The organism is Pseudomonas sp. (genome assembly GCF_036404235.1).
Classification (GTDB): domain Bacteria; phylum Pseudomonadota; class Gammaproteobacteria; order Pseudomonadales; family Pseudomonadaceae; genus Aquipseudomonas.
On record NZ_DASWOT010000131.1, the window covers coordinates 1 to 47,022 of the forward strand.

The 47,022-nt window shown below is 57.0% G+C and carries 47 protein-coding genes and 3 pseudogenes; 26 read left to right on the top strand and 24 right to left on the bottom strand.

Annotated features, from left to right (window positions below):
* Positions 1–310 precede the first annotated feature (310 nt).
* Together argA and argE are read right to left on the bottom strand one after the other, a co-directional pair.
* Positions 311–1,609, bottom strand: coding sequence for an amino-acid N-acetyltransferase (gene argA, locus VGC62_RS16700; RefSeq protein WP_331188189.1), 1,299 nt, complete (start codon positions 1,607–1,609; stop codon positions 311–313).
* Positions 1,610–1,725: 116 nt separating this feature from the next.
* On the bottom strand, positions 1,726–2,877 hold the full coding sequence (gene argE / locus VGC62_RS16705; RefSeq protein WP_331188190.1) for an acetylornithine deacetylase: 1,152 nt from the start codon (positions 2,875–2,877) through the stop codon (positions 1,726–1,728).
* 158 nt (positions 2,878–3,035) lie between these two features.
* Between argE and VGC62_RS16710 the strand changes: the two genes are divergently transcribed.
* The 15 genes from VGC62_RS16710 to VGC62_RS16780 all read left to right on the top strand — a co-directional run bounded on the left by VGC62_RS16710 (position 3,036) and on the right by VGC62_RS16780 (position 17,346).
* Entirely contained in the window at positions 3,036–4,403 is a 1,368-nt protein-coding gene (locus tag VGC62_RS16710) for an inorganic triphosphatase (protein ID WP_331188191.1), read from the top strand.
* Between the two features lie 255 nt (positions 4,404–4,658).
* Positions 4,659–5,537 (top strand): N-carbamoylputrescine amidase, encoded by an 879-nt coding sequence (gene aguB / locus VGC62_RS16715; RefSeq protein WP_331188192.1) that lies wholly within the window; start codon positions 4,659–4,661, stop codon positions 5,535–5,537.
* Positions 5,538–5,542: 5 nt separating this feature from the next.
* Positions 5,543–6,649, top strand: a complete 1,107-nt coding sequence (gene aguA / locus VGC62_RS16720; RefSeq protein ID WP_331188193.1) for an agmatine deiminase — start codon at positions 5,543–5,545, stop codon at positions 6,647–6,649.
* A 200-nt stretch (positions 6,650–6,849) separates the two neighbouring features.
* Positions 6,850–7,029, top strand: a complete 180-nt coding sequence (locus VGC62_RS16725) for a hypothetical protein (RefSeq protein ID WP_331188194.1) — start codon at positions 6,850–6,852, stop codon at positions 7,027–7,029.
* Between the two features lie 253 nt (positions 7,030–7,282).
* Positions 7,283–8,560: an OprD family porin gene (locus VGC62_RS16730; RefSeq protein ID WP_331188195.1), complete on the top strand. Its 1,278-nt coding sequence runs from the start codon at positions 7,283–7,285 to the stop codon at positions 8,558–8,560.
* A gap of 159 nt (positions 8,561–8,719) precedes the next feature.
* Positions 8,720–9,496, top strand: coding sequence for a helix-turn-helix transcriptional regulator (locus VGC62_RS16735; protein WP_331188196.1), 777 nt, complete (start codon positions 8,720–8,722; stop codon positions 9,494–9,496).
* Positions 9,497–9,627: 131 nt separating this feature from the next.
* Positions 9,628–9,801, top strand: coding sequence for a DUF1427 family protein (locus VGC62_RS16740; RefSeq protein WP_331188197.1), 174 nt, complete (start codon positions 9,628–9,630; stop codon positions 9,799–9,801).
* Between the two features lie 43 nt (positions 9,802–9,844).
* Positions 9,845–10,804 (top strand): zinc-binding alcohol dehydrogenase family protein, encoded by a 960-nt coding sequence (locus VGC62_RS16745; protein WP_331188198.1) that lies wholly within the window; start codon positions 9,845–9,847, stop codon positions 10,802–10,804.
* Positions 10,805–11,161: 357 nt separating this feature from the next.
* Positions 11,162–12,328, top strand: a complete 1,167-nt coding sequence (locus tag VGC62_RS16750) for an aromatic ring-hydroxylating oxygenase subunit alpha (RefSeq protein WP_331188199.1) — start codon at positions 11,162–11,164, stop codon at positions 12,326–12,328.
* Positions 12,329–12,337: 9 nt separating this feature from the next.
* The gene (locus VGC62_RS16755; RefSeq protein ID WP_331188200.1) at positions 12,338–12,820 is read left to right on the top strand and encodes an aromatic-ring-hydroxylating dioxygenase subunit beta; all 483 of its coding nucleotides are present in this window, start codon (positions 12,338–12,340) and stop codon (positions 12,818–12,820) included.
* A gap of 34 nt (positions 12,821–12,854) precedes the next feature.
* Positions 12,855–13,571, top strand: coding sequence for a hypothetical protein (locus tag VGC62_RS16760; RefSeq protein WP_331188201.1), 717 nt, complete (start codon positions 12,855–12,857; stop codon positions 13,569–13,571).
* A complete protein-coding gene (locus tag VGC62_RS16765; protein WP_331188202.1) occupies positions 13,564–13,749 on the top strand; it encodes a hypothetical protein in 186 nt (61 codons plus the stop codon). Before VGC62_RS16760 ends, VGC62_RS16765 begins: the two co-directional genes overlap by 8 nt.
* Positions 13,739–15,100, top strand: coding sequence for an amidase (locus tag VGC62_RS16770; protein ID WP_331188203.1), 1,362 nt, complete (start codon positions 13,739–13,741; stop codon positions 15,098–15,100). Before VGC62_RS16765 ends, VGC62_RS16770 begins: the two co-directional genes overlap by 11 nt.
* 176 nt (positions 15,101–15,276) lie before the next feature.
* Entirely contained in the window at positions 15,277–16,143 is an 867-nt protein-coding gene (locus VGC62_RS16775) for a TauD/TfdA dioxygenase family protein (RefSeq protein ID WP_331188204.1), read from the top strand.
* A gap of 186 nt (positions 16,144–16,329) precedes the next feature.
* Positions 16,330–17,346: a LysR family transcriptional regulator gene (locus tag VGC62_RS16780; protein ID WP_331188205.1), complete on the top strand. Its 1,017-nt coding sequence runs from the start codon at positions 16,330–16,332 to the stop codon at positions 17,344–17,346.
* Between the two features lie 33 nt (positions 17,347–17,379).
* Here the strand turns inward: VGC62_RS16780 and VGC62_RS16785 are convergent, their stop codons facing one another.
* The 9 genes from VGC62_RS16785 to VGC62_RS16825 all read right to left on the bottom strand — a co-directional run bounded on the left by VGC62_RS16785 (position 17,380) and on the right by VGC62_RS16825 (position 27,782).
* Complete coding sequence (locus VGC62_RS16785; RefSeq protein ID WP_331188206.1) at positions 17,380–18,318, bottom strand: PDR/VanB family oxidoreductase; 939 nt, start codon at positions 18,316–18,318, stop codon at positions 17,380–17,382.
* A 19-nt stretch (positions 18,319–18,337) separates the two neighbouring features.
* Positions 18,338–19,726, bottom strand: a complete 1,389-nt coding sequence (locus VGC62_RS16790) for an MDR family MFS transporter (RefSeq protein WP_331188235.1) — start codon at positions 19,724–19,726, stop codon at positions 18,338–18,340.
* Positions 19,727–19,875: 149 nt separating this feature from the next.
* Positions 19,876–22,368, bottom strand: coding sequence for a TonB-dependent siderophore receptor (locus VGC62_RS16795; protein WP_331188207.1), 2,493 nt, complete (start codon positions 22,366–22,368; stop codon positions 19,876–19,878).
* Between the two features lie 506 nt (positions 22,369–22,874).
* A complete protein-coding gene (locus tag VGC62_RS16800; RefSeq protein WP_331188208.1) occupies positions 22,875–23,642 on the bottom strand; it encodes a TonB family protein in 768 nt (255 codons plus the stop codon).
* Positions 23,643–23,650: 8 nt separating this feature from the next.
* Positions 23,651–24,055: a biopolymer transporter ExbD gene (locus tag VGC62_RS16805; RefSeq protein ID WP_331188209.1), complete on the bottom strand. Its 405-nt coding sequence runs from the start codon at positions 24,053–24,055 to the stop codon at positions 23,651–23,653.
* Positions 24,056–24,085: 30 nt separating this feature from the next.
* Positions 24,086–24,700, bottom strand: coding sequence for a MotA/TolQ/ExbB proton channel family protein (locus VGC62_RS16810; RefSeq protein ID WP_331188210.1), 615 nt, complete (start codon positions 24,698–24,700; stop codon positions 24,086–24,088).
* Between the two features lie 204 nt (positions 24,701–24,904).
* Complete coding sequence (locus VGC62_RS16815; protein ID WP_331188211.1) at positions 24,905–25,672, bottom strand: ABC transporter permease; 768 nt, start codon at positions 25,670–25,672, stop codon at positions 24,905–24,907.
* The gene (locus tag VGC62_RS16820) at positions 25,672–26,559 is read right to left on the bottom strand and encodes an ABC transporter ATP-binding protein (protein WP_331188212.1); all 888 of its coding nucleotides are present in this window, start codon (positions 26,557–26,559) and stop codon (positions 25,672–25,674) included. The genes VGC62_RS16815 and VGC62_RS16820 overlap by 1 nt, the downstream gene beginning before the upstream one ends.
* Positions 26,560–26,765: 206 nt before the next feature.
* On the bottom strand, positions 26,766–27,782 hold the full coding sequence (locus tag VGC62_RS16825; RefSeq protein WP_331188213.1) for an ABC transporter substrate-binding protein: 1,017 nt from the start codon (positions 27,780–27,782) through the stop codon (positions 26,766–26,768).
* 314 nt (positions 27,783–28,096) lie between these two features.
* Here VGC62_RS16825 and VGC62_RS16830 point away from each other — a divergent pair, with 314 nt between their 5' ends.
* From VGC62_RS16830 to VGC62_RS16840, 3 genes are read left to right on the top strand one after another with little or no spacing between them, the layout of a single operon-like run.
* Complete coding sequence (locus VGC62_RS16830; RefSeq protein WP_331188214.1) at positions 28,097–29,476, top strand: dihydroorotase; 1,380 nt, start codon at positions 28,097–28,099, stop codon at positions 29,474–29,476.
* Positions 29,476–30,405, top strand: coding sequence for a dihydrodipicolinate synthase family protein (locus VGC62_RS16835; RefSeq protein ID WP_331188215.1), 930 nt, complete (start codon positions 29,476–29,478; stop codon positions 30,403–30,405). The genes VGC62_RS16830 and VGC62_RS16835 overlap by 1 nt, the downstream gene beginning before the upstream one ends.
* Positions 30,405–31,190, top strand: coding sequence for an SDR family oxidoreductase (locus VGC62_RS16840; protein WP_331188216.1), 786 nt, complete (start codon positions 30,405–30,407; stop codon positions 31,188–31,190). Before VGC62_RS16835 ends, VGC62_RS16840 begins: the two co-directional genes overlap by 1 nt.
* Positions 31,191–31,219: 29 nt before the next feature.
* On the opposite strand, the gene VGC62_RS16845 is transcribed toward VGC62_RS16840, so the two are convergent.
* The 3 genes from VGC62_RS16845 to VGC62_RS16855 form a co-directional block, all read right to left on the bottom strand.
* Positions 31,220–31,846 carry a glutathione S-transferase gene (locus tag VGC62_RS16845; RefSeq protein WP_331188217.1) on the bottom strand — a complete coding sequence of 209 codons (627 nt, stop codon included), beginning with the start codon at positions 31,844–31,846 and terminating at the stop codon, positions 31,220–31,222.
* Between the two features lie 150 nt (positions 31,847–31,996).
* On the bottom strand, positions 31,997–32,269 hold the full coding sequence (locus VGC62_RS16850; RefSeq protein WP_331188218.1) for a hypothetical protein: 273 nt from the start codon (positions 32,267–32,269) through the stop codon (positions 31,997–31,999).
* On the bottom strand, positions 32,266–32,481 hold the full coding sequence (locus tag VGC62_RS16855) for a hypothetical protein (protein ID WP_331188219.1): 216 nt from the start codon (positions 32,479–32,481) through the stop codon (positions 32,266–32,268). The genes VGC62_RS16850 and VGC62_RS16855 overlap by 4 nt, the downstream gene beginning before the upstream one ends.
* A gap of 763 nt (positions 32,482–33,244) precedes the next feature.
* Here VGC62_RS16855 and VGC62_RS16860 point away from each other — a divergent pair.
* Positions 33,245–33,502 (top strand): hypothetical protein, encoded by a 258-nt coding sequence (locus VGC62_RS16860; RefSeq protein WP_331188220.1) that lies wholly within the window; start codon positions 33,245–33,247, stop codon positions 33,500–33,502.
* On the opposite strand, the gene VGC62_RS16865 is transcribed toward VGC62_RS16860, so the two are convergent.
* Positions 33,492–33,944: a helix-turn-helix domain-containing protein gene (locus VGC62_RS16865; protein WP_331188221.1), complete on the bottom strand. Its 453-nt coding sequence runs from the start codon at positions 33,942–33,944 to the stop codon at positions 33,492–33,494. The two genes, VGC62_RS16860 and VGC62_RS16865, sit on opposite strands and share 11 nt — an antisense overlap.
* 160 nt (positions 33,945–34,104) lie before the next feature.
* On the opposite strand from VGC62_RS16865, the gene VGC62_RS16870 reads away from it, so the two are divergent.
* The 5 genes from VGC62_RS16870 (at position 34,105) to VGC62_RS16890 (ending at position 38,014) form a co-directional block, all read left to right on the top strand.
* Positions 34,105–34,740, top strand: coding sequence for an NADPH-dependent F420 reductase (locus VGC62_RS16870; protein ID WP_331188222.1), 636 nt, complete (start codon positions 34,105–34,107; stop codon positions 34,738–34,740).
* A 52-nt stretch (positions 34,741–34,792) separates the two neighbouring features.
* On the top strand, positions 34,793–35,761 hold the full coding sequence (locus VGC62_RS16875; RefSeq protein ID WP_331188223.1) for an SDR family oxidoreductase: 969 nt from the start codon (positions 34,793–34,795) through the stop codon (positions 35,759–35,761).
* A gap of 89 nt (positions 35,762–35,850) precedes the next feature.
* Positions 35,851–36,792, top strand: a complete 942-nt coding sequence (locus tag VGC62_RS16880; protein WP_331188224.1) for an SDR family oxidoreductase — start codon at positions 35,851–35,853, stop codon at positions 36,790–36,792.
* Positions 36,793–36,905: 113 nt separating this feature from the next.
* The gene (locus VGC62_RS16885) at positions 36,906–37,526 is read left to right on the top strand and encodes an NADPH-dependent F420 reductase (protein ID WP_331188225.1); all 621 of its coding nucleotides are present in this window, start codon (positions 36,906–36,908) and stop codon (positions 37,524–37,526) included.
* 89 nt (positions 37,527–37,615) lie between these two features.
* Positions 37,616–38,014: a nuclear transport factor 2 family protein gene (locus VGC62_RS16890; protein ID WP_331188226.1), complete on the top strand. Its 399-nt coding sequence runs from the start codon at positions 37,616–37,618 to the stop codon at positions 38,012–38,014.
* Between the two features lie 177 nt (positions 38,015–38,191).
* Here VGC62_RS16890 and VGC62_RS16895 read toward each other — a convergent pair.
* Both VGC62_RS16895 and VGC62_RS16900 read right to left on the bottom strand, forming a co-directional pair.
* Positions 38,192–38,386, bottom strand: a pseudogene (locus VGC62_RS16895) (ATP-binding protein); the annotation flags it as partial.
* A 343-nt stretch (positions 38,387–38,729) separates the two neighbouring features.
* Positions 38,730–38,987: an HAD hydrolase family protein gene (locus VGC62_RS16900; RefSeq protein WP_331188227.1), complete on the bottom strand. Its 258-nt coding sequence runs from the start codon at positions 38,985–38,987 to the stop codon at positions 38,730–38,732.
* Positions 38,988–39,235: 248 nt separating this feature from the next.
* On the opposite strand from VGC62_RS16900, the pseudogene VGC62_RS16905 reads away from it, so the two are divergent.
* Positions 39,236–39,334: pseudogene (locus tag VGC62_RS16905) on the top strand (transposase domain-containing protein); the annotation flags it as partial.
* A 57-nt stretch (positions 39,335–39,391) separates the two neighbouring features.
* Here the strand turns inward: VGC62_RS16905 and VGC62_RS16910 are convergent.
* From VGC62_RS16910 to VGC62_RS16930, 4 genes are all read right to left on the bottom strand, one after another.
* Positions 39,392–39,691: a cupin domain-containing protein gene (locus VGC62_RS16910; protein WP_331188228.1), complete on the bottom strand. Its 300-nt coding sequence runs from the start codon at positions 39,689–39,691 to the stop codon at positions 39,392–39,394.
* A 131-nt stretch (positions 39,692–39,822) separates the two neighbouring features.
* Positions 39,823–40,293, bottom strand: coding sequence for a bifunctional diaminohydroxyphosphoribosylaminopyrimidine deaminase/5-amino-6-(5-phosphoribosylamino)uracil reductase RibD (locus VGC62_RS16915; protein WP_331188229.1), 471 nt, complete (start codon positions 40,291–40,293; stop codon positions 39,823–39,825).
* Positions 40,294–40,401: 108 nt separating this feature from the next.
* Complete coding sequence (locus VGC62_RS16920) at positions 40,402–41,001, bottom strand: histidine phosphatase family protein (protein WP_331188230.1); 600 nt, start codon at positions 40,999–41,001, stop codon at positions 40,402–40,404.
* A gap of 698 nt (positions 41,002–41,699) precedes the next feature.
* The gene (locus VGC62_RS16930; protein WP_331188231.1) at positions 41,700–42,755 is read right to left on the bottom strand and encodes an NAD(P)-dependent oxidoreductase; all 1,056 of its coding nucleotides are present in this window, start codon (positions 42,753–42,755) and stop codon (positions 41,700–41,702) included.
* 1,169 nt (positions 42,756–43,924) lie between these two features.
* Here VGC62_RS16930 and VGC62_RS16935 point away from each other — a divergent pair.
* Complete coding sequence (locus VGC62_RS16935; protein WP_331188232.1) at positions 43,925–45,070, top strand: DUF4238 domain-containing protein; 1,146 nt, start codon at positions 43,925–43,927, stop codon at positions 45,068–45,070.
* Between the two features lie 290 nt (positions 45,071–45,360).
* Here VGC62_RS16935 and VGC62_RS16940 read toward each other — a convergent pair whose 3' ends face one another.
* The 3 genes and pseudogenes from VGC62_RS16940 to VGC62_RS16950 all read right to left on the bottom strand — a co-directional run.
* Positions 45,361–46,119, bottom strand: a complete 759-nt coding sequence (locus VGC62_RS16940; RefSeq protein WP_331188233.1) for an amino acid ABC transporter ATP-binding protein — start codon at positions 46,117–46,119, stop codon at positions 45,361–45,363.
* A complete protein-coding gene (locus tag VGC62_RS16945) occupies positions 46,116–46,766 on the bottom strand; it encodes an amino acid ABC transporter permease (RefSeq protein WP_032629466.1) in 651 nt (216 codons plus the stop codon). Before VGC62_RS16945 ends, VGC62_RS16940 begins: the two co-directional genes overlap by 4 nt.
* A 3-nt stretch (positions 46,767–46,769) precedes the next feature.
* A pseudogene (locus VGC62_RS16950) lies at positions 46,770–47,022 on the bottom strand (transporter substrate-binding domain-containing protein); the annotation flags it as partial.

Below are 47,022 nucleotides of genomic sequence, written 5' to 3' on the forward strand. Positions count from 1 at the left end.
CACAGGCGAAGAAGATGGTGGGTGAGTCGGTCTCGATCTACAACGGCGAGCGACCGCACCTGTCTTTGAAATACAAAACGCCCGATGCGGTGCATCGGGCGTTGGGATGAAACAGGTGTAAACCTATTTCAGGACTAGACAGCTTTTTGAAAAATTAATCTGTCCCCGGTCTGCTAAAAAAGTGGGACAGATTAATTTACGGTGAAGCGCTGTAAATAAATCAGCCCCCTTTCAAATTCGTGTCTTCAACGTGGTGGTTGACCAGCTGTAGGAGCGAACTTGTTCGCGAGGCGGTGTCTCAGGCGCACCTCTACAACGCTTTTTCGAAAATCTTCGAATTACGCTGATAGTTGTACAACGAGGCGCGTGCGCTGGGCAGGCGGTCGACGCTGCTTGGCTCAAAACCGCGCTCGCGGAACCAGTGAGCGGTGCGGGTGGTGAGGACGAACAAGGTCTTCAAGCCCTGTTCCCGCGCTCGTTCTTCAATGCGTTCGAGCAATTCATCGCCGCGTCCGCCGTGGCGGTAATCCGGGTTGACCGCCAGACAGGCCAGTTCCCCAGCCTGCGAATCGGCAATTTGGTACAGCGCCGCACAGGCGATGATCAAGCCTTCGCGCTCGACCACGCTGAACTGCTCGATCTCGCGCTCTAGCACTTCGCGCGAACGACGCACCAGGATGCCTTGCTCTTCCAGCGGCGTGATCAGCTCCATCAGCCCGCCGACATCCCCGATGCCCGCCTCGCGCACGAATTCGAACTGTTCTTGCGCCACCAGCGTGCCGCCACCTGAGCGGGTGAACAGCTCCGATAGCAGCGCACCGTCTTCGGCGTAACTGACGATATGGCTGCGTGCCACACCACCACGGCAGGCCTCGGCGGCGGCATCCAGCAACTCGGCTTGATAGTTGTTGCCCAGGCGTTGCAAATGCGCTGGAACTTGTTGCGGGCGCAACTCACGCACGAGCTTGCCTTGTGCATCCAGCAGACCGGACTCGGCGCCGAACAACAGCAATTTATCGGCGGCCAGATCCACGGCTGCGCGGGTGGCGACGTCTTCGCAGGCGAGGTTGAAGATTTCCCCCGTTGGTGAATAGCCCACGGGCGACAGCAGCACGATGGAGCGCTCGTCCAGCAGGCGATTGATACCCTTGCGGTCGATCCGGCGGACTTCGCCGGTGTGCTGGTAGTCAACGCCTTCGAGCACGCCTATGGGCCGCGCAGTGACCAGGTTGCCGCTGGTGACACGCAACCGCGAGCCCTGCATCGGCGAGGCGGCCATGTCCATCGACAGGCGCGCTTCGATGGCCAGACGCAAGGCGCCTACCGCATCGATCACGCATTCCAGGGTCGCAGCATCGGTGATGCGCATGTCGCGATGGAAATGCGGCGTCAGGCCACGTGCGGCCATACGGCTTTCAATCTGTGGCCGTGAGCCATGAACCAGCACCAAGCGCACGCCCAAACTGTGCAGCAACACAAGATCGTGGACGATATTGCCGAAATTGGGGTGATCAATGCCGTCGCCGGGGAGCATGACGACGAAGGTGCGATCGCGGTGGGCGTTGATGTAAGGAGATGCGTGACGAAGCCAGTTAACGTAATCGGGCATGACTGCAAGAGCCTGTAAAAATAAAGAGACGAAGGGTAAACGCTCACAACGGCATGAGCTTTATCGTCGGAACAGGCTTGGCAACACGCGCGCTCTCCTTATGGGCAGCACCTGACTCACTGGGCCGGAGTCAGGCAGTAATGTTCGATCAACTGGCGCAATAGGCGCACTGTAGGCTGCAAGCGTGACATTTCAAGGTATTCGCCCGGTTGGTGCGCGCAGGCGATGTCGCCAGGGCCCAACACGATCGTCTCGCAACCAAGGCGCTGAAGATAAGGCGCTTCGGTGCCAAATGCTACTGCTTGGGCCGTATGGCCGGTTAGACGTTCGGCTACCCGCACCAATTCCGCATCTGCGCTCTGCTCAAACGGCGCCACCTCCGAAAACAGTGGCGCGTAGTTGATCTGCACCTGATGCAGTTCGGCCAACGGCTGTAGCTTTTGCCCAATGGCGCTGCGCAGCATTGCCGGGTCCATGCCTGGCAATGGTCGAAGGTCAAACTCAAGCGAACATTGGCCGCAAATCCGGTTCGGGTTGTCGCCACCATGAATACAACCGAAGTTCATGGTCGGCTGCGGCACGCTGAACTGTGGATTGCGAAACTGCGCTTGCCATTGCTGACGCAGACCTTTGAGTTCGCCAATGACGTCGTACATGGCCTCTAGGGCGCTGTGTCCCAGGCTTGGGTCTGAGGAGTGACCGCTGCGCCCGAGAATCTCGATGCGCTCCATCATCACCCCTTTGTGCAGCCGGATCGGCTTCAAGCCGGTCGGCTCGCCGATTACCGCCGCGCGGCCCAAGGGTTTGCCTGCCTCGGCCAATGCCTTGGCACCCGACATTGAGCTTTCTTCATCGCACGTCGCAAGGATGATCAACGGCTGCTTGAACGGCTGATCCAGCAGCTCGCGCGCCGCTTCGATGATCAATGCGAAAAAGCCTTTCATGTCGCAGCTACCCAGGCCCACCCAACTGCCGTCGACTTCTGTCAGCTTCAGCGGGTCGGTTTTCCACAATGCATCGTCATACGGAACCGTGTCGCTGTGACCGGCCAGCACCAAGCCGCCGGGTCCTGTGCCGTAGGTCGCCAATAAATTGAATTTGCCCGGCAGCACCTGCTGGATATCGCAGACAAAACCCAAATCTCCCAGCCAGCCGGCCAAAAGGTCGATGACAGGGCGATTGGATTGGTCCAGCGCAGCTTGAGTGCAGCTTACCGAAGGGGCGGCAATCAGAGCCGTGAACTGGTCTTTCATGGACGGCAACGGCATAGGCGACTCCTTGGTGCGGTTACGACCATCATAGGGTGATTGGCGTGCGGGAATAAACTGTCACGGTTGATGTCCTGTACACTGCACGCCCCCCGTAGCTGTGTCGAACCCGGCTACGTCCCCCGTTTATCAGCGATCAGCGCTTGGATTCTCCGGCCATGCAGAAAGAAACCGAAATCAAACTCCGCGTCAGCCGCGAAACCCTCATCGCTCTGCGCGAGCACCCGCTGCTCAAAAAACGCAACAAAAGTGGCTGGGAGCGGCTGGAGCTGTTCAACCAGTACTTCGACACCCCAGAACGCGAGTTGGCTCATGCCAAAGTTGCGCTGCGTCTGCGTCGTGATGGCGAGGCGATTATCCAGACCCTCAAGACCCGCGGGCAGAGCATCGCCGGTCTGTCGGAGCGCAACGAATACAACTGGGATTTACCCAAGGCCAAGCTGGACCTGAAAAAGCTCGACGGCGAATGCTGGCCAGAGCAACTGGCGGATCTGGATAAAAAGACCATCAAGCCGGTGTTTACCACTGATTTTGTGCGCGAGAAGGCAGAAATCGCCTGGGGTCGCGGCAAATCCAAAGTGGTGATCGAGGCTGCGCTGGACTTGGGCAAGGTCATCGCCGGCAAGCAAGAAGAGGAAATCTGCGAGCTGGAACTGGAACTACGCGAAGGCGAGCCATCTGCGTTGCTGGAGTTGGCCGCCGAGCTTGCCGAGAAACTGGCCCTGATGCCATGCGACATCAGCAAGGCTGAGCGCGGCTATCGTCTATTCGATGCCAGCAGCTATTCGCTGAAGCTGCCAGCGCCGGAAATCACCGCCGAAATGTCGCTGGACGAAGCGTTCAGCTCTATCGCCTGGTACTTGTTGGGCAGCAGCCAGCGTCTGGCCGAGCAGTACCGTTTCAACGGTCACTGGAGCTTGTTGCAGGAGTGGGTGCAGATGCTCGCCGAACTGCGCGCACTGGCCGGTAGCCTCGGTCAGGCAGCGCCGCGTTCGACTACACACGACCTGCGCGCCGCGCTGGATGCACTGCTGGAAGACTGGCGCACAGTGGTGCAAGCCGGTCAGGAAGATGACGACGTACGTGCTGCGGCCCATGAGCAATTCATCGAAGAACTGCAGGACCCGCGTTGGGGCCAGTTCTCGCTGAACACCTCGCGCTGGTTGATGGCGCGCAGCTGGACCATCGAGCGCAATAACCGTGGCAATCGTCAGGGCGCCGCGATGGTCGAGAGCTGGGTAGCGCGCTTCCTCGCTGACGAGGCGAGTGCTGTGAACCTGGCGCGCTATCAGCAACAGCCCGAAGACCTGGCCGAGCAACTGCCGCGCATCGAGCGCATCCAAGTCTGGCTGCACCACGCCCGCACCGCGCTGGATTTACCAGAGCTGGACCGCCTGTACGGCGAGCTGAATAAGCTGGAGCAGTTGGCGCACCTGGACATCACCGACGAAGTCCTGGAAGGACGCATGCAACAGACCATCACCGTGCTGCAAAGCCGGTCGTGGAAGGTGTTGTTGAAGATGTAAGGCGTTTTTTGGCGCCTGATCTATCTCGATCAGGCGCGGAACACTAATTGGATACATAGGCCGGTTTACGCGTAAGCGTGGCTTAAATAGCGTGGATGGTGATCGATTAATATCGGCTTAATACGCACGATATTTTCAGAATTGCAGAAGTTAATCTTCTAAAGCCGATTTTTATCGGATATAAAGGCGCTGGATTGTCATGGCTCATTTGCTATGGTGATAAGCCCCTTTGCATCCGCCGCTGGAGGATTTGCCATGAGTCGTATCGTTACCGTCGCCGCTACCCAGATGGCCTGTTCCTGGGATCTGGAAGCCAACATCGAAACCGCTGAAAAGCTGGTACGTGAGGCGGCCGCCAAGGGCGCGCAGATCATTCTGATTCAGGAGCTGTTCGAAGCTCCGTATTTCTGCCAAAAGCCAAACCCGGATTACCTGCAACTGGCGACCCCGGTCGACACCAACGTTGCTATCAAGCACTTCCAGAAAGTCGCTAAAGAGCTGCAAGTTGTGTTGCCGATCAGCTTCTTTGAGCTGGCCGGTCGTGCGCGTTTTAACAGCGTTGCGATCATCGATGCCGACGGCACTAACCTAGGCATCTACCGCAAGAGCCACATCCCGGACGGTCCTGGCTACCACGAAAAGTACTATTTCAATCCGGGCGACACCGGTTTCAAAGTCTGGAACACCCGTTACGCGAAGATCGGCGTGGGCATCTGCTGGGATCAGTGGTTCCCGGAATGCGCGCGCAGCATGGCGTTGCAAGGCGCGGAAATTCTGTTCTACCCGACTGCCATTGGCAGCGAGCCGCACGACAAGACCATCAGCTCTCGCGACCACTGGCAGCGTGTGCAGCAGGGCCATGCCGGCGCAAACCTGATGCCGCTGATCGCCAGTAACCGCATCGGCAACGAAGAACAGGACGGCTACGACATCACCTTCTATGGCTCCTCGTTCATTGCTGATCAGTTCGGTGAGAAAGTCGAAGAGCTAGGTGAAACCGAAGAAGGCGTGCTGGTCCACAGCTTCGATCTCGATGAGCTGGAGCACATCCGCAGCGCCTGGGGCACCTTCCGTGACCGTCGCCCGAACCTGTACGGCGCGATCAAAACCCTCGACGGCTCGCTGGAGTCCTGATCGCTATGACGACGCTCAACAGCACGCCGCGCGCTGACGGCTTCTACATGCCCGCCGAGTGGGCGCCGCAAACCCAGACCTGGATGGTCTGGCCTGAGCGGCCAGACAACTGGCGTCTGGGCGGCAAGCCGGTGCAGACCGCGCATGTGGCGGTGGCCAAAGCCATCGCGCGTTTCGAGCCGGTGACCGTTGCGGTGTCGGCCGCGCAATACGACAACGCCCGTGCGCGTTTGGATGTGCCGAACATTCGTGTCGTGGAAATCAGTAGCAACGATGCCTGGGTGCGTGACACCGGGCCGACGTTCGTCATCAACGACAGTGGCGAAGTACGGGGCGTGGATTGGGGGTTCAATGCGTGGGGCGGTTTCGATGGTGGCCTGTATTGGCCGTGGAACCTCGATGCGCAGCTAGCGAGCAAGGTTCTGGAGATCGAGCGCTGCCCACGGTATGTCACTGAAGGCTTCGTGCTGGAAGGTGGCTCGATCCATGTCGATGGCGAAGGCACGCTGATCACCACCGAAGAGTGTCTGCTTAACCGCAATCGCAACCCGCATTTGTCGCGTGAAGAGATCGAAGCGGTGCTGCGTGATCATCTGTCGGTGGAGAAGGTCATCTGGCTACCGGACGGTTTGTACAACGACGAAACCGACGGTCATGTGGATAATTTCTGCTGTTACGTGCGCCCCGGTGAGGTGCTACTGGCGTGGACCGATGATCCAAAAGATCCCAACTTCCCGCGTTGTCAGGCTGCCCTGGGCATTCTGCAAAGCGCGCGGGATGCAAAAGGTCGACCGTTCATCGTTCACAAGATGCCGATTCCGGGTCCGTTGTTCGCTACGCAAGAAGAGTGCGCAGGCGTCGATCAAGTGCATGGCAGCCAGGAGCGCAACCCTTCGGTGCGCTTGGCCGGTTCTTATGTGAACTTCCTGATCGTCAATGGCGGCATCATTGCCCCCAGTTTTGACGATCCGCTCGATAAAACGGCGCGTAAAATCCTTCAGCAATTGTTCCCCGAACATGAGGTGGTGATGGTGCCAGGCCGCGAGCTTCTGCTCGGTGGAGGCAATATCCACTGCCTGACGCAGCAACAACCGGCGCCTCATCGCCGCTGAGTTGGTTCACTTTTTGCTGCGATCAGACCCATCGAACGATGGGTTTTCGAGGACGCGATTTCACGCTGCTTTGTTAATACAGTCCAAAGAGGGGGCTAAACGGTTACCCGGTTTGTTCGTCTGTAACAAAAGCTACGTAGATTTCGCAGTTCAAGAAGCAGTGAGGGTTGTTACTTATGAACGCAGGTTATGAGCCGCGTATGGCTCGAGGTTTGTCTGCGAGCAATGAAGCACGGCAGATGGTGGCTGACTGGTTACGGATAACCCGAGCTCCAAAAGTGCAAGCTCCCGACTACCGGACAATGCTGATTCAGCGCTATCCGGCAGGGTTGATTGACGATGCTGAAATTGAGGCATTGCTGGGCGTGCTTTACAACTGATGGGAGTACTTTGGTCATGCTGGCTATGGCCTTAGGCAAACCATTTGGTCTTCATCAAATTGACACCCAAGTCCACGGGCGGATAGCATGTCTGCTTTCACTGCCCCGTGGCTAAACGCCATATACGTGCATCAGTAGTCCACTGCGATGATTTCGTGCGGGCTTTCGAGGCTTCCTAATGCTCGAGAGACCTAATTACCTGTTTGGGTATTTGCCACGGCGCTTGATCAATCTGGCTGACAAGGACAATAAGATGAACACACGTATCAGCATGCTCGCCCTGGGCATTATGGCGGCGACCAACGTCTCTCAAGCGCTGGCTGACGGACAAGCGGACGCCAAAGGTTTCGTGGAAGACAGTAGCCTCAAGATCAACCTGCGCAATGCTTATATCAGCCGCGATTACAAAAACGGACCTGAAGACCGTGCCGAATGGGGCCAGGCGTTCGTGGCGAACTATTCGTCCGGTTACACCCAGGGTGTGGTTGGCGTCGGCGTCGACGCGTTTGGCCTGTACGCATTGCGCCTGGACGGTGGTAAAGGCAAAAGTGGTCAGGGCGGTATCGATTTTTTCAAGCAGGGCGACAGTGGCAACGCAGCTGACGATCTGTCCCGTTTCGGTGGCGCGATTAAATTCCGCATCTCCAACACCGAGCTGAAGTACGGCGACATGATTCCGCAGTTGCCAGTCCTGAGTGCTCAAACTTCGCGCCTGCTGCCTGACACCTACACCGGCACCCTGATCACCTCCAAAGAGATCAAGGACCTGACGTTGATTGCTGGCCGTTTCACCGCCCAGGCACGCAAGAGCGCTGAAGGGCGCGACAGTGGTGACCTGAAAAGCATCAACGTCTACGGCGCCAGCTACAAGTTCACCGATGCGTTCAGTGGTGCATTTTATGCGTCCGATGACGAAGACACGCTGAAAAAGCAGTACATCAACCTGAACTACGTGTTTGCCCTGCCGCAGGATCAATCCCTGACCTTCGACTTCAATGGCTACAAGACCAAGTTGGACAGGGATATTGCTGTCGACGACGCACGCGACAACAAAATCTGGAGTTTGGCGGCCACTTGGGCGGTGGGCATTCATTCCTTCACGCTCGCGCATCAACGCAGCACCGGTGAAACCGGTTACAACTACGGTGGCTATCGCAGCAACGGTGGTTTTGGTGACGGCGGCGACAGCATTAATCTGGCCAACTCGTACTGGTCCGACTTCAACGGCAAGGACGAGCGCTCCTGGCAGTTGGGCTACGGCGTGAATTTGGCCACACTCGTCACTCCGGGCCTGAGCTACAAAGTCGCTTACGTACGTGGCGACAACATCGACGACAACTCTGGCCGTGGTCGTGGCGAAGAGCGTGAACTGTTCAGCCAACTGACCTATGTCGTGCAAAGCGGCCCGGCGAAAGACCTGTCGGTACGCCTGCGTAATTCGTTCCTGCGCGTCTCCAACGATGTGGCTGACTACAACGTTGGTGGTAACGAGACCCGTATCTTCATCGACTACCCGATCAACGTGTTCTGATATTGAGCGCAGGTTGAAGAACGCCCTGGTCTTTGGATCGGGGCGTTTTTACGTGGGGATGCCTTCTTATAGTCGCGTGCATACACAAGCAGTTTCGCGCTGGTGATAGCGTGCTGATTGTCGCTACCATTGCCCAAACCACTCGACCTCGGTCTTCATATGGCCCTCGCCGCCCCACCCGACCTCTCCGACACCGCCGTCCCCGTGCTGCCTTTGTCGCGAACCTATCCGCGTGGGCGTTACATCGAGCCGCATGAACACGATTGGGGCCAGGTGCTTTACGCGATGTCAGGGGTGATGTGGGTCGAGACGCCGAACGAAGCGCTGGTGGTGCCACCGCAGCGTGCGGTGTGGCTGCCGCCGGGCGTACTGCATGGGATTCGTGTGGTATCGGACCTTGAAATGCGCAACATCTACTTGCGGCCAGCACTTGCCCAAACGCTGGAAGGCACTGTGCAGGTGTTCGAAGTCGGTCGTCTGCTGCGCGAGCTGATCCTCAGTCTGGTGGCTGAGACGGACAAGGATTCGCAGTATTACAACGCGTTGGTTGGGCTTGCGCTGCTTGAGCTTGAGCGCGCCAAGCGCTCCTTGTTGAAAGTCCCGATGCCTGACGATTCTGATCGTCGTCTGATGAACGTGTGTCAGGCGGTGATGATCGAACCCTCCCTCGACGTACCCTTCGAGCAGCACGCGGAAAATGCTGGCGCCAGCGTCAGAACCCTCGCGCGGCTATTCCAGTCTTTACTCGGCATGGGCTTTGCCCAATGGCGTCGGCAGGTGCAACTGGCGACCTCTGTCGCACAAATCATCCAAGGCGTGCCGCTCAGCAAAATCGCGCGCTCGATGGGTTATTCGCCCAGCAGTTTCAGCGACATGTTTCGCCGCGAGCTGGGCATCCCGCCTTCGCGATACCCCCTTGGCACCCAAGAAGAATAAGGAGTCGTAGCCTGTCCGAAATTCAGAAGCACTTGGCCGGTAGCCTTGTCGGGCTCTTCGTAAACTCTGGTCATCGCTAAACGCCAACGTGCAGCAACAGTGCTGCACGACGCACAGCCCCGGAGTTGACCATGAGCTACCTCATTTCACTCGCAATCGGCATCGCCGTCGGCCTGCTTTACGGCGCCCTGGACTTCCGCTCGCCAGCCCCGCCGTTGGTTGCGCTGGTTGGCCTGCTTGGTATGCAAGCTGGCGAAAAGCTCTGGCCGATGGGCCGTCAGCTGCTGGCCAGTTGGATGTCCTGATCAACCCTTTCCGATCCCTGAATATTTCCTGGAAGATCCCACCATGAACGCACTGCAATTTTCCCGAACTGGCGAGCTGGCTGCGCTGGAACTCGTTCAACTGCCGACCCCGATACCCGCCGAAGGCGAAGTGCTGGTGCAGATCAAAGCGGCTGGCCTGAACCCCAGCGACGTGAAAAACGTCCTCGGTCGCTTCCCTTACACCACCATGCCGCGCATCCCGGGGCGGGATTTCGCCGGTATCGTCATCGAAGGCCCGCAAGAGTTGATCGGCCAGGAGGTCTGGGGCACAGGTAAAGAACTTGGCTTTCTGCGCGACGGCTCGCACGCGGCGTACATCACGCTTGCGGTAAATGGCATCGCGCTCAAACCAAAATCCCTCAGCTTCGCTCAAGCGGCCAGCCTCGGGGTGCCTTACACCACGGCATGGGACGCGCTGCAACGCAGCCTGGTCGATGGCAATACGCGCCTGTTGGTGATTGGCGCCAATGGCGCAGTTGGCAGTGCCGCATTGGCGCTCGCCAAAGTGCGTGGTGCGCAAGTTCTTGGCGCAGTACGTCGCCCCGAGCAACTCCAGGCGCTCAAGGCCAATGGCTACAACGCCATCCTCCTGGATAAAGGCGAAGACCTCGCCGGGCAGGTCAAAGCGGTCTTTCCCGAGGGCGCCGACGTCATTTTCGACACCACCGGCTTTTGGCTACCGGCATCTGTCACGGCCCTCGCACCCTTCGGCCGCATCGCCATCATCGCCGCTCCGTTAGACGGTCACGTCCAACTCCCGGTGCTGGCGCTTTATCGCAACGGCGGCTCGGTGGTGGGCATCAACTCCTTGCTCTACGGCGTAGAAGCCTGCGCGCGGATGCTGGAGCAGTTCGGGAAGTTGTTTGATCAAGGCACGCTGCCGCTGCCGAGCGGGTTGCTGGAGTCGCCGCTGAGTGAAGGGTTGGAGCGGTATGCGCAAGTGAACGAGGGCGGGGTGGACAAGGTGATATTGGTGCCGTAAGCGGGTTGCCCTTTGCTCATCCATCGCTGCATGCGTGTTGGTGGCGATGGCTCGCTCATGACACCTGGTTGATCTTTGGTAGGTGAAGACAGTGATCGCCCCGCAGTGACGAGCTGAAGGCGCCAGTGCTATTTCGGCAAAGACGCTTTTTTCGCGCCAATGCGAGCATTTTTTGATGTTGGAGGCTGTGCAACAACGCCTTACTTTAGCGCCACACAAGGTCAGTCCCGGACTGTCTTTAGTATTGTGTTGCGCAGATAGGAAGCCACATTGAAAAACCCACAGCCCGCATTATCAGTCACCTGGCCGGAGGAGGGCGTTCGCAGAATTCCCTTCGCGGTTTATTCAGATCCTGACGTGTTCAAGCACGAACAAGAGGCCATCTTCCGTGGGCCGATCTGGCATTTTCTGGGCCTGGAAATACAAATTCCAGACCCAGGTTGCTACGTGCTCGCGCAGGTTGGCGAAACGCCGGTCATTGTCGTCAGGGGCGATGATGGTGAAGTCAGCGCGATGGTCAACCGCTGTTCGCACAAGGGCACACCGCTGGCCTTTGTGCCGTCGGGCAAGGTCTCTCGGTTCATGTGCATCTACCATAACTGGTGCTTTGATCTGAAAGGCAAGATGACCGCGGCTGCATTTGAGCGCGGCGTGCGTGGCAAGGGCGGCATGGCATCGACGTTCAAGAAGGAAGATAACGGCCTGCAACGCCTTCGCGTGCATACGCTGCATGGTCTGATTTTCGGCACCTTCAGCGATGAAACACCTTCGTTCGAAGACTATGTCGGCGCCGATCTGATTGCCAATATCGCTCGAGTTTGTGGTCGCCCTTTGCGTCTGTTGGGACAGTACACCCAAGCCATTCCCTCGAACTGGAAGCTGTACATCGAAAACGTCAAAGACCCCTACCACGCCTCGATCCTGCACGCCTTCAACGGTGTAATGAAGCAGGATCGGTTGACCATGGAAGGCGGCATTGTCATGGGCAGCAACGGTTGGTCACACATCAGTTATTCGAAGATGGATTTCGAAACGGGTGGCGAAGTGTATGAGAACGCCGAAATGCGTTCCGCCGAACTGAACATCTATGGCTTCGGCCTGCGAGACAAGTCCATGACGGCGGTCTGGGATGATTTCGGTGACAGCGTCTCGATGACCATTCAGACGATCTTCCCTAATTTTGTCCTGCAGCAACTGCGCAACTGCCTGGCGTTTCGCACCATCGTGCCGATCAGTACCCATGAGTCGGAGTTGCGCTGGATCGCCTTCGGGTATGTCGATGACGATGAAGCCAAGACTAATGGCCGCCTCAAGCAGGCCAACATGATGGGGCCTGCGGGCCTGATCGCCATGGAGGACGGCATGATTGGCGGCCTGGTGCAGCGCGGCATCGCCGGCAGCCTGGACAAGGCCGCTGTAGTGGAGATGGGCGGACACGGTATCGAACCGATTCCGGGGTCCAGGGTTTCGGAAGGCAGCGTGCGCGGCTTCTGGACCGGTTATCGCGCGTTGATGGGCTTATAAGGAACGATCATGGGTACAGTCATCCACCGCATTACCGAGTCACAAGCCCGTCAGTTGATCTCTGATTACACCTACACCATCGACGACGGCGCCGTTTCCGAATGGCCTACGTATTTCACCGAGCCATGCCTGTATCGCATCACCACCCGGCAAAACCATGAAATGGTGATGCCGCTGTCGATCATGCTCTGTGACAACCAGGCGATGCTTTATGACCGGGTCGAGGCGATTGAAAAGGCCAACATTTTCGAGCCGCACTACTACCGGCATGTGGTTTCCGAATCCAAGGTGATCGGCAAAACCGACACCGAGATCCAAATGGAAACCAGCTTCATCTGTGTGCGCACGATGCTTGATGGTCGGGTCACAGTATTTGCCACAGGTCGGTACTCGGACCACATCGTTCTTGACGAGGGACGCTGCCTGTTCCGCTCGCGAGTGGTGATCCTGGATTCGTCGAAGATCGATACGCTGATCGCGATCCCGCTTTGAATGCCGCAACCACACTGTTTGGGAGTCGTTTGATATGGCGTTGAGTGAACTCAATCGGCAGCGTCTGGCCGAGGTCAATATTTCGACGTTGAGCACGTGCCTGTATCGCCTGGGCGTTCGTCGCACGGTGCCCACCGGTATCGTCGCGTTGACCAGCAATCAGCCACGAATGGTGGGCCCCGCGTTCACCTTGCGCTTTGTGCCGATGCGCGACGACGTGGGTGGGCAGGACTCTTACGGGACCGACAAGAACGTCCATCAACAGGCGTTCGAACAGTGCCCGCCAGGCAGCGTATTGGTGATGGATACGCGGGGGGAGACAAGAGGTTGTTCATGCGGCGATTTGTTGATTGGGCGTCTTAAGGCACGCGGTTGCAGCGGGATCGTCACCGACGGTGGCTTTCGGGATACGGCGCAGATCGAATTGCTGGGCTTTGCGGCGTATCAACGTTGTGCCGTGCCGGCGCCGAGCTTCGGTTTTCTGCAAGCGGTGGAAATGAACACGCCGATTGGTTGCGGCGACGTTGCGGTCTATCCCGGTGACATCATTGTCGGTGATGCCGAGGGCGTGGTGGTGATTCCTCTGGCTATCGCCGATCAGATTGCCGAACAAGCCTACGAGCAAACGCAATACGAAAAATACGCTTCCAATGAAGTCGCCAATGGCCGCAGCATCATTGGCCTCTACCCGTCCACCGAGGCGTCGCGGGAACAGTACCGCGTTTGGCTGCAAGGGCGGGCAGATGCCTGATCAACACGTCGCTCGCGAAGCGTTGCATCACCAACTGCGTCGTCAAGGATTGCGCGTGGAGCCTGAGCGTTTCGCGGCATTTGCGCAGGCCCATCAGCACTTGCTGGTGTTCACCGAGCAATTGCGTCAACGCAGCCTGGTTTCGGTGAAGCAGTTGGACGTCGGCGATGACAATTGATCCTTCGGCGGTCACCAGCCTGGCTCACGCGTCGAGATTGATTCGAGAGCGTCGATTGAGCGCCGTCGATCTTACTCAGAGCTGCCTGGACACCATTCACCGACTCCCGCAGTTGGGTGCTTTTGTGACCTTGCTGGAAGAGGACGCGCTGGCTTGCGCCAAAACGGCTGACCGTGACATCCGACTAGGCGACTGGCGCGGTCCATTGCATGGCATGCCGTTGGGCATCAAGGATCTGATCGACATGGCGGGTGTGCCCACCTTGGCGCAGTCGCGGCAGTTGCGTGGGTATCTGCCCAAACGCAACGCCTGGGCGGTCGATCGGCTAGTGGACGCCGGGGCCATTGTGCTTGGCAAGTTGACCACTCATGAGTTCGCTTTTGGCCCGCCAGTGTTTGGCGAATGCGGCCCTGCTGCGTGCAATCCCTGGAATCCGCAGTACTTTGCTGGCGGCTCCTCCAGTGGCGCAGCGGTCGCAGTGGCCAGCGGCATGCTACTGGGCGCGCTGGGCAGTGATACCGCAGGCTCATTACGCAGCCCGGCGGCGTTGTGTGGTGTGGTGGGTTTCAAGCCGACCCGATCACGCATTGACCGCAAAGGCGCACTGCCCCTGGCAGACAGCCTTGATGCGCTGGGTCCGATGGCGCGCAATGTTGAAGATTGTGCGCTGATGTATCAGGCATTGGCCCAGGGAGCCGGCGCGGGCGAACCTTTTGATTTGACGCCGCGAAGGCCGTTGCGCATCGGCGTCGCGCGCTCGTTCTTGAGTGACGAGTCGCCACTGCAGGCCGAGGGACGCGCAGCCATCGAGGCGGCGCTGGAGGTGTTTTCCGGTTTAGGCAGTCATGTGGTTGATGTTGCCGTGGCGCCGCTGCGCGATTGGAATGCGGCCGGGATGGTGATCCTGCTCAGCGAGGCGTTTGCTTTTCATGAGTATTGGCTGCGTACCCGGCCGCAAGATTATGGTCCCGCGTTGCACGACGCGTTGTTACTTGGCGCCACGTTATCGGCCGCCGACTATGTCCGAGCGCTGGAACAACGCAGGCTCATGACTCACCAGCTGGACGCAGCAATGGCGCAACTTGATGTGCTGATAGCACCGATCCAGGCAGGAGCAGCACCACGCCTGGATCAACTGCACGATTGGGGATTCCTCGAAAGTCCAAGTTTCGGTATTGCTTTTAATCTGAGTGATAACCCGGCGCTTTCACTGTGCTGTGGGTTTAACGGCCAGGGTTTGCCGCTGGGTATGCAGTTGATCGGTCGGCGCAATGATGAAATAACCCTCTTACAGGCCGCGCATGTTTATGAGCGAGCCTGCGACTGGTATTTGCGGCGTCCCGAGTTGTAAGGGCACCACCTGTGTGCATTGCGATACTCGTGTCGCAGTCGCACTATTAAATAGAGTGATCAGCGCCTAATTTCTCTGCTATCGATACTGTTCTGAATGACTTCGATACCTCTTAAACTAGTGTGTAACTTCCAGGCGTTCCGCTTGAGAATTTCAGCACGCCGTTAATTGTGTCAATGCTGCTGGCGCTGTCGATAACCCAGTTAATATCTGTCAGGAAAAATTCCATGAGCTATCAAAGTATTCGTGTGGTTCCTACCACTCCCCATATCGGGGCCGAGATTTACGACATTGATTTGACCGCGCCATTATCGATTCCTGTGGTCAAGGAGTTGAAACAGGCGCTTGCCGAATTTCAAGTCATCTTCTTTCGCGATCAGGCGATCAGCTTCGACAATCACATGGCCCTGGCTATGTTGTTTGGCGAGATACATAACCACGTCGGGCCGGCTACCGAAAGCAAGCCGTTAACGGAGCACCCTGGTATCCGTGTCTTGCACTTCGATAAAAACTCCACAAAAGTGGCGGGCGAGGACTGGCACTCTGATCAGACCTGCGCAGCGATGCCGCCTATGGGGTCTATTCTGCATATCACCCAGACTGCACCAAACGGTGGCGGGGCGACCCTGTTTGGCAGTATGTATGCCGCTTATGAAGCACTCTCGCCCTTGATGAAAACCTATCTGGAAGGGCTGACGGCAACTCACGACGGTCGGCGCGTATTCGGCCCGGATGCTCCGGTGAATTCCCACCCTATTGTGGTTCGTCACCCGCAAACAGGGCGCAGGCTGATCTTCGTCAACAAGGCCATGACCTCCCACATTGACGGTCTGCCGCGTGACGAGAGCGAGGCAATACTGAATTTCCTTTACGCTCATTGCCAGAAGCCCGAGTTCCATGTTCGCTTCCAGTGGCGAGATAATTCGATTGCGTTCTGGGATAACCGCTGCACTCAACACAAAGCGATATGGGATTATTACCCCAATGTCAGGCTCGGTTATCGAATCCAGATTAAAGGCGTCGCCGCGCCAGCAATGGGTTAGGTAGTTTTGTGTAGCTGGCCTGATACATGCATGTGAGGCTGTTCAGGAATAACGGTGTATATGCCGTAATGCTGACTGGTCAAAGGAATGCTCAGCGATGGTGCAGTGCTGATACATGTGCGGGAATCTTGTCATGTTCGACAACTTTTCGCTGTTCATTCAAAGACTAGGGCAGATCGCATACTCATGACACTCGGATTATTACCCCATTTCGTCAATACGGCGGCACTTCGATACTTCTATGAAGTTGCCCGCCATGGGTCCTTCAAGTTGGCCGAGGAAAATATTTACATTGCCGCGTCTGCTATTCGACGACAAATCCAGTTATTGGAACAGGAACTGGACACCAAGTTGTTCGTGCGTGACCGCAATGGCTTGCGACTGACTTCCTCGGGTGAGTCGTTGCTGTATCGGGTCAAGCGGGCAATGAAGGAGCTGAGTATCGCGCGTTCTGAAATCGACATTCTTCAGGGCGAACACACCGGCAATGTGCGCATCGGCATCAATGAAACGGCAGCCAGGGAATTTCTCGCAGGCTTTCTGGCGACTTTTCGTGAGGCGCACCCGCGTATCACGTTCGAAATCGTCGTGGCCAACTCGAACATGCTCACCGACATCATGATGCGCGGCGAAGTCGACATCATTGTCGGCTATGCGCTGGAGCAGCAAAGCGGCTTGCAGAGGGTGGTCTCCTACGATCTACAGACCTGTATTACCGTGCATAAGTCTCACCGACTGGCCAACCGTGCTTCTGTGAAGGTCGCCGATCTGGTGGACGAAAACTTTATCTTCCCCAGTGGGGACCAGACGCTTCATCACGTCTTCAATCAGGTCTTCACCCGGGTGGCGGTGAAGCCGATGTTCAGCGTGGTCGCCAATTCTTTCGAGTTCATCGCGGTAATGGTCAGCCAGGGCCTGGGTATTGGTTGTCAGGTGAGATTGTCAGTGGGGCCTGATCCCATGCGCCCGGATCTGGTCTATGTGCCGATTCGCGATGTCACCATCAAGTCGGCGGTATTGGCTTGCTATATCGCGGCTGAAGGCACCTCGAACAAGGCCACCTTGATTTGCCTGGAGGAATTGCGGGTGGCGCTGGATGCATGGAGTTTGCAGTCTGTGGAGGAGGCGCAATGCAGCACCGGCGAAGGCTCATTGGGCGCGCTTCGTTTGCCCGCATCTACCGATGGATTAAGCATGCAGTAAGGCATCCGTCGCGCTGCCTGCTCTGCGCTGTTGTTATAGATCCAGCACCAGCCGGGGGGTGAATGCGCGCGAACAGCAAGGCGTGAACAGATCGTTCTGTGCTTGTTCTTCCTCGCTCAGGACTTGATCCCGGTGATCCACAATCCCTGCGCGAACGCCTGTCAGGCAAGCACCGCAAATGCCTTTGCCGCAAGAGATTGGCACATCGATTCCAGCGGCATCGAGCACCTGGTGGACGGTCTGGTCGGCTGCCACCTGCAAGATCGCTCCGGTGCTGGCGATCTCGACTTCAAAGGGCTGGTCGCCTTCAATGACGGGAGTTTTTGCGTTGAAAACCTCGCGATGCAAATTGGCTTCAGCCCAGCCCAGGCGGCGCGCGGTATCGATCATCTGCTCCATGAACAATTGCGGGCCGCAGACATAGAGGTGTTTGTCTGCCGCTGGCCGGCCCGGCAGCGTTGCGTCATTGAAGGCAGTCCGATCGAAATACGTTCGCAATTGTTGCGGGAAGTGTTCGGTCAGTTGATCGAGAAATGCCGAGCGCGCCGGGTCACGAGTTCGGTAGTGCAGTTCGAAGGTGTCGCCGCGTAGCGCCAGTTCGTGGGCCATGCTGAGCAAGGGCGTGATACCGATCCCTGCGCCAATCAGCACATGTTGACTGCCGGGCGGCTGTAGTTCGAAGAGATTGCGCGGCGTGCCGATGGTCAATCGCTGGCCGACTTCGATCTGTTCATGCATCCATTGAGAGCCGCCACGTGACGGAGTTTCACGCTGAACAGCAATCAGGTAGCGATGCCGTTCGCGAGGTGAATTGCACAGCGAATATTGACGGATCAATTGCGCATTCAGATGCACATCGATATGAGCCCCCGCCGTAAACGGCGGTAAGGTTCGTCCCTCGGCGTCCACCAACTCGAAGACGCAGATGGTGTCGGTCTCCTGGTGTTTGCGCGTGACGAGAACAGTGAGCATATGGACTCCTGGGCAACTATCAATGAGAGGTTTCGAGATGACGCTCAGGCAGATACAAGGCTGCCAATAAAGCGGGCAGAGCGAGCGCTGCATCGATCAGCAATAACTGGCGAAACACCGTGTCCAGAGCGCTGGCAGCGAGGCCGCCGCTCAGTCCGGAATCCGCCAGGGACGGGTCGGCACCTGCTCGATGTAACAGTGACACGAGCACGCTCGACATCAGTGCGATACCCAGCGCACCGCCCAGAGAGCGCAGCAGGTTGAGGGTGCTGGTGGCGACGCCCATATGGGCCGCGCTCACCGCGGTCTGGATCGAAACTATGCTGGCGGGAAACTGGCAACCGATGGCTGCCCCGCAAAACAGCATCCATGCGCCGGACGCCCATGCGTTGTGTAATGACGTACAGGCCAGCGCTGCGATGCTCAGTGGCAACAGCAGGTTGCCAAACACGATTTGCGGTTTGTAGCGCCCCAGATGGGTGATCAACCGACCGCTGCAATAGGCGCCTAACGGCACGCCCATGACCAGCGGCAGCAAGTGCAGGGCAGCCCGGTCGGCGGGTTGACTGGTCAGCATTTCAAAGCGCAACGGGATAAAAACGGTAAGCACGATCATCTGCAACGACGCAAAAAACGCTACCAGGCCACTGAGCAATGGATGCCGCTCGTGCAGTAGGTAAAGGGGCAGCAGAGGCTCGCGGCTGCGCTTTTGCTGAGCCACGAAAGCGCTGAGCAATAACACTGACAGGCACAGCAGGGTTATCTGCACAGCATCGGCGGTTTGCTTTTGCAATTGTCCGAATCCACTGATTGCCAGCAACAGACACATCAAGCCGCTGATCAGTAAAAGCGCACCTGCGTAGTCGATGTGTGAGCTGTGACATGGTAGTGCCAGACCTCGCAGGGCGCGGCGGCAAATCAACCATGCGGCCAATCCCAGAGGCAGGTTGATCCAGAAAATCCAGCGCCATGACAGCCAGGTCGTGAGCAGTCCGCCGAGTAGCGGTCCGGCCACGCTGGCTAAGGCAAACATGCCGCTGATATAGCCTTGATAGCGACCGCGCTGGCGAGGCGGCAACAGTTCACCGATGATCGCTTGGCTCAAGGTCGCCAGGCCGCCGGCGCCTAGTCCTTGCAACACGCGGGCGGCGATCAGTTGTGGCATGTCCTGGGCAAATCCACAGAGCATCGAGGCCACGGTAAACCAGCCGATAGCGACCAACAGCAAGCGGCGACGCCCGTAGAGGTCGCCGAGTTTGCCGTACAACGGAGTGCTGACCGTCATTGCTACCAGATAGCCCGAGATGATCCAGGCCAGATCATGAGAATCACCCAGTTGAACCGAAAGGGTGCTCATGGAAACGGCAACGATGGTCTGGTCCAGCGCGCTAAGAAAGATCGCCAGCATTAATCCGAGCAGGATCAAACCAAAACCGCTGGCGACTGGGGGAATGGGAAGCGTGTTGTCAATGGAGGTGCGCAAGCGGAGCATCCAGGCCACGGACGGTGGGGATCTTGCACCCGAATACGGATGTCGATCCCCATCGCCTGCAGCGGTCAGAATTTATAGTTGAGCGAGGCCGTGAAGGTCCGAGGCTCCGATGGGAACACCAGGACCGAGTCGAACAGGTTCGCAGAGGTAAAGTATTTCTCGTTGAGCAGGTTGTTCACGGTCAGCAGCGTCGACCAGTTTTTGTAGTCATAACCGACCGAACCGTTCCACACGGTGTAGGCAGGTAGACGAATCTGTTTCTGGTTGTCAGCCCACTGCGCGTCGACCCAGGTGAAACCCAGACTGCTGTTCAGACGGCCCGGACCCAAGGGCTGCGTGTAGTTGCCATACAGACTGCCCACCCACTCCGGCACGCCACCGCGATCCCATTCGCCACCGAGTACCGAGCCCGAAGGGTCATAAAACCGATAACCGTACAGACTCGATGGATCGACCCCCAGCGCCTTAGCCACTGCTGCCGTATTGAGGATGGTGAATGGGGCTCCTTTCTCACGCACGGCCATTTTGCTGCCGGTAGCGCTCAGGGAGAAATTCTTGTTCAGCAACCAGCGTAACTCTGCTTCGTAGCCCTTGCTGTTGACCAGAATGTCGGAACCGCTCTGGGCATCCTGATAGCTGCGGTCCTGATCGAAGTACGCCAGGCTGCCATAGACATTGTTGTTCGGGCTTTGATACTTCACACCGAATTCACGCAGCTTCGAATCTTGCAGCCAGGAGCCGTTTTGCACGTTCTCCACCGGCACCCCGCCTGCGGAGTTGGACGCCAGCGCGCCTTGCTCGGCGTAGGTGAAGTAAGGAACGATGCCCCACGGTGTTTTGTACGACAGGCTGATGTTGTAGGAGTCTTTGTTACCGGTGTCGCTGTACCAGTCGGCGCTGCCATTATCGTCGGAATCGCTGATCAGGTTGCCGGCTGTGCCGCGAGCTTTTTCCGAGGCTTTCACATCGTAGTAATCCATGCGATAGCCCAGCGTCAGATCGAAGTTGTGCCATTGGATGTCCGACAGCATGAAGGCGCCGGTGTCCTTGGTTACCGAGTAGTTTTGCGAGCTGTAGTTGCGCGCATACTCTCCCGGAGCGACCTGCACCAGACCCGTGTGGCCCGAGTCGAAACTGTCGTTCGGTGTGGCGCCGACGCTCAGGTCGCGGCGGTCGAAGATTTCATCGCCATAGGCTTCCTTGTCGATGCCGTTGTAGTAGCGATAGTTGACCCCGACGGTGTTCGACAGGCTCGCATCGCCCAGGGTTATCGGGAAACTGAGGCTGAGCTTGTCTTCCCAAGTGTAAGAGTCGAAGTCAGCGGTAAAGCCGTAGGACGAATATTTGTAGTGATCCATGCTTTCGTAGAAAGCCTGGTTCTTCAGCTCGACGCCATCGCCCAGATCACGGATAAGGTCGAAATATCCGGTCTTCACGGCGGTGTGACCGCGATCCGCTTTGGCCGTCATGGTTTGGTCGTGATCGAGTTTGGTCGTGCCGGGATTGGTCAGCTTGCCCAGCCCACCGTCGTTGGGCACGCTGCAATTGGCATAACCACCGCTGCAATAAACGTCCAACAACGCGTTGCCGTTACCCGACGGGAAGCCAACGCCTGGGGCAATGTCGGTACGCACGTTTTCGGGGTACAGCTCGCCGCCGCGAGTGACCAGATTCGAGGGTGAGCCCGTGACGTAGGTGCCGTGATCGATCAGGTCTTGAGTGACCCGGTTCCAACCGGCGTTCTGGATACGCTCGGAGTTGAGGTATTGGCCACCGAACTCGGTGCGCAGGTTATCGGTCAAGTCCAGATCGAATGCCAACTGGCCCAGCTTCGATTGCGGCTCGACATAGTCGTAATAGCTCTTGGAGTCTTCTTGCTCGTAATAGCCGTAGACGCCGCCACGGTGCTCGCCAATTTGAATCGGCATGCCGCCTTCGGCGTGGACCTTGAACTGATCGTAGGAGCCGACAGTAGTGCCAATTTCTCCTGTTGGCTCTTCGATGTATTTCGAGGTGGCGGACTTCGCAGATTTGGGCGTGAAGTTCATGTAGCCGCCGATCTTGCCGGCACCGAAGATCGGCGGAACCGGCCCGCGCACGATATCCACCGAGCTGGCAGCGGAGATCGGGGTGGTGTAGTTGCCTGAGTTCTGCACCCGTTTCATGCCGCGAAAATAGTTATCGGCTTCTTCGCCTCGCAATGCCAGGGAACCCGCAATGCCGAAGAACGAGCCGGTATAGGCACCTGGCGTCATGCGCACCAGATCGTTGATGTCACGCAAGCCGTAACTTTTAATCAGGTCGGCGGACACTTCGGTAACCGAGCGTGGCGTTTCCACCAGCGGCTTGTCCAGGCCGAATACGCTGGAGCCCGCCGTGGCGCTGGGCATGATGCCGACGTTATCGTCGAAGGATTCTTCGACGGTGTAATCCTTGAGTTTGACCGGATCGTCTTTGTTTTCCGGGGTGTCGTCCCCGTAGGCGGCTGCACACATCATCGGAATCGCCAGAGCGACCGCAATACCGAGTTGCTTGTAGCTAAAAGTGAACGCTCCCATGCCGGGCTCCTGCATTTTTAGTGAAGGCAAAGTTTTTTTAGAAAGCCCTGGCGAGTCGAATCAACTGGGTATCCAGTTCATTGATTGGTGATGTAATCGCAGCAAGGCTAATACCGGTATTATTTGCCTTCGATAAATCGAGGCGTCCGTGTGAGTGCCAACCTAATGGCCTGGGGGGGCGTTCGTAAATATCAAAAAATACGCGGGTATGGGCTAAAAATTAGCCAGCGGCGGCAGTGGCTCGGGAGTGTGATTAAACAGAGCGAGTTGATCCGTTTGACGCACAATAATGTTTCATTTCCAGAGTGCGGAAGTTTAAGTGACGAATTGTTAGTTAAGTGTCGGCGTTTTTTTGCGAGGAGGAAAATTAATGCCAGTCAGGAGGGCATCAGAATAAAAAAACCGACGCCAGATAAACGGGCGTCGGTATGAAGGTGTTCCTTCCCTGGATCACGATTGCGGGGTTGTCCGGCTCTGCAACAGAGCCGGATAGGCGGGGTTGACTGTTAGCCGTCGGCTTTTTTGAGGTCGAACTTCACGGTTTGTCGGGCATGTTGTTCCTGAGCGACACCGCCGACCATGCGTGGCTGAAATTTCCAGTTTTTCACCGCGTTGATCGCTGCATCGTCGAACAGGCGCGGCGGTTTACCGTCCACGACCTTCGCCGAGGCTACAGAACCGTCCGGACGAATGATCAAATCGAGTACCACGTAACCCTCAATCTTCGCCTGACGTGCCATGCGCGGATACGCCGGCACGGTTTGCTGCAGTGCCACCGCGTCAGTGCTGGCGCTTGGCGCGGGCGGTACCGGCTTCGGCGGTGGCGGTGGTGGCGGCACAGGCGGTACTGGCACCGGCGGCGGTGGTGGAGGCGTCGGCACGGGAGGCTTGGGCAGCGGCGGTTTAGGCAGCGGCTTGGGCGCAGGCAAAGGCTTGTCCACAGGCTTGGGCGGTAGCGGTTTAGGGGGTGGCGGTGGCGGTGGAATCTCTGGAGGCGGCGGTGGCGGTGGTTCCGGAGGTGGCGGAGGCGGTGGTTGCTCAGGAGGTGGAGGTGGTGCCTCAGGCGGAGGAGGCGGCAACTCGACCATCTCGATACGGGTGATTTTCGGCGGCTCCTCGACAGGCTTGGGCTTGACCTCGACCATCGCGCCGACGCCGATGAACAAAGCCACCAGCAACAGGGCGCCACCGATAGCCACGGGCATCGGCAGGTGATGGTGGACGTGGCTGTCCTGCGTCGCCCACAAGGCGCCGCTGCGTAGATTCTTTTCCATGGCGCCCACTATTTCTGCGTAGCCAGGCCAATGGCGCTGACACCCGCGCCGCGGACCAGATCCATCGCATGCACGATGCTTTCGTATTGGCTGCCCCGGTCGCCGGCGATCACCACGTCGAGCTTGCCGCTGTTCTTCATCTCGGACAGCCGAGCACTCAGTTGCTCGTCGTTGACCAACTGGCCGTCAACATACAGCCCACCATCGACCGCGACGCCGATGTTCAGGGTCACCGACTCAATAGGGTCCTGAGACGAGGACTTGGGAAGATCAAGGGTAATGCCCGCGCCCTGGATCATTTCGATCATGATGAGTACGAAAAACACCAGCAGAAACATCATCACGTCGATCATTGGAATGATCTCGATGCGTGCCTTTTCTTCGTGACCCAGGTAATGGGATTTTCTGGCCATGAGAGATTCTCCGTGGATGGCGAGCGAGACTTAGATCGTCGCGAAACGGCTGATCAGCATCGACTTGACCAATTCCATCTGGTTGACCACCAGGCGGATACGCTTGTTGAAGTAATTAAGAAACACCACGCAGGTGATAGCGATGCACAGGCCAACCGCCGTCGCCACCAGCGCATGGGCAATGGGCCCGGTGACGGAGCTGACTTTTTGTGAACTGTTGGCTGCTAGCACGCTGAACACTTGGATCATGTGAATGATGGTGCCCAGCAGACCCAGTAACGGGCCGAGGGTGACGCAGGTGTCGAGCACCCACAGGTTGCGATCCAGATAAGGCATCTGCACCATGATGCTTTCATCGACTTCGCGCTCCATGGCAGCTTCGGATTTGTTGGGCGAATCAAGTGCCGCTTCGACCAATTTGCCCTGCACGGTGCGCTGATAATGTCCGGCAACTTGCCTGGCATCGTGCTCATTGTTGTAAGCAACATGCCGCAGATCTGCATCAAGGCTGGCGCCGGACTGGATACTTTTACGAAAGAAGAAGTAGCGCTCGATAATAACGGCAATGCCGATGATGAAGATTACAAGCATCAACGGAATGATGCCCCAGGAATCCTTGGAATATTGAATTACACCTTCGAACATGTCAGTTCCTTACGCGCAGCGTGAAAAAGTTATCGTTGGGGCAGTCCGAAATGCCGTCGTTGTCAGGACGACATGAGTACGGGCTAAGTACAGGGGTAAAACTGTCTAACGATCTATTGTTTTAATAAGAGCTGTTATCGCCATGATGCCAGTAACGTTTTGCTGTACCGGGTTGTAATAAACCCCGGTACATAACTAACGAGTTTATTTGCCGCGTTTGGCCCAATGGGTAAAGCGACCTTCAATCAGTTCGCATACTTGATAGGCAATGACTGCCATCGCGGCGATCACGATGACCCCGGCAAACACCAGAGGTACATCAAAGCGCGAAGAGGCGGCCTGCATCAGAAAACCGATACCTTCGTTGGAGGCGATGGTCTCAGACAGTACTGATCCGACGAACGCCAGGGTGATCGCGATCTTCAGCGATGCGAACAGATAGGGTGTCATTCGCGGGATGCCGACCTTGGTCAAAATGTCCCAACGGCTGGCACCCAGCGAGCGCATGACGTCTTCCATTTCTGAATCGATGGTCGACAAACCGGTGGCGACGTTAACGATGATCGGAAACACGGCCAGGGAAAACGCAGTAACGACGGCTGGCAGTGTGCCGATGCCGAACCAGAGGACGAAGATCGGCACCAGCGCGACTTTTGGCACGGCGTTGAAAGCAATGAGCAGCGGGTAGATACCGCGATAGATCAGCGGCGAAGCGCCAATGGCAAGGCCGAACAACATGCCCAGCACCACGGCAAAGGCGAATCCCATGCCGGTGGTATAGAGCGTCTGCAATGCATTGGGCCAAATCACGTCGTAGTGTTCGGCGATGGAGCTGGCGATAGCGGTGGGCGGCGGCAGCATCAGGCTGGCGCTGCCCAGCGCCATGGCCACGATCTGCCAGAGTGCCAACAACGCTAACGTGGTGATCCATGGAACAAAGGCGTGGGCTCTGGATTTTTTCGAGGATTTCATCAGGCTCGAGCCTCCAGGATTTTCTCGCGGATCTCGTGGACGATTTCGCTGAAACCTGCTTCGTAGGTACTCGCCAGGGTGCGTGGTCGTGGCAGGTCGACGGTCCGCTCAAGAATGATGCGGCCGGGGCGCTTGCTTAAAACGATGACGCGATCCGCCAGAAACACCGCTTCGCGTAGGTCATGAGTGACCAGGATCGCGCTGAAGCGCTGCTCAAGCCAAAGGTCCTGGGTCATTAGCCACAGTTCTTCGCGCGTGAATGCATCCAACGCTCCGAAAGGTTCATCCAGCATCAGCAGTGGCGGCTCGTGAACCAGCGCACGACAGACATTGGCGCGCTGTTGCATGCCGCCCGAGAGTTCCCAGGGATACTTATTGGCAAACTCCTTCAAACCGACGATTTCCAGCAGGTGCATGGCGCGTTCGCGATACTCATCGTAGTGGCGGCGCAGACGCTGGCGATGTGGCTTGACCAGCTCAAACGGCAGCATCACGTTGGACAGCGTGGTGCGCCACGGCAACAGGGTGGAATTCTGAAACGCCATGCCGACACTGCGCACTGGACCGGTGGTTTTCTGTCCCTGGATGAAGACCGCACCGCCGTCAGGTTGCAAAAGACCTGTGACCAGCTTCATCAACGTCGACTTACCGCAGCCGGACGGCCCGACCACCGCGACGAATTCGCCTTCTCGCACCTGCAGGTCGAGCCTGTCGATAGCCAGCATTTGCTCGTCATCGGCCCCATACACAAGACTTACATTGCGTAAGTCAACATACGGCTGACGGCTTTGCGCCTCGTGTGGCACCTGTTCTATTTTCGGTAATGCAGATGCACTGGCCTCGCCCTTGTTTTCAAAGGCAAAGCTGTCGGCAAAACGTTCGCTCATGCTCACACCCGATCACTCCTCATCGCTTGGCATTTGGATGGCCCATGACGACTGCCATTGCGCTGATCGGTCACAGCGCAATGGCCTGGGCAAAACCTGCCTCTTCTTGATCGGTCTGGATGACCGGCACGTGGCTAACGGCTCGGATTACCCGATGATGGGCGGTCCGTTGGATCTGTTGCGGGCTCAATGGGCCTCTTGTGTTTTCAGGGATTGCCTACCGCCAATTCGCTCTGTGGCGGCAAATAGTCAGCGGTCCACACCGAGCTGCTGGGCGGCGTAGCAAAGCCCATGGCCTCGGCAATTTGTGCAATGGAATGGTTGAGTCGGTCTGGATCGATGTTGCTCAAACCGTTCTGTTTGACATGCGGTGTCAGCACCGCGACGTGAGTCGCAAAATCGAGGTGCTGGGCTTCCAGCTTGGCGTCCAGCATCGAGTTGTAGCTGCGCAGCGATGCAATCGCGGCTTGCGGGTCGTTAATGGTCGCCTTGATGCCGACCACGGTGCAGCTGAGGAAATCGCGCATCTGCTGTGGATGTGCGCGTGCCCATTCAGGCTTGACCATCACCGCATTACCCGGCACATCCACACCGTATTCGGAGAAGGGCATGCTGAAAATCTGCTCGCGTTTCACCCCGACAGAAAGGAAGCCATTGACCACCGTGAGCAAGTGGCCCGCAGCAGCATCCGCCTGGCCCCGAACCACAGTGGCCTGGCGCAGGTTCGGCGCGACGTTGACCCAGGACACTTTGCCCGAATCGATACCGTTGGCTTTGGCGAACGCCGGGAAAAGCATCCGGCTGGCCTCGCCCTGAGTGTCGGCAATGCGCTTGCCCTGAAGATCCTTGGGGCCTGCGATGCCGGAGCTTTTCAATACGCTGACCGAGGCCGATGAGCGATCACTGACAATAAACGTAGCAATCAGCGGGTTTTCCGGGTGTTCGGCGTTATACGCCAGGATGCTGCCGAAGTCCGCCACGCCAATGGCGTAGGAGCCTGACGCGACCTTACTGATGCTGTCTCCTGAACCGAAGCCGCGGTCGATGGAGACGTTCAAACCCTTCTGGGTAAAGCAGCCACTTTTAGCGGCGGCCGACCACATTGCCTGCGGGCCTTCAAAGGCCCAATCCAATACCAGCCGGACCGAATCTTCGGCGTGTACAGCCTGAGTCATGACACAGCTCAGACTGGCGGCCAGAACAGCCTTTACCGCGTAGTTCATCCTCCACCCCTCGGGACAACAGCAATTGAGCAGCTCGATTCGAAGCCACAGTACGGGGGGCGAGCTTTTAGTGTAAAGGTGAGATTTTCGGTCCCGGAGAACGAATTTTTATCGCTTTCGCCCTGTGGCCTTATAGCGCTTGAAGTCGCCGCCCGGCTGATGTCTGCAAGTGATGCAAGCGCTTGCGCCGACACTGAAGCAATCGGATCGCTGCGCTGTTTATTAGTCGTCTCTCGCCGATTTTTTATCGTTTACGCAAGCGTTGCGCCGCTCTTAGGCTTGGGGGATTCAGCCTTGGAGCAGAGACGACTTCTATGAGTGATTTCGACCTGGTGGTTCGTGGAAAGGTGGTCACCACCGACCGCATCATCGACAACGGTTACGTCGCGACACTCGATGGCAAAATTGCCTTGGTCGGCGAGGGGCAACCCCCTGGCGCGCACGATATGCAGGACTGTCGTGGTTGCTGGATAGTGCCTGGTGCCGTCGATGGGCAGACCCACACAGGCAGTGCCAATCATGAATGGCTCGGCCAGGCTTCTCGCGCCGCTGCGGCAGGCGGTGTGACAACGCTTGTCGACATGCCCTACGACGAGCCGGAGCCGGTCTGGAACTCCCAGCGCTTTTATCAAAAAGCTGCCCAGGCCAATAGCGATTGCCATATTGATATCGGGCTGTACGCAACGATTCGGCCGCAGGACGGCCTGGATGAAATTCCGGGGCTGATCGAAGCCGGGGCCTGCGCTTTCAAGTTCTCGACGTTTGAAGCCAACGCATTGCGCTTTCCACGGATCACCGACGATGTGCTGTATGAGGCAATGCGCCGTATCGCCCCGTCAGGGCTGGCCTGTGGTGTACATAACCAGGATCAGGAAATGACCCTGACCAACATTGCCCGGCTCAAGGCTGCGGGCGACACGGGTTGGGACGCGTTCGGGCGAGCGCATCCGCCCCTGCTGGAAAACCTTGCCACGGCGCGGGTCTATGAGCTGGGCGCAGCGACCGGAGCCCGCGCCCATGTGGTTCATATCTCGCTGTCCCGCGGCTTCGAGCTGTGCAATCTGTACCGCAATGCCGGGTTCAAGGCGAGTGCCGAAACCTGCGTGCAGTACCTGATGCTCAACGAAGAAGAGCATGTGCGCCGCCTCGGCGCGAAGACCAAGCACTATCCGCCGATACGACCTCAGGCCGAAGTCGACAAGTTGTGGACTCATATCGCTGCCGGCGACTGCGATTTTGTGTCCTCCGACCATGTGTCCTGGGGCCTGGATCGCAAGGGCGACCCTGACATCTTCAAGAACGCATCCGGGGGGCCGGGTCTTGAAACACTGGTGCCTGCGTTGTGGACTGGGTGTCTTGAACGCGGCATCTCACCGTTGATGGCGGTTCGTCTGTTGTGTCAGGGGCCGGCAGACTTCTTTTTGATGCAGGCCAAAGGCGCGCTGACGGCTGGCAAAGATGCCGACATCGTCGTGCTTGAGCCTGGCAGTTTCATTTACGACCCCGCCAATAGCCAGGCGGCGGTCAACTGGAGTTCCTTCGAAGGGCGCAATTTTGCCGTGCGAGTCGCGGCTACATATTTGCGCGGTGAATTGGCCTGGGACGGCCAGTCAATCGTCAATCAGGCAGGCAAGGGGCGTTTACAAAAGCCGCGCCTTCGCGCCTATCAATCAGCCAGCGAGGTCGGTGTGTAATGCGTTTGAATGAACAGGCGGCAGGGGTTTTCATTATCTGCGTCACGCCCTTTACCGAGGATGGCGCGCTGGATTTGCCCAGTGCCGAGCGCATGGTCGAGTTCTATCTGGAGCGTGGCGCCACCGGTCTTACCGTGCTGGGCATGATGGGCGAAGCGCCGAAATTGACCATGGCCGAATCCCTGACCTTCGTCGATTGCGTACTCAAATGCGTGGCCGGGCGGGTGCCCGTGGTCGTCGGGGTTTCCGGCCCCGGGCTGGCCTCGATGGCCGAGCTGAGCGCGGCGGTGATGGCCTCCGGTGCGGCAGGCGTCATGGTCGCGCCGCCGTCCAATCTGCGCAGCGATGCGCAGATCCGTAGCTACTTCTCTCAAGTGGCCCAGGCGATTGGCATGGACACACCGTTCGTGTTGCAGGACTTCCCGCTGGCGACCACCGTGATGATCAGCACCGCGACGATTATCCAGATCGTTGCCGACAACCCGAATTGCGTAATGCTCAAGCATGAAGACTGGCCGGGCCTGAACAAGATCACTGAGTTGCGCAGCGCGCAGGCCAGCGGTGCGATGCGCCCGATCAGTATTTTGGTAGGCAATGGCGGGATCTTTCTGCCCGAGGAGCTGGCTCGTGGTGTCGACGGTGCCATGACCGGCTTTGCCTTTCCGGAAATGATGGCTGATGTCTACCATGCCTACAGTTCAGGCGATGCCGAGCGTGCCCGGGACCTGTTCGACGCGTATCTGCCGTTGGCTCGCTACGAACAGCAGCCGGGGTTTGGCCTGGCGGTACGCAAATACGTTCTCGCCAAACGCGGTGCCATTGGCTCAGCCACGTTACGTGCGCCAGCGCCCAAACTGAGCGCTGCCGATATCGCCGATATTGAAGGCCTGATCGAGCGTCAAACGCGTCGTCTTGAGGAACTGAGCTGATGGAACTTGGATTGAAAGGTCGCCGCGCTTTAGTGCTGGGCGCCAGCCGCGGTCTGGGTGCAGCCATTGCCAAAAGCCTGGTCGCCGAAGGCGCGACGGTGATCGCTGCCGCACGCTCGACCGACCTGATTAAAGCCTGGGCTGCCGAGCTTGGGCCAGAATATGCAGCGCAAATCATACCGCTGGCGCTGGACCTGAACGACTTCACGTCAGTGGACAGCGCTGCCGATTGGGTCATCGCGCAGGGCGGTGTCGATATCCTCGTCAATAACAGCGGCGGCCCTCCGGCCGGTAGTGTGCTCCAACAGACGGCGACGCTCTGGCAAACGCATTTTCAAGCCATGGCCGGCCATGTGTTTCATCTGACCAACCGATTGATCGATGGCATGCTCGGCCAACGCTGGGGCAGGATCATCAGCATCGCGTCCTCGGGGGTCGAACAGCCGATCCCCAATCTGGGTTTGTCCAACGGCATCCGTATGGCGGTGCTGGGTTGGTCCAAAACCCTGGCGAGTGAGGTCGCGGCACAAGGGGTGACGGTTAATGTCGTGCTGCCCGGACGTATCCACACCGACCGTGTCGATCAGCTCGATCAAGGTGCCGCCACCCGTCAACACAAAAGCGTCGAGGATATCGCTGCCGCGTCCAGGGCCACCATCCCCGTTGGGCGTTACGGCACACCGCAGGAATTCGCCAACGTGGTGACCTTCCTCGCAAGCGACGCGGCATCGTATGTCACCGGCAGCACAATCCGGGTTGATGGCGGGATGATTCGATCCGTGTGAGGTCGGTCTGCGGCGATGCTGCGCCGCGATCAGCGAGCCAGTGCATACTCGCCGCCTTTTTTAATCGCCGCCTGATAAGCCGGACGCTTTTGGAAACGTTCTATCCACGCTTGGAGATGTGGACAGTCGCCGAGCTTGCCCTGCTGATCGGCGACTTCGCCGATAAAACTCATCTGAATGTCCGCGCCGCTTAGTTCGTCGCCCATCAGGTAATCCGACTGGCTTAGCGCGTTGTCGAGATAGCCGAGGTAATTTTTCAGTTCGCTATCGATGCGTGGGCGCAGCGGCGCACCGGCTTCGCCCAGGCGCCCGGTGTAGAGATTAAGCATCAGCGGCAACATGGCCGAGCCTTCGGCGAAGTGCAGCCATTGCACGTACTCGTCATAGGTAGCTGTGGCCGGATCCGGCTGCAGAGCGCCGCCGCCATGGCGCCGAATCAGGTAATCGACGATAGCTCCCGATTCGATCAGCGTAAGCGGCCCGTCCTGAATAACCGGAGACTTGCCCAGCGGATTAATGGCTTTGAGTTCCGGCGGTGCGAGATTTGTCTTGGGGTCGCGCTCGTAACGCTTCACCTCATAAGGCACGCCCAACTCTTCAAGTAGCCAGAGGATACGATGCGAGCGAGAGTTGTTCAGATGATGCACGGTGATCATGGGCATGTCCGTTTAAGGGCGTGAATAAAAACCTGCTGCGCTGCATGGAGTGCCAGGACAGGGTCTAAAAGCAGACCTCGCTGATGGGGCAGAGTGCCTGACAGATCCATCTAAGGCTTGCATGGCGATGCGCAGAGCCGAACTACCGTCTCACGCAGTTGGCGGGAACCCTTCCAGTCGAGCCTGCACAGCATCGTCGAAAATGATGTAGAGCGCCTCGATGTCACCGGGCCGCACGCGTTTGCCCGACTCCAGCTCATGGATAAAACTGATCTGCATTTCCCCTTCGCGCTCGATATCGGCACGCGTATTGGCGGCATCAAGCGAGCGCAATAATTTATCGATAGGGCCGCGGATGTTCTTTTGCAGCTTTACCTGATCGAGCTTTTGCTGTGGGGTGAGTTCTTCAGTACCTGTATTCATGAGGTGGTGAACTCGCTGCTGCCAGGTTTATGAGAGCCATATTTTGATTCGTAGTCTGACCCAAGCCGAACCGCCTCTGCGTCGGCCAGGTCCTTGGATGCAAAGATATCGACGAAGCTCCATGGCGTATTGCGTACCACGGCCCAACCGAGGACATGACCCGAGTTGTCGGGGTCCTTGGGCAGGGCCCGGACGAGGCTTACTAATGTCATTGAGGATTCCGTTGGCTGAGGAGCGATAGGGGACGATAGCACCTTGACGCCTTGGTCAATCACTTCACCTGTGCAATATTCAAACGCCAAAGAACGACCGTCGCAGTAGAACCCGCAAGAATTACCATCATCGTGCTGAGTCAGCGTTCAGCGGTTTACCTGATTAGTCAGCGCTGACTGCTACATCATCAATCTGCCTTTCTCCACGGCCTCGTCAAGCCGCTCTCGTAGCGGATCAAACAGACACCACACTTGATCTGCGTCGAACTTTTCGTCGTGCGAGGCCGCGAGCAACCGCGAGATCAGACCCAACGCTGCATTGACGTCAGCGACGCATTGAAAGGCTGCGCTCAATCCATTGAGTCGGACTGACAATGCGCACCTCAACCAAGAGCTGCTGCGCCGTACTCGACGGAAGGGGCGTATCACTCTGGACGAAATACTCTAGAGCCGATTGAAGGTCGCTGAGGCGGGTTTCGATCGGTATGTTTCGGCGAGACTAGGTTTTTCGGGCGTCTGGAGTTCGCTGGAAAATTCGGCGTACCCCAACTAGTAACTATAAATAAATCAGCTAGTTATGGCGTTCGGTGGAATCGAATTCGAGATTTTTTAATGGCGACAGGCAGCAGACGACCCGTTGCTGCCGGTCGCGAACGGCCGTTTTGGGGGAAAGGTAGGTAGTAGCGTCTGGCCTCCCCGTTGAGCTTTCGAAGGCCTGGACGTACAGCTGCGAGGACGCCGAGCAAGACGCGATTCAACCGGTATGGCAGATAGCGCTGGCGATCCACGTCAGCAAAAAGCCGGGCTGGCGCTCATTGCTACTTTGGCCCACATGCCGGGAATGCCGTGGAGTTCAGGTCGTGGCTTTGGGCGCATGGCCGGTTCCTCACCAAGAAGCTCAGCGTGCCTGTTTCAGCTCGTGATTTCTGTCAGTGCCAGCCGACCGGGTGGCTCGGACAAGACCATTCTGGTCGCGAGGTTTCTGACCTCGTTTTTGCTTGCCGTCTGGTTCATTCCTTAATCTCGGGAAAGATACATCCACCATTGCGGACCAGCGCCTTCAGTTCTTCGCTCACCTGCGTGGGGTTTCGACTTAATTGAGTCACGAACGCCTCGAGGTCTCGTACGTACGACTTCGAATCGTGCTTCGCGCTCCAAAGGACGATGTTGAGCACGATGGGAATGAGATCCAGGCCCTTCTCGGTCAACGTGTAGAAATCCTTGCGCCTGTCGTCGGGGTTGGGTGCTTTCGAGAGAATTCCTTGCCCCTCAAGAAAGGCAAGACGGGAAGCGAGGACATTAGACGCGATCCCCTCTTCCGATTTCAGGAACTGGCCATACGTCTTCTTACCAACAAAAACGATGTCGCGAATGATCAAGAGCGACCATCGGTCGCCGAAGATCTCCACGCCATAGTTCACTGCGCAATGGGACCGAAAGTCTTCTTTAGAGGTTGTTTTCATGGCGGGATCTTAGCATCGCTTGCATGGTGCAAGTAAATTCCTGTAATTCACTTGCTTTTTGCAAGCGAGTCGACCAGCATGGCTAGTCTGTTGAGCGCAGTCGCCGGAACGTGCCGGCAGTCCTTGAATGATCAACCCCATATCTGTAAGGAAACTGCACATGAGCACTATCAGCATCATCGGCTCAGGTGGCATGGCCGCATCGATCGGCGGCCTTGCCGCCAAGGCCGGACACACCGTCGAGGTGATGAGTCGTGACGCCGCCAAGGCGCGGGCGCTGGCCGAGCAGATCGGAGCCGGCGCTACGACAGGAACGTTCGGCGCAGCCCCCTCCGGGGATATTGTCATCCTGGCGGTTCCCTACTCCGCCGTTCTCGACGTGGTGAAGCAATACGGCGAAGCACTGGCAGGCAAGCTTCTTGTTGACATCACCAACCCCGTCGCCCCTGACTTCACGAGCTTTGTGACCCCTGAGGACAGTTTCGGCGCACAGGAGATCGCCAAAGCCGCCCCTGCCGACGCAGAAGTCGTCAAGGCGTTCAACACCCACTTCTCCCACGTCCTGGCCGACGGTCCGGTCGAGGGCCACCCGCTGGACGTGTTCATCGCCGGGGACGGCGCGCAGGCGAAGGTACGCGTCTCGGCGTTCATCAAAAGCCTCGGACTGCGCCCGATGGACACTGGGCCGCTGCTTATGGCTCGAACGCTGGAGCACGTCTGCCTGCTGTCGCTGGGCCTCATGACCCACTCGGTCAAAAACACCAATTTCGCGATCGGCGTCAGCCTTCCTGGCTGAGCGCACGCGCACCAGCATGTCTCGTATCACACTGCTCAGAAGGGCCAATAACATGCTCGTTTTCGTCACTGGCGGCACCGGCCACGTCGGTTCGTACGTCATCCCCGACCTCATCGCAGCCGGCCACGAGGTCGTCGCTCTGGCAAGGTCGGACGCGTCCGCGGCAGCGGCGTATGCGCTCGGCGCCAAGGTGCGTCGTGGAGATCTTGCCGACCTCGAAGGGCTCAAGGCAGCGGCGGTCGAGTCCGACGGCGTCATCCACCTCGGATACAGGGCCGAACTGCTTCCGTCCGGGGGGATCGCCGCCTTAGTCGAATCGGAACTCGCGACCGTCCTCGCGTTCGGCGAGGCGCTGGCGGGCACGGATAAGCCATTGGTCGTTGCAGGCAGTATCGGCACGCCCATGAACGTGGGCAGAGCGGCGCCTATCGGCGCACCGGTCAGTCTGGGTCGACCGGCGACCGAGGATGATCCCGCTCTACCTAGCGGCCCGATCGATTCAGGCACTCTGTTGGCACGCAATATCGTGGAAACCGCCGTCGTGGGCCTCGCCGAGCGAGGTGTTAGATCGTCGGTCGTGCGGATTCCCACTCTCTTACACAGTGCGACCGGTCGCCTGCAGCTGATCATGCTCGCGAAAACAAAGGGTTTCGCTGGCTATCCGGGAGACGGCAAGAACCGGTGGCCCGCCGTGCATGTCCGCGATCTTGCCTCTCTGTTCCGCCTGGCGCTCGAGAAGGGGGCCGCAGGCAAAACCTGGCACGCGATCGGCGACGAGGGTATCCCGTTCCGCGAGATCGCCGAGGCTATAGCCGTTCGCCTGGGAATACCCGCCGTGAGCGTCCCCGCGGACGAACTGATGCTGCCGGGCTACTTTGGGTTCCTGGCGGCAGTGGCCACGCTAGACCTCCCCGCGTCGAACGCCATCACCCGCCAGGCTCTTGGCTGGGACCCCGTTCAGCCCGGTCTGATCGAGGACCTAGACAACGGCCATTACTTTGCGCCGACTGACTTGAGCTGACGGCGGGGCGCTGGATCGCAAATGCGTCCGTCCGGCACAGTCCCCTTAGCACCTTTTCCCGCACCCCATCACCCACGAGGAGCACGCATATGCACGTTTTTGTTACCGGCGGCACCGGCCATTCCGGTCCGTACATCATCTCCGATCTTATCGCCGCCGGCCATGAGGTCACTGCCCTGGCTCGGTCCGACACGGCCGCGGCGCAGGCTGCTGCGCTCGGCGCCAAGGTACGTCGTGGCAATCTCGAGGATCTCGACGGGCTCAAGGAGGCGGCTGCAGCCTCCGACGGCGTCATTCACCTCGCGCACCGGCAGGACCTGATTCCAACCGGCGGGATCAACGCCGTTGCGGCCGCGGAGCTTGAGATCATGCTCGCCTATGGCGAAGCACTGGCCGAAAGCGGAAAGCCGTTGGTCGTGTCTGGAAGTGTCGGCTCGCCCGGGTGGGAGGGCCTGGGCCGGCCGGCCACCGAGGAGGATCCGCCCCTTCCCGGTGGCGATCCGTACAAGAATACCCTGCGAGTTCGGAACATCGTGGAAACCACGGTGATCGGTCTCGCCGAAAAGGGCATACGGTCTTCGATCGTGCGGATCCCTGAGATCATGCACAGCTCCACCGATAACGCCGGCTTCCTTCCGCTGTTGATCGGGCTGGCTAAGGAAAAGGGTGTCGTCGGCTACCCCGGAGACGGTGCCAACCGTTGGGGGGCCGTGCATGCCCGTGACCTCGCCACCGTGTTTCGCCTGGCGCTGGAAAAAGGCGCCGCGGGCAGAAGCTGGCATGCAATCGCCGACGTGGCTATCCCGTACCGCCAGATCGCCGAAGCCATTGCCAGCCGGTTGAATTTGCCGGCCGTGTCTATTCCTGCGGACGTGCTGATGCTGCCTGGCTACTTCGGGTTCCTTGCGAATCTGGTCACGCTGGACACCCCGACATCGAACGCCATCACGCGCCGGGTTCTTGGCTGGGAACCGACCCAGCCCGGACTCTTCGCCGATCTTGATAGCGGTCATTACTTCCCGGCCGACTGATGAGGTGACGGCACACCGCCGGGTCGCACTGCGCCCGGCGGGTGGCCAAGCCGCGACGGCGTAACCCGTCCAGAAAAGATGGAAAATACCTGATTTCAGAACGGAGACTGCACATGAGCACTATCAGCATCATCGGTTCGGGAGGCATGGCCACGGCGGTCGCCGGCCGTATCGCCAAGGCCGGACACACCGTCGAAGTGGTCAGCCGCGATCCCGCCAAGGCGCAGGCGCTTGTCGACAAGCTCGCATCCGGAGCGATCACGGGGACTTACGGCGCCAATCCGGCGGGCGACATCGTCATTCTCGCCGTGCCGTACACCAGTGCGGTGGCGGTACTGGCCGACTTTGGCAAAGCGCTCGACGGTAAGGTGATCATCGATATCACCAACCCGGTCGCTCCCGATCTCTCGGGCCTCGTTACCCCGCACGGCAGTTCCGGCGCGCAGGAGATCGCCAAGGGCGCCCCGGCTAGCGCGCATGTCGTCAAGGCGTTCAATACTCTCTTCGGCCAAGTACTTGCCAAGGATGAACGCCTCGACGCGTTCATCGCGGCGGACGATGCGCACGCCAAAGCGCGCGTCTCGACCTTCCTCGAGAGTCTCGGGCTGCGTCCGTTGGATGTTGGCGGCCTGCAGATGGCCCAGACGCTCGAGTGGCTCGGTCTGATGATGATCGGCCTGGCTAAAAACGGCGCCGGCACCTGGGACATCGCCATGAAAGTCGATATCGGCTGAATCACCGACACCACGTCCTCACCAGCAGGCCCACAACGTGTCCGATTAGATCGGACACGATCCTAGGCAAAGGAAATGGAGAGATTTCGATGAGCACACAAGAGAATGTCCAGACTGTGAAGAATTTTTTTGCAGCCATGGGCCGCGGCGATAAGCCAGGTCTGCTGGCGTTGTCTGCCGAAGATATCGAGTGGATCATTCCGGGCGAGGACTGGCCGCTGGCCGGCACGCACCGCGGGCACCAGGGCTTGGCGGATTTGCTTCAGAAGGCTTGCGAAATGGAAACTTCATTCCCGGAGCCCCCTGAATTTGTAGCGCAGGGAGACCGGGTTCTGATGGTCGGATTCGCCACGGGGAAAGTTAAGGCCACGAACAGGACGTTCGAGGACCATTTTGTCTTCGCCATGACTATTCGGAATGGCAAAGTGATAAACATCCGCGAATATATCGACACGCAAGCACTGGCACGGTCCTCCGAGATGGCGTGAGCTGTTGGCGCTGATTGAAAACTGACCCACCCTGGCGATTGAAAATTGAACCACAGCGGATTGCCGATTTTGTCCCAGCAATTGTGGATAAGCTTAGCCGTAGTGTTCTGGTTGAAGGCCCATCGGGCCCCACCGCATGCAGGCATGCGGCAGGGCATTTATGGTGCAGATCAAAACGACCAGTGCGCCACCACTCTGGCTGAAGTGCAAATACCCAAGCTCATCGAGTATCACTAGCTCTGTTCGAAGCAGTCCTTGGGCAATTCGGCCTGCCTTGCCGTCGTACTTTTCACGCTCCAGCAGATTGACGAGATCCACCGTGGAGAAGAACCGTACTCGTTTGTTGTGAGTAGTGATTCCGGATGCCGCGACGCGGCACGCAGCCTAAAGCTTCCTACATGGATGTGGTTATTTCATGTAGGTGGTTTACGGGCGCTGAGTCAGTCGAAATATCTTCGGTTCATCTGCTGCTGGTTATCTTGAGTTTTGTTTGAGTGGCGCAACGAAGGTTTTTTTCCGGCGGGCGTGTGGTGCTGGCGAGAATGCTTTCGCGGGCAGTCCGCTCCCACGGTTTTGTTTGGCGCAAAAAAAAAGACCCACCTTTCGGTGAGTCTCTCTCGCTAAATCTTGGTGCGGCACCAGGAGTCGAAGCGAACTATAACTTGCTGATAAATGGCCTTTTATACGGCCTATGAGAGCAGGCTTATCTCTAAATCTACCCTGATGATGTCATCGACGCTCTCGCCCTGCCAGGCAACGCCTGTCCCGACAGCACCACTGATTCAGCGAGCACTATTCGCCGTCGCATAGAGGCCAGGATCAGGACAATAATCTCAAACAACGAATCGCTATCGAGCGTTGTATGCGCCTTGTCTTTGGCTTGTTGATTTGCGTTCAGGGCAATGGAATACCCCACCGCCTCAAACAATGGAATGTCCGACACCGAATCGCCGACATGGAATACCTCCGACATGTCTGCGCCGAGAGACTGGCACATTGACCTAACAAACACGGGCTTGTCGTGTTCGGTGAGGTGCGATTCGACCTCTCCCGTGAAACTCCCATGTGGTCGGTTTTCAAGACGGGGCCGCTGGACGTGATGACCCCATAGTGGTCGGCAAAAAACTCATCGACACATTTCCAGGCCAGGGTGCATATCCCCGAAGGGATTCCATTGACCTGAAGCCAATCAACGGTTTTCCTTATATCGTGGATTACCGGGATCCGTCTGCTTATTTGGAGGGCGTCCTCCCGCGCCTGCCGACGCAGCGGGCGAGTGAAATCGATCAGTTGCTGCCGCATAGTTGGCAGCCGGACTAATCATGCAAGGCATGCTGCTCGGACGCAAACGCAGCCTTCATAAATATGGTGCCAATGTCATTGCGCATCTACCAGGAAGAGCGTTCCATAACTTCCTTTGAGCACTCTGTGCTGCTTCCCAGCGGGTACGATATGGAAATCCCCCGCTCGCATTTTGATTACCTCACCCTCGATCTCAAGACTCATCTGTCCGTCGATCAGTAGAAGGGCTTCATCAAATTCACTGTGGCTTTCATAGGGGATACCATTCGCATCCATCCGGATTACTTTAAGATTGGCTCCCCCTGTTGTACCGAGAATACGCGAGCGCCATGCGACCGGGAGCAAAGCGGCTTCTTCGACGAGATTCGTTGCCATATTGTCCAAAATTCCTTCGCGTCTCTTTTGCCCCTGGCTGAGGACAAGCTCAACAGGGAGTCCATGTGTAGCCGAAAAGCAGAACTTGCAATGTGTGTTTACCGACCGGTTACCGCTGAGATGCCATCGATTTACTGATCGTTGTGATCCGACGATCCATCCGGTTTGCTTACCAAAAAATCAGCTAAGTCCTCAGCAGCGTCCGCCGCTAATAAGCCGACAACGACTGTAATGCCTGCATCTCGCAGTATTCTTATGCCCGCTCCAGAGTTTCTTGGATCGGGATCAAGCAACCCAACAAAAACCTTCTCGATTCCGCTGTTAATCAGTGCCTGAGCACATGACGGAGTTCGACCATGAAAGGAGCATGGCTCAAGCGTGACAAAAGCAGTCACCCCGGAGCAGTCATTCGTTAATCGGCTTAACGCCATCGCTTCCGCGTGATGGAACCCCGGTGCCTGTGTATAGCCTTGGCTGATCACCACGTTGTCCTTTACCAGCACGCAACCTACTGGCGGATTTGGAAGGCACTCAGGTAAGGCTAAACGCCCTTGGGCAAGAGCAAGCTGCATGAAATCGGTATTGGAATGGGGACTAGGCATATTTAATTGGTGCTCATCCTTGGTGGCCGACTCTTGGCAGATCGGGTTAATCAGTGCTGTACCGGCGAGACTATGGACCTATCAGTCAAATTACGCGGGCACCCAACATCACACTAGAGGCAGCGTGCCTCTCAGAATGTCAGTATCAAGCGTTGGAATCTCGAAACTCTTCAAGACCAGCATGTTGCCGTTTGAGAGCTGCCAGTCGTAAAAATCTGAAAAATCCCCTTTGGCCAACGCACGGATGACCTTTGCAACAAAGCCGTGCGCGACGAGCAAAACAGTTTTTGACGGGTATTTCGATTCCAGTTCAACCAAACCGTCCCGTACTCTCGTCACTACGTCGGAGATTGACTCACCACCGGTTGGCCCGGCATCCCAGCGACGAGTGATATTTTGCGACCAAAGCTGTGGGTATTGCTCTCTTGCGTCAGCTCGGGTCAATCCCTCGAAAACCCCGACATCCCGCTCTCGGAAGCACGCCATTATCTCGACCGGGAGCTTCAGCCCTTCGTTAAGGATACTCGCAGTTTCTGTGGCCCTTATGCGAGGGGAAACGACGAGTGCATCAAGATTCTTGGGCACGTATTCGCCAAGCGCTACAGCTTGCCGCCGCCCTGGTTCGGTAAGCCCCGGATCAAGCGAACCAAGGTAGCGCTGTTCGGCATTGGCCCAAGTTTCCCCGTGCCGTACGACGTATAAATGCATGAAATCCATCTTAGTGAGTTAAACGTGGGAACTGAGCAAATGAACCTGCGCTCCAGGAAGTCTGCCGAATACCTCGGCGGGTCCGGTGAGATCAAGCTGTGTCAGATTGGGAAACAGCACAAGGCCGATTTGGAGTTTTGGAGATGGCATCAATGCCTCCATGGCAGTTACAGAAGCACGGTAATTTACTCCGCATTTAGTCCTGGCTTTAGACGAAATTGTCTTCGATGAGGAGCCATTTGTTATTACGAGAACGCTGAGTGTCCAGCCAACTGGATTGTGCTGGGAAGATAGGGCGAAAAGTATAAATAGTAGTTCGAGACTCGCCTGTGGGTACTTGGGCCATGGAATTGGCTGTTTGAAAGGTCGCTACTCGGCGGAAAGCTGCCGGCGGCGATCATGAGCTTGCTTCAATCAGCGACTCAACGGACATTATCCATATGCTGATTTGAAGGCCATCCTCATGCACCTTAATTCGTAGGCGGCATGTAAGTCATAAGGCTGACTAGATAAGTTTGGATGTCTGCCCATGTGAAGTGATGTTTCGACCGCCATCCAGCTTGTTACAGGATGGCATTCTCTTTTTCCTCGTTCCTTAGCCCGCACCGCCTTGGGCAGCTTTTGTTAACCGCTTTGCCTGACGGGAGCAATACGTGATTTCCACGTTCCACTTACAGGAGTTTGTCGGGTTAGGTGCCTTACCGTGATTTCGCAGAGGTACTGAATGCGTGGATCTTGTCGACGATTTGACGTGAAGCCGTCCTGATCGCCGTTGCGGTGTTGCCCGCGATATGCGGTGTCAGTTGCGCGTTGGCGATGCTTGTCAGCGGCGAGTTGAAGCAGTCCTTTTCTTGGGCAAAGGTATCGATGGCGACCGCTTTGATATGCTCGGGAAAGCGAGTCATAAAGGTCGCCAACTGGTTCTCGTCGACGATGCCACCGCGAGCGGTATTGATCAAGATCGAGCCCTGGCGCATCTGGCTGAACGCCGTACTGCCGAACAGACCCCGTGTGAGCGGCGTGAGCGGCGTATGGATCGAGACGACATCGGCTTCGCCCAGCAACTGGTCGAGGGTTTGCCTTCGCTCCAGCCCAAGGTCCTGCGCAACCTGATCCGTAAAGCGTTCTGAACCGGTGGCGATAACCTTAATGCCCAGCGCCCTGGCCTTGCGAGCTACTGCCTGGGCGATACCGCCCGTGCCCACCAGCCCCAGCGTCAGTTCGGAGAATTCCTGGCCGGGAGCCAGGCTGCCCTTGGACCAATTGCCCTTGTGGGTTTCGGCGTTGTAGTAGTTGAGGTCCCTGGATAAAAACAACGTCTGGGCCACCACGTATTCTGCGACGGCTATGGCGTTGGAGCCTGGTGTGTTGAGTATCGTCACGCCAGAGCGCTCGGCCTCTTGCCGGTCGATATGGTTAAGCCCGACGCCTGCTTGGGCGATGGCGCGCAACGGTGTTGCTAAAGCGAGAGAGGCGGCGGCGCTGATCAGTTCGCCGTCGAGTGGGATGTTCAAGCGTGTCTTTAACACGCTGTAGCCGCCGGCCTGGGTCACCGCAGCTATGAAGGCGGGCTTGTCGTGGCAATTGATCTCGGCATATTGAATGCGCTCGCCGTAGTGGCGCTTGATGGTGTGCTTATCCGTGAAGTAGTGAAGGTTCAGGGTGACGGGCAGGCCCAGTTCAAGGAATCGGTCGACTTCCTCAAATAGCAGCGGTGGGCCGGGAGCATCCAGTATCAGGGTGGTGAATGCCATGCGCGTGGTCCTTTTGAGGAGTACCTGCACCTACCGCTATCCAGTTTACCGCTGGATAGTGGTAGGTGATTTACCAAGTAAAGTGACTCGTACTCACGGAATCGACCAGGCCTGCGTCAATACCGACTGCTGCCGGGCGGCCTCCAGTAACCGATGATGTTTCTCGGGGGCAAGCATATGGGAACGTCTAACGTCGGTATAAGATTTGTTACGCATAACCTTAGGAACAATCGGGCCCAAGTTACTTCGCCGGACGGGTAAATAGATTGACGAGGCAGGTCGATCTCAATTCGTCACACGACTCTTATAATTACCTTCCAAGGGGCGTGCAGCGCCTCGATCTTTCCATTAGCTCCATGACCTGATCGACGCCAGTCAGTTCGACGACCGTTTGCGCCCAGGCAGGAACGTATGTGGTGTAGATGAGTCGGCTTGCATAAAATCGACCTACCGAAGCCAAACTAAAGCCGAAGGTTGGTTTCCCGCTGTCTGAGTCGGAACTATCGAACGAGGGGGTGGGTTTGATGACGTCTTCGCGAGCAAGCTTGCTCCCACAATCTATTCTCCGCACAAACAAAAAAGGCCCACCTTTCGGTGAGCCTTCTTCGGTGTTGCGTATGGTGCCGACACCAGACGAACGGTATGTTTCGGCGAGGCCAGGTTTTTCGGGCGTCTGGAGTTCGTTGGAAAATTCGGCGTACCCCAACTAGTAACTATAAATAAATCAGCTAGTTATGGCGTTCGGTGGAATCGAATTCGGGATTTTTTAGATGTCAGCACATTGTCGGTCGGTAAGTAATTCAGAGCCGCATACGAATGGTACACCTCCTGAATTCAAACGTTGTCGATCATCCCTTCCGTAGAGAATAGGCAGGAATCCGCGAAAAGCTGCCGTGGCGACAGGCAACAGAGGGCCGCTTTCTGCCTCTCGCGACGGGCAGAGAACGGCCAAAAGCGGATCCTCCGGCAAGTGAGAGTAGCGTGGCACGATAAGCTGCAGTAGCATCGAGCCACCAACGCATAAGGGATAATCCGAAACAGTCCTGCTCCGAAAAATGCAGTCCAGTAGGCATTGGGCTTTCCAGTCTGCCACTTCGTAAAAGCCGACTTTTCAAAGTCCCCCTAGGTATGCAGTTTTGCTCTAACCGAATGGTTATTTGGATGTAAATGTGGAAAATAAAGAAAAAAAGAAAAATCAGCATTATGTACCGCAGTACTATTTTAAATTTTTTAATGGCAAGCAGGCTTTTATTTCAGTATTGCTTGTTTCCAAAGGTAAAGTTATTCCTTCAAGCTCTGTTGCCGACCAGGCTTCAAAGTCATATTTTTATGGGGATGCAGAGATAGAGAATGAAGTTTGCATCGTTGAGAATAGGCTGAGGAAGCACATAGTAGACGTTCTGAACACAGGGTCTATAGATAAAAGGCAAAAGCTTTCACTCATTGAGTATATTGCATATCAGGAGGCGAGAACCTCTAAGAAGCGAGCGGAAACCTCTAGTGCCTTTCGTACAATAGAGGCGTTCGTGGACCTTGAGGATAAAGTTAAAGATATTGAAGCTGCAAAGTCCTGGCATGCAAGAAATTCCATTTCCAGCTTTGCGGCAGATGAGGCGAAATGGCATTGGCGGCAAATGTTATTGGCTTTATCCTCTACTTGGTCAATGAGCGATTTGAGTTGCATACTGCTAGAAAATAATACAGAAATCCCATTCGTATTTTCAGATTCTCCAGTGGTATTTCTGAATCACCATATGTCTGATTTTTCCGAGTTTGGTATTGTTGGAACCATGTCCAAGGGTTTGGTGGTGGTTTTTCCGATTGATCCTAGTTATTGTGTTTTGCTATATGATCCGGATGCTTATCGTTTGACCTTCCCGTATGCCCGGACCTTCGACAAAACCAGATCAGTTTTGGCTGTCTCTGAGTCAGATGTTCAAGTGGTAAATACGTTGCAGTACTTGAATTCTGAAAACTGCGTGTATTCAGCAGACATAAAATATTTGAAGTCTTTCTTGAGCAGGCCAAGACCTGAAAGTCGTGCAGGATTTGGTTGTGCCATTGACGCTGTTGTGGATACGCCTGACAAATTTACATTAAAATTCCATGGCGCTTTCAAAGGCGGTGCTGTCTTTCCAGACCTACCATTTTTTGACTATAAAAAATCGAAGCGTTTTGTTCAGGCCCGCGCAAAGCCATTAAAAATTTATGAGGAGCGACAAAAGAGGAGGTTTGGTTTGCTGAACGATAAAAAATTCCTTCGCAAGCTAGCAGGGATGAATTTTGAGCAGATGATGGATGCTCTTAGAGTATGAAGCACAACTCTACTGCTGAAAGCTATCAACAAAAGTGGGCCGAGTCGCCCCTGGTTTTCGTAGAAAGCTTTCGCTTTGAGAGGCCGCTTCTGGCCGATAGCTGTCATTTACAGTGGTTTCATCGCATCGACATTTTATTGGCGTAAATTTGTGATTAACGTTGATTATGAGTAAAGGCGATTAAAACGTTAGGGAGATTGTCGCGTGAATTCTGACAGTGCAAACGGCTCAATGCGACAGTCACCCTAATCGGCATGCGGTACCGACGGGTGACAACTTGGTTGGATTTATCAATAACGACGAAGAAACTGCTGAATCCTCTCACCGCTGTTACTGCCAAAAAACTCCTCGGTAGGGCAGTCTTTAACGATGACACCGTTTTCCATGAAGACCACGCGATCAGCCGCTTCACGGGCAAAGCGCAATTCATGGGTTACCACCAGCATGGTCATGCCAGCGTTAGCCAGTTCACGCATGACGTTCAGCACTTCATCCCTCAGTTCCGGGTCCAGCGCTGATGTCGGCTCGTCGAAGAAAATTACTTCCGGATCCATTGCCAGGCCACGAGCAATGGCGACGCGCTGTTTTTGTCCGCCTGATAGTTTTGCCGGGTAGCTGTCTGCTTTCTCGGATAACCCGACCGAGGCCAGTAACTCCTGGCCCCTCTCTACAGCTTGGGCGCGCGGCACTTTGCGGACGCTAATCAGCCCTTCAATAACGTTCTGCAACGCTGTCATGTGGGGAAAGAGGTTGAACGACTGAAACACCATCGCAGTTTTTTGCCGTAGCAAATCGACTTGCTTGCGAGTTGCACGGTCAAGGTGGCCGTTAGCTGGGATTTCCACCTTGTGACCACAGACTTCCAGCACACCGCTGTCTGGTTGTTCCAATAAGTTGAGAGAGCGTAGCAGGGTCGTTTTTCCTGATCCGGAAGGGCCAAGGATAACTACGACTTCACCTGCCTTGACTTCAAGATTGACCTGTTTGAGAACAGCCAGGTCCCCAAATGCCTTACTCAAACCACTGACACGAACCTTTGTGGTAGTCATCGCATGTGCCTCGTCCAGCGGCCTTCCAGCCAGGTTTGCAAGATAGTCAGCACTTGGTTGATCAACCAATACATGGCCCCTACCATCAGGAACATTTCCATATAGCGGAAAGTCGCTGCGCCTACTTGTTCGGCGACGCGAGTCAGCTCCATAACGGTAATGGTCGAGGCGAGCGAGGTGTCTTTAACCAACGCGATCATTCGGCTGCCTAGTGGTGGCGTCGCAATCCTCAGCGCCTGGGGCAGAATGATGCGTCGCAGGCTGGTCCAGTAACCCATGCTCATCGACTTGGCAGCTTCCCACTGACCGGGATCCACAGAGTTGATACCGGCACGGAAAATTTCGCTCAAGTACGCGGCAGAGAATAGCGTCAGGGCCAGTAGTGCCGATGGAATTGGCGTGAGTACGATGCCGTAGTGTGGCAAGCCAAAGTAGATCAGCAGGATCTGCACCAGCAGCGGAGTGCCGCGAAATAGCGATACGTAGGAAAAAGCCAGCGCCCGAAGAAGGCGAACGCTGGAGAGTCGTAACAAAGCGATCAGCATGCCAAGGATACAGCCCAGTATGAAGGCCCCGAGGCCGAGGCCCAGGGTCATCACAATGGCTTTTTCCAGCAAAGGCAACGAGCGCAGGAATAATTCCCACATAGTTTATTCCTCGGCCAATTCGGTCAGTGCGGCCTGAATACCATGAGTCATGTGGTAGTCGGGACCGATCCACTGCTTGGAGTACGCATCCACAGTGCCGTCCTTGACCATTTCGTCTACTGCCTTGCTAACCGCGTCGCGCAGGCTGTCTCGGCCTTTTTTCAAAACTGGGGCAGACAGCTGATAGGTCAGAGGTTCTCCAACCGCCTTGATCGGGAGGTTATTGGTCTTCTTGTATTTCTCGCCTCCAAACAGA

What these genes read in the sequence shown, in the direction of transcription:
- VGC62_RS16850 (WP_331188218.1), bottom strand. Translation starts at nt 32,269, where the DNA reads ATGAATACAGGTACTGAAGAACTCACCCCACAGCAAAAGCTCGATCAG.
- VGC62_RS16825 (WP_331188213.1), bottom strand. Translation starts at nt 27,782, where the DNA reads ATGAACTACGCGGTAAAGGCTGTTCTGGCCGCCAGTCTGAGCTGTGTC.
- VGC62_RS16830 (WP_331188214.1), top strand. Translation starts at nt 28,097, where the DNA reads ATGAGTGATTTCGACCTGGTGGTTCGTGGAAAGGTGGTCACCACCGAC.
- argE (WP_331188190.1), bottom strand. Translation starts at nt 2,877, where the DNA reads ATGCCGTTGCCGTCCATGAAAGACCAGTTCACGGCTCTGATTGCCGCC.
- VGC62_RS16920 (WP_331188230.1), bottom strand. Translation starts at nt 41,001, where the DNA reads ATGCATTTATACGTCGTACGGCACGGGGAAACTTGGGCCAATGCCGAA.
- VGC62_RS16855 (WP_331188219.1), bottom strand. Translation starts at nt 32,481, where the DNA reads ATGACATTAGTAAGCCTCGTCCGGGCCCTGCCCAAGGACCCCGACAAC.
- VGC62_RS16865 (WP_331188221.1), bottom strand. Translation starts at nt 33,944, where the DNA reads ATGAAAACAACCTCTAAAGAAGACTTTCGGTCCCATTGCGCAGTGAAC.
- VGC62_RS16890 (WP_331188226.1), top strand. Translation starts at nt 37,616, where the DNA reads ATGAGCACACAAGAGAATGTCCAGACTGTGAAGAATTTTTTTGCAGCC.
- VGC62_RS16945 (WP_032629466.1), bottom strand. Translation starts at nt 46,766, where the DNA reads ATGTGGGAATTATTCCTGCGCTCGTTGCCTTTGCTGGAAAAAGCCATT.
- VGC62_RS16930 (WP_331188231.1), bottom strand. Translation starts at nt 42,755, where the DNA reads ATGGCATTCACCACCCTGATACTGGATGCTCCCGGCCCACCGCTGCTA.
- VGC62_RS16820 (WP_331188212.1), bottom strand. Translation starts at nt 26,559, where the DNA reads ATGAGCGAACGTTTTGCCGACAGCTTTGCCTTTGAAAACAAGGGCGAG.
- VGC62_RS16780 (WP_331188205.1), top strand. Translation starts at nt 16,330, where the DNA reads ATGACACTCGGATTATTACCCCATTTCGTCAATACGGCGGCACTTCGA.
- VGC62_RS16710 (WP_331188191.1), top strand. Translation starts at nt 3,036, where the DNA reads ATGCAGAAAGAAACCGAAATCAAACTCCGCGTCAGCCGCGAAACCCTC.
- VGC62_RS16745 (WP_331188198.1), top strand. Translation starts at nt 9,845, where the DNA reads ATGAACGCACTGCAATTTTCCCGAACTGGCGAGCTGGCTGCGCTGGAA.
- VGC62_RS16835 (WP_331188215.1), top strand. Translation starts at nt 29,476, where the DNA reads ATGCGTTTGAATGAACAGGCGGCAGGGGTTTTCATTATCTGCGTCACG.
- VGC62_RS16815 (WP_331188211.1), bottom strand. Translation starts at nt 25,672, where the DNA reads ATGAAATCCTCGAAAAAATCCAGAGCCCACGCCTTTGTTCCATGGATC.
- VGC62_RS16785 (WP_331188206.1), bottom strand. Translation starts at nt 18,318, where the DNA reads ATGCTCACTGTTCTCGTCACGCGCAAACACCAGGAGACCGACACCATC.
- VGC62_RS16885 (WP_331188225.1), top strand. Translation starts at nt 36,906, where the DNA reads ATGAGCACTATCAGCATCATCGGTTCGGGAGGCATGGCCACGGCGGTC.
- VGC62_RS16770 (WP_331188203.1), top strand. Translation starts at nt 13,739, where the DNA reads ATGACAATTGATCCTTCGGCGGTCACCAGCCTGGCTCACGCGTCGAGA.
- argA (WP_331188189.1), bottom strand. Translation starts at nt 1,609, where the DNA reads ATGCCCGATTACGTTAACTGGCTTCGTCACGCATCTCCTTACATCAAC.
- VGC62_RS16765 (WP_331188202.1), top strand. Translation starts at nt 13,564, where the DNA reads ATGCCTGATCAACACGTCGCTCGCGAAGCGTTGCATCACCAACTGCGT.
- VGC62_RS16740 (WP_331188197.1), top strand. Translation starts at nt 9,628, where the DNA reads ATGAGCTACCTCATTTCACTCGCAATCGGCATCGCCGTCGGCCTGCTT.
- VGC62_RS16760 (WP_331188201.1), top strand. Translation starts at nt 12,855, where the DNA reads ATGGCGTTGAGTGAACTCAATCGGCAGCGTCTGGCCGAGGTCAATATT.
- VGC62_RS16775 (WP_331188204.1), top strand. Translation starts at nt 15,277, where the DNA reads ATGCTGCTGGCGCTGTCGATAACCCAGTTAATATCTGTCAGGAAAAAT.
- VGC62_RS16755 (WP_331188200.1), top strand. Translation starts at nt 12,338, where the DNA reads ATGGGTACAGTCATCCACCGCATTACCGAGTCACAAGCCCGTCAGTTG.
- VGC62_RS16730 (WP_331188195.1), top strand. Translation starts at nt 7,283, where the DNA reads ATGAACACACGTATCAGCATGCTCGCCCTGGGCATTATGGCGGCGACC.
- VGC62_RS16790 (WP_331188235.1), bottom strand. Translation starts at nt 19,726, where the DNA reads ATGCTGGCGATCTTTCTTAGCGCGCTGGACCAGACCATCGTTGCCGTT.
- VGC62_RS16860 (WP_331188220.1), top strand. Translation starts at nt 33,245, where the DNA reads ATGGCAGATAGCGCTGGCGATCCACGTCAGCAAAAAGCCGGGCTGGCG.
- aguB (WP_331188192.1), top strand. Translation starts at nt 4,659, where the DNA reads ATGAGTCGTATCGTTACCGTCGCCGCTACCCAGATGGCCTGTTCCTGG.
- VGC62_RS16795 (WP_331188207.1), bottom strand. Translation starts at nt 22,368, where the DNA reads ATGGGAGCGTTCACTTTTAGCTACAAGCAACTCGGTATTGCGGTCGCT.
- VGC62_RS16735 (WP_331188196.1), top strand. Translation starts at nt 8,720, where the DNA reads ATGGCCCTCGCCGCCCCACCCGACCTCTCCGACACCGCCGTCCCCGTG.
- VGC62_RS16880 (WP_331188224.1), top strand. Translation starts at nt 35,851, where the DNA reads ATGCACGTTTTTGTTACCGGCGGCACCGGCCATTCCGGTCCGTACATC.
- VGC62_RS16840 (WP_331188216.1), top strand. Translation starts at nt 30,405, where the DNA reads ATGGAACTTGGATTGAAAGGTCGCCGCGCTTTAGTGCTGGGCGCCAGC.
- VGC62_RS16870 (WP_331188222.1), top strand. Translation starts at nt 34,105, where the DNA reads ATGAGCACTATCAGCATCATCGGCTCAGGTGGCATGGCCGCATCGATC.
- VGC62_RS16910 (WP_331188228.1), bottom strand. Translation starts at nt 39,691, where the DNA reads ATGGCAACGAATCTCGTCGAAGAAGCCGCTTTGCTCCCGGTCGCATGG.
- aguA (WP_331188193.1), top strand. Translation starts at nt 5,543, where the DNA reads ATGACGACGCTCAACAGCACGCCGCGCGCTGACGGCTTCTACATGCCC.
- VGC62_RS16805 (WP_331188209.1), bottom strand. Translation starts at nt 24,055, where the DNA reads ATGGCCAGAAAATCCCATTACCTGGGTCACGAAGAAAAGGCACGCATC.
- VGC62_RS16845 (WP_331188217.1), bottom strand. Translation starts at nt 31,846, where the DNA reads ATGATCACCGTGCATCATCTGAACAACTCTCGCTCGCATCGTATCCTC.
- VGC62_RS16940 (WP_331188233.1), bottom strand. Translation starts at nt 46,119, where the DNA reads ATGACTACCACAAAGGTTCGTGTCAGTGGTTTGAGTAAGGCATTTGGG.
- VGC62_RS16915 (WP_331188229.1), bottom strand. Translation starts at nt 40,293, where the DNA reads ATGCCTAGTCCCCATTCCAATACCGATTTCATGCAGCTTGCTCTTGCC.
- VGC62_RS16810 (WP_331188210.1), bottom strand. Translation starts at nt 24,700, where the DNA reads ATGTTCGAAGGTGTAATTCAATATTCCAAGGATTCCTGGGGCATCATT.
- VGC62_RS16900 (WP_331188227.1), bottom strand. Translation starts at nt 38,987, where the DNA reads ATGTCGGAGGTATTCCATGTCGGCGATTCGGTGTCGGACATTCCATTG.
- VGC62_RS16725 (WP_331188194.1), top strand. Translation starts at nt 6,850, where the DNA reads ATGGCTCGAGGTTTGTCTGCGAGCAATGAAGCACGGCAGATGGTGGCT.
- VGC62_RS16875 (WP_331188223.1), top strand. Translation starts at nt 34,793, where the DNA reads ATGCTCGTTTTCGTCACTGGCGGCACCGGCCACGTCGGTTCGTACGTC.
- VGC62_RS16800 (WP_331188208.1), bottom strand. Translation starts at nt 23,642, where the DNA reads ATGGAAAAGAATCTACGCAGCGGCGCCTTGTGGGCGACGCAGGACAGC.